Annotated in this window: 54 protein-coding genes and 1 pseudogene (2 of these 55 running past the window's edge); 27 read left to right on the top strand and 28 right to left on the bottom strand. The window is 63.4% G+C overall.

Annotated features, from left to right (window positions below; all coding sequences use genetic code 11):
* From NKH04_RS08310 to NKH04_RS08300, 3 genes are all read right to left on the bottom strand, one after another.
* Positions 1-126, bottom strand: the 5' portion of a protein-coding gene (locus NKH04_RS08310; protein ID WP_353044220.1) for a putative sulfate exporter family transporter. It extends 1,305 nt beyond the left edge of the window; 126 of the gene's 1,431 nt are visible here — the first part of the coding sequence; its start codon is at positions 124-126; its stop codon lies beyond the left edge, outside the window.
* Positions 123-1,508, bottom strand: coding sequence for a di-heme oxidoredictase family protein (locus NKH04_RS08305; RefSeq protein WP_353044219.1), 1,386 nt, complete (start codon positions 1,506-1,508; stop codon positions 123-125). The genes NKH04_RS08310 and NKH04_RS08305 overlap by 4 nt, the downstream gene beginning before the upstream one ends.
* A 1,033-nt stretch (positions 1,509-2,541) precedes the next feature.
* Positions 2,542-3,255 (bottom strand): GntR family transcriptional regulator, encoded by a 714-nt coding sequence (locus NKH04_RS08300; protein WP_023676076.1) that lies wholly within the window; start codon positions 3,253-3,255, stop codon positions 2,542-2,544.
* Positions 3,256-3,513: 258 nt separating this feature from the next.
* On the opposite strand from NKH04_RS08300, the gene NKH04_RS08295 reads away from it, so the two are divergent.
* From NKH04_RS08295 to NKH04_RS08270, 6 genes are all read left to right on the top strand, one after another.
* Positions 3,514-4,602, top strand: a complete 1,089-nt coding sequence (locus NKH04_RS08295; protein ID WP_353044218.1) for an ABC transporter ATP-binding protein — start codon at positions 3,514-3,516, stop codon at positions 4,600-4,602.
* Positions 4,603-4,638: 36 nt separating this feature from the next.
* Entirely contained in the window at positions 4,639-5,928 is a 1,290-nt protein-coding gene (locus tag NKH04_RS08290) for an ABC transporter substrate-binding protein (protein ID WP_352472208.1), read from the top strand.
* 197 nt (positions 5,929-6,125) lie between these two features.
* On the top strand, positions 6,126-7,037 hold the full coding sequence (locus NKH04_RS08285; RefSeq protein WP_352612193.1) for an ABC transporter permease: 912 nt from the start codon (positions 6,126-6,128) through the stop codon (positions 7,035-7,037).
* A 4-nt stretch (positions 7,038-7,041) separates the two neighbouring features.
* Positions 7,042-7,860: an ABC transporter permease gene (locus NKH04_RS08280; protein ID WP_352451583.1), complete on the top strand. Its 819-nt coding sequence runs from the start codon at positions 7,042-7,044 to the stop codon at positions 7,858-7,860.
* 2 nt (positions 7,861-7,862) lie between these two features.
* A complete protein-coding gene (locus NKH04_RS08275; protein ID WP_353044217.1) occupies positions 7,863-8,603 on the top strand; it encodes an aspartate/glutamate racemase family protein in 741 nt (246 codons plus the stop codon).
* A 5-nt stretch (positions 8,604-8,608) separates the two neighbouring features.
* Positions 8,609-9,445: a GNAT family N-acetyltransferase gene (locus NKH04_RS08270; protein ID WP_352451585.1), complete on the top strand. Its 837-nt coding sequence runs from the start codon at positions 8,609-8,611 to the stop codon at positions 9,443-9,445.
* A gap of 51 nt (positions 9,446-9,496) precedes the next feature.
* On the opposite strand, the gene NKH04_RS08265 is transcribed toward NKH04_RS08270, so the two are convergent.
* The 6 genes from NKH04_RS08265 to NKH04_RS08240 all read right to left on the bottom strand — a co-directional run bounded on the left by NKH04_RS08265 (position 9,497) and on the right by NKH04_RS08240 (position 14,431).
* The gene (locus NKH04_RS08265) at positions 9,497-9,643 is read right to left on the bottom strand and encodes a hypothetical protein (protein WP_352452379.1); all 147 of its coding nucleotides are present in this window, start codon (positions 9,641-9,643) and stop codon (positions 9,497-9,499) included.
* A gap of 76 nt (positions 9,644-9,719) precedes the next feature.
* Positions 9,720-11,012, bottom strand: coding sequence for an NAD(P)/FAD-dependent oxidoreductase (locus NKH04_RS08260; RefSeq protein WP_353044216.1), 1,293 nt, complete (start codon positions 11,010-11,012; stop codon positions 9,720-9,722).
* Complete coding sequence (locus NKH04_RS08255; protein WP_353044250.1) at positions 11,009-11,986, bottom strand: branched-chain amino acid ABC transporter permease; 978 nt, start codon at positions 11,984-11,986, stop codon at positions 11,009-11,011. Before NKH04_RS08255 ends, NKH04_RS08260 begins: the two co-directional genes overlap by 4 nt.
* Positions 11,983-12,891, bottom strand: coding sequence for a branched-chain amino acid ABC transporter permease (locus NKH04_RS08250; protein WP_352612202.1), 909 nt, complete (start codon positions 12,889-12,891; stop codon positions 11,983-11,985). The genes NKH04_RS08255 and NKH04_RS08250 overlap by 4 nt, the downstream gene beginning before the upstream one ends.
* Positions 12,888-13,637: an ABC transporter ATP-binding protein gene (locus NKH04_RS08245; RefSeq protein WP_352612204.1), complete on the bottom strand. Its 750-nt coding sequence runs from the start codon at positions 13,635-13,637 to the stop codon at positions 12,888-12,890. The genes NKH04_RS08250 and NKH04_RS08245 overlap by 4 nt, the downstream gene beginning before the upstream one ends.
* Positions 13,634-14,431 (bottom strand): ABC transporter ATP-binding protein, encoded by a 798-nt coding sequence (locus NKH04_RS08240; protein WP_352612206.1) that lies wholly within the window; start codon positions 14,429-14,431, stop codon positions 13,634-13,636. The genes NKH04_RS08245 and NKH04_RS08240 overlap by 4 nt, the downstream gene beginning before the upstream one ends.
* Positions 14,432-14,556: 125 nt before the next feature.
* On the opposite strand from NKH04_RS08240, the gene NKH04_RS08235 reads away from it, so the two are divergent.
* From NKH04_RS08235 to NKH04_RS08210, 6 genes are read left to right on the top strand one after another with little or no spacing between them, the layout of a single operon-like run.
* The gene (locus tag NKH04_RS08235) at positions 14,557-15,294 is read left to right on the top strand and encodes a GntR family transcriptional regulator (RefSeq protein WP_353044215.1); all 738 of its coding nucleotides are present in this window, start codon (positions 14,557-14,559) and stop codon (positions 15,292-15,294) included.
* On the top strand, positions 15,291-15,779 hold the full coding sequence (locus NKH04_RS08230) for a DUF3830 family protein (protein WP_353014281.1): 489 nt from the start codon (positions 15,291-15,293) through the stop codon (positions 15,777-15,779). Before NKH04_RS08235 ends, NKH04_RS08230 begins: the two co-directional genes overlap by 4 nt.
* Complete coding sequence (locus NKH04_RS08225) at positions 15,780-16,139, top strand: TIGR04076 family protein (RefSeq protein WP_352472221.1); 360 nt, start codon at positions 15,780-15,782, stop codon at positions 16,137-16,139. It abuts the gene before it with no gap.
* On the top strand, positions 16,136-17,191 hold the full coding sequence (locus NKH04_RS08220) for an aldo/keto reductase (RefSeq protein ID WP_353044214.1): 1,056 nt from the start codon (positions 16,136-16,138) through the stop codon (positions 17,189-17,191). The genes NKH04_RS08225 and NKH04_RS08220 overlap by 4 nt, the downstream gene beginning before the upstream one ends.
* On the top strand, positions 17,188-17,628 hold the full coding sequence (locus NKH04_RS08215; RefSeq protein WP_353044213.1) for a DUF4440 domain-containing protein: 441 nt from the start codon (positions 17,188-17,190) through the stop codon (positions 17,626-17,628). The genes NKH04_RS08220 and NKH04_RS08215 overlap by 4 nt, the downstream gene beginning before the upstream one ends.
* A gap of 48 nt (positions 17,629-17,676) precedes the next feature.
* Complete coding sequence (locus NKH04_RS08210; RefSeq protein WP_353044212.1) at positions 17,677-18,936, top strand: ABC transporter substrate-binding protein; 1,260 nt, start codon at positions 17,677-17,679, stop codon at positions 18,934-18,936.
* Here the strand turns inward: NKH04_RS08210 and NKH04_RS08205 are convergent.
* Both NKH04_RS08205 and NKH04_RS08200 read right to left on the bottom strand, forming a co-directional pair.
* On the bottom strand, positions 18,930-19,193 hold the full coding sequence (locus NKH04_RS08205) for a sigma-70 region 4 domain-containing protein (protein WP_353044249.1): 264 nt from the start codon (positions 19,191-19,193) through the stop codon (positions 18,930-18,932). The two genes, NKH04_RS08210 and NKH04_RS08205, sit on opposite strands and share 7 nt — an antisense overlap.
* A 202-nt stretch (positions 19,194-19,395) precedes the next feature.
* The gene (locus NKH04_RS08200) at positions 19,396-19,935 is read right to left on the bottom strand and encodes an Lrp/AsnC family transcriptional regulator (RefSeq protein ID WP_353044211.1); all 540 of its coding nucleotides are present in this window, start codon (positions 19,933-19,935) and stop codon (positions 19,396-19,398) included.
* 48 nt (positions 19,936-19,983) lie between these two features.
* Between NKH04_RS08200 and NKH04_RS08195 the strand changes: the two genes are divergently transcribed.
* Together NKH04_RS08195 and NKH04_RS08190 are read left to right on the top strand one after the other, a co-directional pair.
* Positions 19,984-21,159, top strand: a complete 1,176-nt coding sequence (locus NKH04_RS08195; RefSeq protein WP_353044210.1) for an MFS transporter — start codon at positions 19,984-19,986, stop codon at positions 21,157-21,159.
* 49 nt (positions 21,160-21,208) lie between these two features.
* Positions 21,209-21,640 (top strand): GNAT family N-acetyltransferase, encoded by a 432-nt coding sequence (locus NKH04_RS08190; protein ID WP_353044209.1) that lies wholly within the window; start codon positions 21,209-21,211, stop codon positions 21,638-21,640.
* On the opposite strand, the gene NKH04_RS08185 is transcribed toward NKH04_RS08190, so the two are convergent.
* The 9 genes from NKH04_RS08185 to murA all read right to left on the bottom strand — a co-directional run bounded on the left by NKH04_RS08185 (position 21,637) and on the right by murA (position 32,293).
* Positions 21,637-22,767, bottom strand: coding sequence for an anhydro-N-acetylmuramic acid kinase (locus NKH04_RS08185; protein ID WP_353044208.1), 1,131 nt, complete (start codon positions 22,765-22,767; stop codon positions 21,637-21,639). The genes NKH04_RS08190 and NKH04_RS08185 overlap by 4 nt on opposite strands.
* Before the next feature lie 5 nt (positions 22,768-22,772).
* Entirely contained in the window at positions 22,773-23,774 is a 1,002-nt protein-coding gene (locus tag NKH04_RS08180) for a serine hydrolase domain-containing protein (protein WP_353044207.1), read from the bottom strand.
* 69 nt (positions 23,775-23,843) lie between these two features.
* Entirely contained in the window at positions 23,844-25,592 is a 1,749-nt protein-coding gene (locus NKH04_RS08175; protein ID WP_353044206.1) for an ABC transporter ATP-binding protein, read from the bottom strand.
* Complete coding sequence (locus tag NKH04_RS08170; RefSeq protein WP_352452396.1) at positions 25,589-26,428, bottom strand: ABC transporter permease; 840 nt, start codon at positions 26,426-26,428, stop codon at positions 25,589-25,591. Before NKH04_RS08170 ends, NKH04_RS08175 begins: the two co-directional genes overlap by 4 nt.
* The gene (locus tag NKH04_RS08165) at positions 26,428-27,387 is read right to left on the bottom strand and encodes an ABC transporter permease (RefSeq protein ID WP_352819084.1); all 960 of its coding nucleotides are present in this window, start codon (positions 27,385-27,387) and stop codon (positions 26,428-26,430) included. The genes NKH04_RS08170 and NKH04_RS08165 overlap by 1 nt, the downstream gene beginning before the upstream one ends.
* 34 nt (positions 27,388-27,421) lie before the next feature.
* A complete protein-coding gene (locus NKH04_RS08160; RefSeq protein WP_353044205.1) occupies positions 27,422-28,942 on the bottom strand; it encodes an ABC transporter substrate-binding protein in 1,521 nt (506 codons plus the stop codon).
* Between the two features lie 99 nt (positions 28,943-29,041).
* Entirely contained in the window at positions 29,042-29,965 is a 924-nt protein-coding gene (murQ, locus tag NKH04_RS08155) for an N-acetylmuramic acid 6-phosphate etherase (protein ID WP_353044248.1), read from the bottom strand.
* 184 nt (positions 29,966-30,149) lie between these two features.
* A complete protein-coding gene (locus tag NKH04_RS08150) occupies positions 30,150-31,040 on the bottom strand; it encodes a glucosamine kinase nucleotide-binding domain-containing protein (RefSeq protein ID WP_353044204.1) in 891 nt (296 codons plus the stop codon).
* Positions 31,037-32,293: a UDP-N-acetylglucosamine 1-carboxyvinyltransferase gene (gene murA, locus NKH04_RS08145; RefSeq protein WP_352876022.1), complete on the bottom strand. Its 1,257-nt coding sequence runs from the start codon at positions 32,291-32,293 to the stop codon at positions 31,037-31,039. Before murA ends, NKH04_RS08150 begins: the two co-directional genes overlap by 4 nt.
* Before the next feature lie 186 nt (positions 32,294-32,479).
* Here murA and NKH04_RS08140 point away from each other — a divergent pair, with 186 nt between their 5' ends.
* The 3 genes from NKH04_RS08140 to NKH04_RS08130 all read left to right on the top strand — a co-directional run bounded on the left by NKH04_RS08140 (position 32,480) and on the right by NKH04_RS08130 (position 35,622).
* Entirely contained in the window at positions 32,480-33,328 is an 849-nt protein-coding gene (locus tag NKH04_RS08140) for a MurR/RpiR family transcriptional regulator (RefSeq protein ID WP_353044203.1), read from the top strand.
* 242 nt (positions 33,329-33,570) lie between these two features.
* Positions 33,571-34,680, top strand: a complete 1,110-nt coding sequence (locus tag NKH04_RS08135; RefSeq protein WP_352876018.1) for a carbohydrate kinase — start codon at positions 33,571-33,573, stop codon at positions 34,678-34,680.
* Between the two features lie 12 nt (positions 34,681-34,692).
* Complete coding sequence (locus tag NKH04_RS08130) at positions 34,693-35,622, top strand: pseudouridine-5'-phosphate glycosidase (RefSeq protein ID WP_352502990.1); 930 nt, start codon at positions 34,693-34,695, stop codon at positions 35,620-35,622.
* A gap of 35 nt (positions 35,623-35,657) precedes the next feature.
* Here the strand turns inward: NKH04_RS08130 and NKH04_RS08125 are convergent.
* From NKH04_RS08125 to NKH04_RS08095, 7 genes and pseudogenes are all read right to left on the bottom strand, one after another.
* Positions 35,658-37,048: pseudogene (locus NKH04_RS08125) on the bottom strand (FAD-binding oxidoreductase).
* A gap of 605 nt (positions 37,049-37,653) precedes the next feature.
* On the bottom strand, positions 37,654-38,934 hold the full coding sequence (locus tag NKH04_RS08120; protein ID WP_353044202.1) for an amylo-alpha-1,6-glucosidase: 1,281 nt from the start codon (positions 38,932-38,934) through the stop codon (positions 37,654-37,656).
* 31 nt (positions 38,935-38,965) lie between these two features.
* Complete coding sequence (locus NKH04_RS08115; RefSeq protein ID WP_352542239.1) at positions 38,966-40,006, bottom strand: ABC transporter ATP-binding protein; 1,041 nt, start codon at positions 40,004-40,006, stop codon at positions 38,966-38,968.
* A 21-nt stretch (positions 40,007-40,027) separates the two neighbouring features.
* Positions 40,028-40,870, bottom strand: coding sequence for a carbohydrate ABC transporter permease (locus tag NKH04_RS08110; protein ID WP_353044201.1), 843 nt, complete (start codon positions 40,868-40,870; stop codon positions 40,028-40,030).
* Positions 40,867-41,712 carry a carbohydrate ABC transporter permease gene (locus NKH04_RS08105; RefSeq protein ID WP_352472253.1) on the bottom strand — a complete coding sequence of 282 codons (846 nt, stop codon included), beginning with the start codon at positions 41,710-41,712 and terminating at the stop codon, positions 40,867-40,869. Before NKH04_RS08105 ends, NKH04_RS08110 begins: the two co-directional genes overlap by 4 nt.
* A 75-nt stretch (positions 41,713-41,787) precedes the next feature.
* Positions 41,788-43,056 carry an ABC transporter substrate-binding protein gene (locus tag NKH04_RS08100; protein WP_352472255.1) on the bottom strand — a complete coding sequence of 423 codons (1,269 nt, stop codon included), beginning with the start codon at positions 43,054-43,056 and terminating at the stop codon, positions 41,788-41,790.
* Between the two features lie 36 nt (positions 43,057-43,092).
* On the bottom strand, positions 43,093-44,136 hold the full coding sequence (locus NKH04_RS08095; RefSeq protein WP_353044200.1) for a LacI family DNA-binding transcriptional regulator: 1,044 nt from the start codon (positions 44,134-44,136) through the stop codon (positions 43,093-43,095).
* A gap of 227 nt (positions 44,137-44,363) precedes the next feature.
* Between NKH04_RS08095 and NKH04_RS08090 the strand changes: the two genes are divergently transcribed.
* The 10 genes from NKH04_RS08090 to NKH04_RS08045 all read left to right on the top strand — a co-directional run bounded on the left by NKH04_RS08090 (position 44,364) and on the right by NKH04_RS08045 (position 56,100).
* Complete coding sequence (locus NKH04_RS08090) at positions 44,364-45,338, top strand: sugar-binding transcriptional regulator (protein WP_023676028.1); 975 nt, start codon at positions 44,364-44,366, stop codon at positions 45,336-45,338.
* Positions 45,339-45,382: 44 nt separating this feature from the next.
* Positions 45,383-46,828 carry an ABC transporter substrate-binding protein gene (locus tag NKH04_RS08085; protein WP_352455241.1) on the top strand — a complete coding sequence of 482 codons (1,446 nt, stop codon included), beginning with the start codon at positions 45,383-45,385 and terminating at the stop codon, positions 46,826-46,828.
* A gap of 152 nt (positions 46,829-46,980) precedes the next feature.
* Positions 46,981-47,904 (top strand): carbohydrate ABC transporter permease, encoded by a 924-nt coding sequence (locus NKH04_RS08080; RefSeq protein ID WP_352452414.1) that lies wholly within the window; start codon positions 46,981-46,983, stop codon positions 47,902-47,904.
* Between the two features lie 9 nt (positions 47,905-47,913).
* Positions 47,914-48,771 (top strand): carbohydrate ABC transporter permease, encoded by an 858-nt coding sequence (locus NKH04_RS08075; protein ID WP_023676025.1) that lies wholly within the window; start codon positions 47,914-47,916, stop codon positions 48,769-48,771.
* 4 nt (positions 48,772-48,775) lie between these two features.
* Positions 48,776-49,894, top strand: coding sequence for an ABC transporter ATP-binding protein (locus NKH04_RS08070; protein WP_352680993.1), 1,119 nt, complete (start codon positions 48,776-48,778; stop codon positions 49,892-49,894).
* Positions 49,891-51,015: an ABC transporter ATP-binding protein gene (locus NKH04_RS08065; RefSeq protein WP_352680995.1), complete on the top strand. Its 1,125-nt coding sequence runs from the start codon at positions 49,891-49,893 to the stop codon at positions 51,013-51,015. The genes NKH04_RS08070 and NKH04_RS08065 overlap by 4 nt, the downstream gene beginning before the upstream one ends.
* A complete protein-coding gene (locus tag NKH04_RS08060; protein ID WP_352472265.1) occupies positions 51,015-52,577 on the top strand; it encodes an FGGY-family carbohydrate kinase in 1,563 nt (520 codons plus the stop codon). The genes NKH04_RS08065 and NKH04_RS08060 overlap by 1 nt, the downstream gene beginning before the upstream one ends.
* 7 nt (positions 52,578-52,584) lie before the next feature.
* The gene (locus tag NKH04_RS08055) at positions 52,585-53,625 is read left to right on the top strand and encodes a 2-hydroxyacid dehydrogenase (RefSeq protein WP_352612246.1); all 1,041 of its coding nucleotides are present in this window, start codon (positions 52,585-52,587) and stop codon (positions 53,623-53,625) included.
* A gap of 19 nt (positions 53,626-53,644) precedes the next feature.
* Positions 53,645-55,162, top strand: a complete 1,518-nt coding sequence (locus tag NKH04_RS08050) for a glycerol-3-phosphate dehydrogenase (protein WP_353044199.1) — start codon at positions 53,645-53,647, stop codon at positions 55,160-55,162.
* Positions 55,162-56,100: a sugar phosphate isomerase/epimerase family protein gene (locus tag NKH04_RS08045; protein ID WP_352472317.1), complete on the top strand. Its 939-nt coding sequence runs from the start codon at positions 55,162-55,164 to the stop codon at positions 56,098-56,100. Before NKH04_RS08050 ends, NKH04_RS08045 begins: the two co-directional genes overlap by 1 nt.
* Positions 56,101-56,147: 47 nt before the next feature.
* On the opposite strand, the gene fba is transcribed toward NKH04_RS08045, so the two are convergent.
* Positions 56,148-56,472 carry the 3' portion of a class II fructose-bisphosphate aldolase gene (gene fba / locus NKH04_RS08040; RefSeq protein WP_353044198.1) on the bottom strand. The gene runs 740 nt beyond the window's last position, so 325 of the gene's 1,065 nt are visible here — the last part of the coding sequence; the start codon falls outside the window, past its right edge; its stop codon occupies positions 56,148-56,150.

The following is a 56,472-nucleotide window of genomic DNA, read 5'->3' as shown; positions in this document are numbered from 1 at the left end:
CAGCGGCTCGCCCAATCCGCCGGCAATCCAGCCGCCCGCAAGGGCGAGCGCGGCCGCCACGGCTATACCGGGCAAGATCGAGTGCGCTTGTTCCGGCGCATGCGAAAACGTCAGGGCGATGCTCATCGCCTGGCCTCCTCGGCCGGGGTGAGCGTTCGCAGATAGGCAGCCACCGCCTCGATCTCTCCGGACCCTTGTTCGACGGGTTGCGTGTCCGTCCCGCTGTGGCCGGAGACGACGCTGGTGATGCCGAGCTCCCTGGTGAAAGCGTCGGCGACCATCTCTTCGAGGACCGCAATGTCGGCCCTCCAGCCATAGCGGCCGACGCGCGTCGCGCCGTTGGCATCGAGGACATAGTGCGGGCGGCCCTTGATCCCGTCGCCTTTGCTGACTGCCTGCGCCTCGATGACGCTGTCGGGTATGTCGTCTATGCCAGCGACGCCGTAGAGGCTGGGCGGCATGCGCAGCGAGATGACATTGGCCTGCTGCGGCAGTGCAGCCGGTTCAGCCGCGATGCCGGCACCATCGCGCAGCATGTAGCGCCGGGCGACCGGGCTGTTGGGATGATCGATCGGGACCGTGCGCCCGGATCCCGGATCCATATGGGCTATCCTGCGCGCGAAACGGTTCTCATCCGCGCTCGCACCGCCGGGGCCGGGATGACAGGACAGGCAGGACGTCGCATTGAACAATGGTCCAAGACCGGTCCGCGGCGTGAAATCGGTCTGAAACAGCTCCCTTCCGCGAGCGGCGAGATCGGGGTTGGCGGCAGCATTTTGCGTCTGCTGGGCCGTCGCCGACACGCCGTGCTCGTCAAAAGCAGGAACCTCGAGCAGCGCTCCGTCGCGGCCGGGAAATCCGGGAAGCTCGCCGCCTATCGTTATCCAGATCCGCTGCGCGTCCGCCGACGTTGCGATGGCTCGCAGGCGATCGCCGCCGAGAGGCCCAAGGCCAGGGATGTCGATCGTCGCTCGGGCGAGAAGCTGGCCGTCCTGGCTTATGCGCAGTAGCGAGCCGTCGCCGCGATTGGCGACGAACAGGTCCGACCCGCCGGCAAGCGTCGTATGGCTCGAAAAGTGCGGATTGGCGATCTCGGGGACAGCGGCGGCGATGTCGACTGGACGATCGAATTCCGGCAGCGAGACCATGCCAGCCCCGGCGACCGTGAAATGCCGCCGGTCGTCTTGCAGTTTCAGCAGCACCAGCCGGTCGCGGCCGGGGTCGGCGATGTAGAGAACACGGTCCGGATTCCACTTGAAGGCAATGCCGATGACGCCGGGATCGTCGCCGCTGTTGCGGCCCATGCTCACCGTGCCAGGGCCGGCCAGGCCGTCGACACCGTCCTGGACATGGATCTGGACCACGCTGCCGTCCGCAGTGACCGCGGCGAACACGGCAAATCCGCTGCCGTCCGGTGACGGGCCGAGAAACGCCGTTCCGAGCGCACCGGTCTGCAGCCCGCCGGGCGTCAGTTGGCCGCTTGCCCGGCCGCTTCGCCAGCCATCCATTGGCCAGCCAGCCGCGCGCCAGCCATCCAGTGGGTTGAGCGATCTGCGCTTGTTTGCGATCGGTAGACCGGCCGGCGAACACGCCGCCGGCCTCGCGGCTTGGCGCATTGTCGAGCGGGGCTCCGTCGGGGTCGACGACGGTGACGCTGCCTTCGCCGGCCAATCCGTTCGGCGCGTTGGCGATCCAGGGCCTTCCAAAGGCGTTGTTGATCGAGATGTAGCGCGGTCCGGATGCCGCCGCCAGCCGCGCCGTTCGAGCCTGGCCATTGTAGCGCCGGTTGAGGAATGGCTCGCTCTGCGCCGTGTAGAGCTGGACTGGGCTCGGTCCGCCATAGTCGGCTAGATCTTGGTCGGTGAGATCCTGCGGAACCAGGATCGTGCCCGATTTGTCGCCGCGCGGATCGATTGACAGGATCGCGCCAGGTTTGAATACTAGATCGCCTGGTGGCGCGCCTAAATTGCTGCCTACCGCGACCAGAACCCTAAGCGGATCGAGCACACGTCCTTCGCGCGTGGTCAGCAGGAATTCCGGATTTCCCGGTATCGGTCCGCCATTATGGAAACGCCCCACCTCGCGCACGCCGGCCACGCCCGGCAGCCCGACGGCGACGATACGGGCGCCCAGGCGCCAGGCGGAGATGTGATCGCTGGTGAAGCCCACCGTCGACAGCAAGATGAAAGACACCGCTGTCATTCCGGAGATAATCCGGCCAAACGAAAGGTCCAGCGAGGCGCAGCTTCCTCGCGACCGACGAGTTTTGACGAAATCCATAAGCACCGCGGCAAGGCCCTTGCGCATTGCGACATCCCCGGCTCGATACCTCGATGCGTCTACATGCGGCCCCGAGCATGTGGCGCTTATCTCGACGCAATCATTGAGCGGGTGCACTTACGTATCGTGTACGGCACCTCAACCGCCGGCCGTATCTTGCGCTTTGGGGGAAGGCGTGCGGCCGCGCGCGCTTCGCAAGGCAAGCGCTTGTCGGGCAAAGGTGATTATGGGCATGGCGAGGTTGCCGCGAACGGCAAATTTTCAGAACTCGAGCGCCTGCCTGAGTGCCGGGCCGCTCCTGACGCGCAAATCGAGGTCGGCCTCGATATGGTCGATGTGGTGCAGCATCAGCGCGCTGGCGCGTTCGGCATTGCCATTTTCCAGCGCCTCGAGGATCTGCGTGTGTTCGTTGTGGCCGCAGCTCGAGATGCCCGAGCGGCCATAGAGTGCGATCACCAGCGATGAACGAGCGACCAATTCCTCCATGAAGCGCTGCAGGATGACGTTTCCCGCGACCGACGCCAGAAGCAGGTGAAAATCCCCCGACGCCTTGATCTCCGATCGCCTTGCGTTCGGTCCGCGTTCGGCGATGAAACGGCCTTCTTCGTCGAGCTGGGCCTTGAACGCGGCGACATGCGCCGGCGTCATCCGTCCGGCGGCGGCGATCGCGATGCCTGGTTCGATGAGCCGGCGCGAAGCAAAAACCTGCCGCGCTTCCTCCGGCGACGGATTGGCGACGAAGGCGCCGCGATTGCGCTCGGTGCGCACCAATCCCTCGAAGGAAAGCATCTGCAGTGCGGCACGCGCCACGGTGCGGCTGACATCGAACAGCGTGCCGACTTCGCCTTCGGAAAGCTTTGTTCCCGGCGCCAGCCGGCGATCGACGATCGCGTCGCGCAACTGGTCGCGGATCGCCTGCGCGCGATCCTCGTTGGCGGCCTCGATAGCAGGGAAGGTCTGGTCGGCAATGTTCATGGCAGTGGTCCTGCGTTCTTCTACCCTGAATCGCATCGCTTGGACGAGAGACAAAGTGAATACAGAGATGAAAAAGATTGCATACGATCTTTGCGGAGATCGGCGGCAATCGCCTATAATTTGTGCATTGCACAAGGCCGACGTATCGGCAGCTACATAGAGGCGGCCCTGATTTCTTCGAGGATTCAGTCAGTTGGTGCGGCGGTGCGCAACTGGCACGCATGATGCTTTGGCTAATCCGACCAAAGGGGAAGCTGGATGTCCAAAGCCGCCGAAATCGACATTGTGTCCGTTTCGAAAGTCTATGGCGCGACGACTGCCGTCGAAGGCATCAGCCTGAAAATCCCTGCCGGAACCTATTGCTGCCTGCTCGGTCCGTCCGGCTGTGGCAAGACCTCGACGCTGCGCATGATCGCCGGGCACGAGAGCATATCGAGTGGCGACGTGCGTCTCGGCAACACAGTGGTCACCGACCTGCCGCCGGCCAGGCGCGGCACTGCCATGATGTTCCAGTCCTACGCACTGTTTCCGCATCTCGACCTGATCGACAACGTCGCCTTCAGCCTGAAGATGAAAGGCGTCGGCAAGGAGGAGCGCCGCGCCAAGGCGCTCGACATGCTGAAGCTGATGCAGATGGAGGCCTATGCCAGCCGCCGCCCGGCGCAGCTTTCCGGCGGGCAGCAGCAGCGCGTTGCCCTTGCGCGCGCCTTGATCACCGATCCCGAGGCGCTGTTGCTCGACGAACCGCTTTCGGCGCTCGATCCTTTCCTGAAGATCCGCATGCGAGCCGAACTGAAGAAGCTGCAGACGTCGCTCGGCATCACTTTCGTCCACGTCACCCACAGCCAGGAAGAGGCGATGGCGCTGGCCGACCTGATCGTGGTGATGAACGACGGCCGTATCGAGCAGGCGGCGCACCCTCGCACGGTGTTCGAGCGGCCGGCCACGGCCTTCGTCGCTCGTTTCATGGGCGACCACAATGTCATCTCCGGGCGCGTCGCCGGCAGTCGCGACGGCATGGTCGTTTTCAATGTGCCCGGCGGCGTCACGTTCGCCGCCAGCGGGCAGGGCAGGGAGACCGGGGAACCCATCGACATCGCCATTCGCACCGACCACGTGCGCATCGGCGAGCCGCCGGCAGCCGGGCTCGGCTTCACCGGCATTATTGCAAACGTCGAGTACCGCGGTTCGACCGTGAAGCTCTCGGTCAATGGCGCCGGCATCGAGGATTTCACGGTGATCGTCGACGACACCAGCTTCTTCGCCAGGCCGGTTGCCGTCGGCGACGCAGTGCCGATCGCCTGGGACGCCGAGGACGCGATCGTCCTTGGCCGTCTCGATTCCTGAAATCCAGCATAACCAACCAAAACAGGGGAACTGAACATGACCAACACCACCGACAAGAAGACTGGAATATCGCGACGTTCGCTGCTCAAGACAGGTGCCGCCGCCGTCGGTTTCGCCGCCGGTTCCGGCGCCATATCTGGCTTTCCGACCATCTGGGCGCAATCGAACATCACGCTGCGCCAGTTCGGCACCGGCGTATCCAACCTCAATGCCATCGCCGACAAGTGCAAGGCCGACCTCGGCATCACGCTGGAGATGACAGCAACCGATTCCGACGCCGCCGCGCAGCGCGCCGTGACGCAGCCCGACAGCTACGACATCGCCGACATCGAATACTGGATCTGCAAGAAGGTGTTCCCGACAGGCGTCCTGCAGCCGATGGATGTCAGCAAGCTGAAATATTACGACGAGCTGGTGCCGCTGTTCAAAACCGGCAAGCTGACGCCGGACAGCGTCATTGCCCAGGGCACCGCGCCGCATACCGTCGGTTACGTCGAGGCGCAGGACAGCAAGGTCTTCGCCAAGGCGCCGACCAACTGGTTCACCATGGTGCCGACGATCTACAATGCCGATACGCTCGGCATCCGCCCCGACCTCGTCGGCCGCGATATCACCACCTGGGCCGACATCATGGATCCGGCCTTCAAGGGCAAGACCGCCATCCTCAACATCCCGTCAATCGGCATCATGGATGCGGCGATGATCATGGAGGCAACGGGCAACATCAAATACGCCGACAAGGGCAACATGACCAAGGAGGAGATCGACAAGACGATCGACTTCCTGATCAAGGCCAAGCAAGCCGGCCAGTTCCGCGCCTTCTGGAAATCATTCGACGAGAGCGTCAACCTGATGGCTTCAGGCGAAGTCGTAATCCAGTCGATGTGGTCGCCGGCCGTGGCCGCGGTCCGCTCCAAGGGCATCGCGTGCCGGTTCCAGCCGCTCAAGGAAGGCTACCGGTCCTGGGGTGGCGGGCTTGGCCTGGCAGCCCATCTCTCCGGCGCCGAACTCGATGCCGCCTATGAATACATCAACTGGTACACGTCCGGCTGGGTTGGCGGCTATCTCAACCGTCAGGGCTATTACTCGGCCAACATGGTGTCGGCCAAGAAGTTCATGTCCGAGGACGAGTGGGGCTACTGGATCGAAGGCAAGCCGGCAAAGGGCGATATCCTGTCGCCGGACGGCAAGGTCATGGAAAAGGCTGGCGCCGTGCGTGACGGCGGCTCGTTCGAAGAGCGCATGGGCAAGGTCGCCTGCTGGAACTCGGTCATGGACGAGGACCGCTACATGGTGAAGCGCTGGAACGAGTTCATCGCTGCTTGATGCCCTCTGCCTTCTCCCCTTGTGGGAGAAGGTGGATTGGCGCGCAGCGCCAAGACGGTTGAGGGGTGCTGGACGGAGCACTGTTGGTGCCAAGCTGGAACACCCCTCATCCGACCGAGCTTCGCTCGGCCACCTTCTCCCACAGGGGGAGAAGGGAACACCCCTCAGTCGCATCGCCGACCTCGACCGAGATATAGATGGCAGTAGCGCTCGAACAATCCACGCACGTTACGTCTGCAAAGCCTGCCAGACGCAGGCGCTCCTTTGCCGGAGTCGCACCCTATCTCCAGGCGGCACCGCTGGCGCTGATTCTCGGCGCGTTCCTCCTGCTGCCAATTCTGATGATCGCCGTGGTCTCATTCTGGGATTACGATTTCGCGGCGATGTATCCGGATTTCCTGACCACCAATTATTCCGACACGCTCGGCTCCTGGGTCACCTGGAAAACCTACTTGAATACGCTGAAATACGCCGCCATCGTCTGGGCGCTGACGCTGTTCATCGGTTTCTGGGTCGCCTATTTCCTTGCCTTCCATATCAGGACCACGGCCATGCAGATGGTGCTGTTCCTTGTCTGCACGGTGCCGTTTCTGACCTCCAACATCATCCGCATGATCTCGTGGATTCCGGTGCTTGGCCGCAATGGCCTGGTCAACTCGACGCTGGTGCAAATGGGGCTGATCCCGAAGCCGATCGAATGGCTGCTCTATTCCGAATTCGCCGTGGTGCTGGCTATGGTGCATCTCTATACGCTGTTCATGGTGACGCCGATCTTCAACACGCTGATGCGCATCGACAAGTCGTTGATAGAAGCCGCGCGCGACGCCGGTGCTTCCGGCTGGCAGGTTCTGTGGAACGTCGTCATTCCGCTCGCCAAGCCCGGCATGGCGATCGGCACCATTTTCGTCGTCACCCTGGTGATGGCCGACTTCTCGACGGTGCAGGTGATGTCCGGCGGGCAGAGCGCCTCCGTCGCGCTGATGATGAAGAACCAGATGTCGCTGCTGCAATATCCGGCAGCCGCCGCCAACGCCGTCGTGCTCTTGGTGCTGGTGCTGCTGATGGTCGCGGGCATCCTGCGCATCGTCGACATCCGCAAGGAGCTGTGAGGCGATGAGCCAGGACAAGCGCACCCTCGAATTCTATGTGTTGGCGGCGTTCTTCGGTCTTTTCGTGTTGTTCCTCTACGGCCCGCTTTCGGCGATCCTGATCCTCTCTTTCCAGGGCGAGAACGGCGGTCTGACATTTCCGCTGAATGGCGTGTCGCTGCACTGGTTCGCCAATTTGTTCGAGCGCCAGGCGGTCGGCGACTTCGGCGGCAGCTTCAAACGCTCGCTCGTCCTTGGCCTGATGGTGATGGTCGTCACTGTCGCCGTGTCGCTGCTCGCCGGCCTGGCCTTCCGGCAGAAATTTCGCGGCGCAACCGCACTGTTCTATCTGGCCGTCGCCAGCCTGGTCGTGCCGTCGATCATCATCAGTCTCGGCATCGGCGTCGTCTTCCAGCAGATCGGCTTCCGCCCAGCCTGGTACACCTCCGCTTTCGGCGCCCATCTGACCTGGACCTTGCCTTTCGGCGTGCTGATCATGTTTGCCGTCTTCAACCGGTTCTCGCCGGCCTACGAGGAAGCCGCGCGTGATCTCGGAGCATCGTCGTGGCAGACCTTCGCGCATGTCGTCCTGCCGATGATCGCACCCAGCCTGATCGGCGTCGGCCTGTTTGGTTTTACCCTCTCCTATGACGAGTTTGCCCGCACGCTGATGACCTCGGGCACGTTCAATACGTTGCCGCTCGAAATCTACGGCATGACGACGAATGTCACGACGCCGGTGCTCTATGCGCTGGGCACGGTGACGACCGTATTTTCCTTCCTGGTGATCCTGCTGACGCTCGGCGCAATCGTCTATGTCGGCCGCCGCCGCGAGCGTGCCTGACAGTGCACATCCTCGTCGTCAATCCAAACACCACCGCCAGCATGACCGGCACTATCGCGGCGGCGGCCCGATCGGTCGCTGCTCAATCGACGAAGATCGTTGCCGTCACCTCGTCGATGGGACCTGTATCGATCGAAGGCTATTACGATGAAGCACTTGCCGTGCCCGGCCTGCTGGTCGAGATCGCCGCCGGCGAACGCTCGGGCGCGCAAGCCGCGATCATTGCCTGTTTCGACGACACCGGCCTCGATGCCGCGCGCGCCATGGCCAACATTCCGGTCATCGGCATTTGCGAGGCATCGCTCAGCACGGCCTCGTTCATCGCCCAGCGCTTCACCGTCGTCACCACCACCGGACGTTCGCGCGTGCCGGTCGAAGGGTTGGTGCAGCGCTATGGCATGGCAGGGCGCGCGCGTGTGCGCGCCGCCGACATCCCGGTTCTTGCCCTCGAAGATCCGGCGTCCGACGCACTGCTCAGGCTGCGCAACGAGATTGCGCGCGCCATCGACGAGGATCGCGCCGAGGCGATCGTGCTCGGCTGCGCCGGCATGGCCGATCTGGCGGCGGCGCTGCAGCGGGAATTCGGGCTTCCGGTCATCGACGGCGTGGGCGCTGCCGTGAAACAGGCCGAGGCATTGATCGCCCTTGGCCTGACGACATCCAAGCGCGGCGCCTATGCAAGCCCGTTGGCAAAGTCTTATCATGGCGCGTTGAAATCCTTCGCGCCTGGCGCCGCCGAGTGATCGCAATGCCCCGAACGATCCGAACGCTCGCACGTGAGGAAGTGCAAACCCTAGTCGATTGGGCGGCGGCGGAAGGCTGGAATCCCGGCCTTAACGATGCCGCGCTGTTTCAGGCAGCCGACCCGCAGGGCTTCATCGGCGCCTTTATCGATGGCGAGATGGCGGCCGGCATTTCGGCCGTTGCCTATGGCGACGGTTTCGGCTTCATCGGCCTCTACATCTGCCGGCCGGACAAGCGTGGCCAAGGCCATGGCAAGGTCGTTTGGGATGCCGGCACGGCGCGGCTCGGCAAGCGCACGATCGGCCTCGACGGTGTCGTCGAACAGCAGGCCAACTACCGCAGCATGGGTTTTGCACCGGCCTACCGGACGATCCGGTTCATGGGGTCACCGAATGTCCCGGCAGCAGTCGGCAACGACATTCGCGCCATAGGGCCGGAACTCGTGCCGGACATACTGGACTATGACCGCCGCTTCTTTCCCGGCCCGAGGCGATCCTTCCTGGAACACTGGCTGCGCCCGCCGCATATGGCGCTTGCGATCCTCAAGCACGGCGCCATTGCGGGATACGGCGTCGCGCGCCAATGCCGGGACGGCTGCAAGATCGGCCCGCTCTTTGCCGACAGCCTGGACGCGGCAAGCCATCTCTTCGCCGCGCTCGCGCACATGTCCGGTCCCGGAAACGTCCATCTCGACGTTCCCGAAACCAGCCGGCAATTTGCAGACTTGCTGTCGTCCGCAGGCCTTCAACCGGGCTTCGAGACGGCTCGGATGTACAAGGGAAAGGCGCCGCAGCTCAAGCAGTCCGGAGTTTTTGCGATAACGACGTTGGAGTTGGGGTGAGGCGGTACAAGCCGACTTCCAGTGCAAAGCCGGGCAACAGGACTACGCGGTCTATTTTTCCTGAACTGAAATGCCGGAATCGTCGATGCGAAGTTCCACGCCTTTCGGCCTAGTCTCCTCGCGATAAACGTAAATCCCCAACGCAATAACGGCGACGGCCAAAGCGCCGATGATGAGATAAAGATAGTTCTGCTTCATCCGCTGTCGTTAACAATATGATGTGGGCGAGTCTAGCAGTTCGGGTATCAGGACGGCGGCCGGAGACGCACGTCGATCAGCCATCCAGCCGGTCGCGCAGCATGCTCCAGGGGAGCACCATGTTTGGTGCATGCCGCATCAGGCTATGGAACGGGATCGGCGACGGCGGCGCAAACGGCAGCGGCAAATCCTGAGGCTTTGTTCCATCAGCCCAATCCGCAAGCACCTTGCCCATCGCAGTGGTCATGGCGATGCCGCGTCCGTTGCACGCCAAGCCGGCGATCAGCCCGGGGCCGAGATCGACGAGGTGCGGCAGGAAGTCGGGCTCGACGGCAGCCATCCCCGACCAGCTGTATTCAAGCGGCGGGATGTCCGGGAGATCGAGATGCCCGGCAAGCCGCCGCCAGATCGCCCGCGGCACCCGCGTGTCGGCACCGGGGCCAAAAACATGCATGCCGCCGGTGATCAGCCTGTTTTCGCCATCGAAGCGGAAGGTGAAGAGATTGCGTCTTGTGTCGCCGACGCCTTGCCCGCCAGGAAGCAGGCGAGTGCGTATTTCACGCGGCAGCGGCGCCGTCGCGATCTGGAAGATTTTCAGCGGGATGTAGGTTCGCTCAAGCGTGCGGTTCAGCGGCCCGCCATAGGCATTGGTGGCGACCAGCACTTTTTCGGCACGCACCGAACCGGAGGCCGTCTTCAAAGCCCAACCATCGCCTATGTGATCGATCGACGCGACACGCGAATGCTCGAAGATGCGCGCTCCGGCCTTTTCCGCCGCGTCGGCCAATCCGCGCGCATATTCGACCGGATTGAGGACGCCACCCGATCTGTCGATCCAGCCGCCGAGATAACCGCGAACGCCGGTCAGCCCTTCGACCGCCTGTCTATCCAGCGCAACAGCCGGCCTTCCGCGTGGTGCCCATTGTTCGGCGCGCGATCTGGTCTTTTGCAAAGCGGCCGGTGAATGGGCTGGTTGTATCCAGCCGCTCTGGACGGCATCGCATTCGATGGCATGCCGCCTGATCAGGTCGAAGACGAGGTCGGCGCTGCCGGCGGCGAAATCGACAAGGCGTTCGCCGCGTTCGGGCCCGAGCTGGGCAATGATGTCGTCGGGGTCTCTTTTCGCGAAATTCGGCACGACGAAGCCGGCATTCCTGCCGGTTGCCCCCCAGGCGATGATTTCCGCCTCGAGGACGGCAACCGAGATGCCTTTCTCGACACTGTGCAGCGCGGTGGAAAGGCCTGAAAACCCGCCGCCGACAATTGCCAGATCGACATCGAGTGCGCCTTCGAGGGTGGGCCGGTCGCGGCGACCGCGGCTGACGGCATGCCAAAGGGAAATGCCGTGCGGCCGGGTCACAGCGTTCATGAGCCGCTCTCGCTGGGGGCCACGCGTGCACGCTTGCCGAACCTTGGACGCCGCGGCCTGTCGCCAAACAGGCCGTTCGGCCTGACCAGAAGGATGACGCACAGCATCACGCCGATGGCGACGATCTGCAGCGAAGCGGCGCGGGCCTGCTGTTCCGGCGAGAACAACATACTGGTCAAGGCTCCCGATCCGGCCCATATCGCCCAGACCAGGATGCTGCCGATGACGGCGCCGATGTTGCTGCCCGAGCCACCGACGATCAGCATCACCCAGACCTGGAAAGTCAGCGCCGGCAAATAATTGTCCGGGGCGATGAAGCCGGTGAAATGCGCCTGCAGCGCACCGGCAAGCGCCATGATGGCGCCACCGACGGCAAAGGCCTGGACGCGGTAGAACCGTGCGCTTTTGCCTAGGGATATCGCGGCCCGCTCATCCTCGCGAAGCGCCTTCAACACGCGCCCCCACGGGCTGCGCGACAGATGCTCCAGCGCGAGATAGACGATCAGCGTCACTACCGAGACGATCGCAAGGTTCGAAAGGTTGAACAGCAACGGCGTTTCGGCAAGACCGCCGAACGGACGCGGAATGAAGCCGATGCCGAACGGCCCGCCGGTCAGCTTCTGGGCATTGAGCGCTATCAGTTGCACGACGACGGCGACGCCGAAAGTAGTGATCGCAAGATAGTCCGATCTCAGGCGTAGCGTGGCAATGCCGGTGATGGCGGCGGTGACGCCGCCCAACAGCATGGCGCCAAGCCAGCCGATAAGGATCGGCAGGTCGAAGCCGCCCAGGCGCGCGGCATCGTCGGGCGTGGTCAGCAGCGCCGAGGTGTAGGCGCCGATGGCAACGAAACCAGCGACCCCGACATTGAAAAGCCCGGTCAGCCCCCATTGCAGATTGAGCCCGAGCGTGATGAGCGAAAAGATCAGCGCGGTGGTCAGGAAGAAGGCGCCGTAGCCGAGCAGATCCATCAGCGTTCCCTCGCTCCGAAAAGGCCGATGGGCCGCACGAACAGCACCGCCATCAGGATGATGAACGAGACGGCTGCCCGCCATTCGGCGCCGATCAAATGCACGGCAGCCGCTTCGGCCATGCCGATGATCAGGCCGCCGAGAACGGCGCCAGGCACGCTGCCGATGCCGCCGAGGATGGCGGCCGCGAACATCGGCAGCAGCATCTCGAAACCCATGAACGGGCGGACCTGGATGAGAATGCCGATCATGACGCCGGCGACGCAGGCCAGCGCGCCGCCGATGATCCAGGTGACGCGCACCACCCTGGCGACGTCGATGCCGACGATGCGGGCAAGTGCCGCGTTCTGGCTCAATGCCTGCATCGAGCGGCCGGTCTGGGTCCGCGTCATCAGGAGATGCACGCCGAGCACCAGCACGGCGGTCAGCAGCAGCAGCGCGATCTGGTCCGGGGTGATGCGGATGCCGAAACCTATCGGCATGGCGATCTGGATCGCCCGGCTGAAATAGGTCGGACGCGAGGTGAAGATGAATTCGAGCAGGCTTCTCAGCGCCATCGAGGCGCCGAAGCTCGCCATCACCACGATGATCGCCTGGCCCTTGGCCCGCAGCCGCGCGAACAGCACCATGTCGAGCACCAGCGCCAGCAGGCCGGTGGCCGCCATGCCGATGATGAGCGCGACGATCAGCGGCCAACCGAAGGAGAGGGGCGCGATCGGCGCGATCTTGCCGAAAATCGCGCCAATGGCGCCAACCACGGCGAGCGTCGCATAGGCGCCCCAGGCCATGAAGTCGCCATGGGCGAAGTTCGAGAAGCGCAGGATCGAATAGGTGAGTGTCACGCCGATGGCGCCGAGGCCGATCATCGAGCCTGCCAGCAGTCCGTCGACGACGAATTGCAGGTTCATGCCGCGCTTCCTTGTCCAAGATCGAGGCGGCGCTGGCCAAGATAGAGTTCAGCCACGACCGGGTCGCTCCAGAGCTCGGAGGCGACGCCTTGGTGCCGCTCCTTGCCCTCAACCAGCACATAGGCGCGGTCTCCAATGGCAAGCGCTGCCTTGGCGTTCTGTTCGACCAGCAGGATGGTGACGCCGGACTTTCGGATGCCGGCCAGCATCTCGAACACCGTCGCCACGAACTTCGGCGACAGGCCGGCCGACGGCTCGTCGAGCACCAGCACCTTGGGATGGACGATCAACGCCCGGGCGACAGCCAGCATCTGCCGCTGTCCACCCGACAGATTGCCCGCGGCCGTTCTGCGCTGACGGGCGAGATCGGGAAAGGCCGCATACATTTCCTCGATGCGGGCTGGGACCTCGCGCGGCCTCAGGATGCCGCATGCTACCCTGAGATTGTCCTCGACCGACATCAGCGGGAAGATGTTCTCTGTCTGTGGCACGAAGGCAAGGCCAAGGCGGACCATGATGTGAGCGGGCGACGCCGTGATATCCTTGCCGTCCAGCAGCACCGCGCCGCCGGTGATCGGGACAAGGCCGGCGATGGCCTTGATAAGGCTCGACTTGCCGGCGCCGTTGGGACCGAGAACGACGACGATCTCGCCCTGGTCGACGGTGATCGAAGCGCCGCGCACGATCGGAACGCCAGGCTCGTAGCCGGCTTCGAGATCGCGGACATCGAGTACCTTTTGGCTCATGCCGTGCCTCCGAGGTAGGCCTCGATGACGCGCGGGTCGCGCGCCACCTCCTCCGGAGTCCCTTCGCACAGAAGCTGGCCGCTTGCCATGACCAGGACGCGGTGGCAAAGCCGCGTCACCATGTCGATATTGTGCTCGATCAGCAGGAAGGTGATGCCGCGCGCATTGATGTCGCGGATGCGATCGATAATGATCTCGAGCAGGGTTGCGTTGACCCCGGCCGCCGGCTCGTCGAGCAGGATGATCGCCGGGTCGGCCATCATCACGCGGGCCAACTCGAGCAGCTTGCGCTGGCCGCCTGAAAGCACGCGCGCAGGTTCGTGCGCGAGGTGAGCGATCGTGACGAGCTCGAGCAGTTCGACGGCTCTTGTCTCGGCAGCCCTTTCTTCGGCAGCGACCCGCCGGGGCGTCAGGAAATTGGCGAGCAGTTTTTCTCCAGTCTGTCCTTGCGCGGCCAGCATGACGTTTTCGATCAGCGTCAGGTTAGGCAAGGGCCGGGGGATCTGGAACGTGCGGCCAAGGCCGCGGCCGATGCGGCGATGGGCTGCTTCCCCCGACACCGATACGCCATTGAGGAGGATTTCGCCGCTGGTCGGCAGAATGCTGCCGGCGAGCAGGTCGAACATCGTGGTCTTGCCGGCGCCGTTCGGGCCGATGAGGCCGAGTATTTCACCCGGCCGGACGTCAAACGAGACATTGTTGACCGCGACGAGGCCGCCGAAGCGCTTGACGACGTTCCTGGCCGTCAGAACCGGCGTGCGGATCTCCTCCTGCCGTTCCGTCGTGTCGCCCATCAATCCCTCAGGCCGAAAGCGATCTTCGCCGCCAATGATTTGATTTGTGATCACACTTGCTTTGATCACGCTATTCGGCTTTAATTTCTTCCGCAAGCCGAAAACGGCCAAGACCGGGATTGCCCATGCAGAAGGCCGCCATCGAAAAGAACAATGAGGTGATCGCAGCCCAGCTTACGCCGGTCGGCCGCGAGACCGTGCAGGATCGCGTCTATTCGGAGCTGCGCCGCGCCTTGATCGGCGGCCTTTTCGAGCCGAGCCAGGTGCTAACCATCCGCGGCCTCGCCGACGCGCTGGTCACAAGCACCATGCCGGTGCGCGAGGCGCTCGGACGGCTGATCACCGAGAAGGCGCTGGAGGCGCTTCCCAACCGTTCGGTGCGCGTGCCGCCGATCACGCTGGAGCGCATCGACGACCTCTTGCGCGCCCGCTCCCTGATCGAGGGCGAAGCGATCGCCCTGGCCGCCACGCGCATGAACGCGCGCCAGATCGCTTCGGTCGAAGCCATGCTGGGGCAATGGGACGAGATGCGCGCGCTCAAGCACAAGAAGGATATCGACCGCGAGGCCACGCTCAATCAGAGCTTCCATTTCGAGATCTACCGTTGCTGCGGTTCCGCCGTGCTGATCCCGATGATCGAGAGCCTCTGGTTGCAATCGGGGCCTTGCATCCGCGTTGCCATCTACGCCTTCTCCGACGCCGGCGAGGTCGATACGGCCCACTACCACCGCAGCATTGTCGCAGCGCTTGCGAGGCAGGATGCGCAAGCGGCGCGCGAGGCGCTGGTGGCCGATATCAGCCGGCCCTTCGACTTTCTGCGCGACAAGCTCCAATCCACAAGCAAGGAAGGATTGAGGGCATGACGGCGCCTGGCATCAGCATCACCGAGCCACGCTCGAAGCTTTCCGTGACCGCGCTGCTGTTGCCTGAAAAGGCGCCCGACAACGCTGCCTTCCTGCTGGCGTATCTCGAGCAGCCGCGCGTCGTTGCCGGCATCCATGCTATGTGGACGGGGCCGGAAATCTCCTGCCCGGTTCCATCAGCCGAACTTGAGGGCCAAACCTATGCCAGGCCCTTGCCGGCGGAGAACGCAACGCTGACGCCGCAGCCGGGCGACATCGTGTTGTCCTACGTGCCGCCGCGCATGTGGGGCGGCAACCCGAATGCCATCTTTGACGTCGGCCTGTTCTACGGAGCGGGTGCACGCCTGCTGTTCCCGATCGGCTGGCTTGCCGGAAGCGTCGTCGCGCAGGTGGTGCCTGAGGATCGCGATAAATTCGCAGCCGCTTGTGGCGTGATCCGCCGCAACGGTGCCTGCGACATCACCTTCACCCGGGTGGAGATCTGAATGGCTGAGACCGACGACAGTTTTGAGCTCTTCGACCTTCGCGTCGAGGCGGTTATCCCCGAGGGCAAGCCGATCTATTGCGGCGCCAAGCCCGGCGACTATTTCGAGTTGAAGGGCGAGATGCTGTCGATGCCAGCGGGGCAAGGTTTCTCGATCTATTCCATTGCGGCAGTGTTGCCGCTTCTGGCCGCAAAGCAGCGCCCGACCCACAGGAACGACTGGATGACGTCGGACGCCGAGATCGCTTGTCCGGATCCCAATTGTGCCAGCCGGCTGAGGATCGTCAGGACCGGCAAGCGGCGGTTCAGCCATGCCGAAACGACGGCGGTGCCGCTGCCGAAGGAGAATGACCGGAGATGACCGCCAAGGCTTTCGAGCTCAGCCCCGGCTATACGATCTCGCGCGTTATTCGCGGCGGCTGGCAGCTTGCCGGCGGGCACGGCGCGATCGACCGCCAACAGGCGGTAACCGACCTGATCGCCACCTTCGACGCCGGCATCAGGACCTATGATTGCGCCGATATCTATACCGGTGTCGAGGAGCTGATCGGCGCGGCACGCCTGCGCCTTGCCAATGAGCGTGGCCTTGATGCTGCCGCCAAGATGAAGGTGCACACCAAGCTAGTGCCTGACCTCGAACGGCTTTCCACGATCAGCCGCGACTACATCAGCAGCATCGTCGAGCAGTCGCTGCGGCGGCTGAAGACCGAGCGGCTCGATCTCGTGCAGTTCCACTGGTGGGACTATGCGCTGCCCGGCTATGTCGAAGCGATGGGCTGGCTCAACGAAATCCGCGGGGAAGGCCAGGTGCGCAACATCGGCACCACGAACTTCGACACGCCGCGGTTGGCCGAGATCCTGGCCGCCGGTGTGCCGCTGGTCAGCCAGCAATTGCAATACTCGGTGCTCGACCAGCGGCCAGCCAACAGCCTTGCAGCGCTCGCCAGCCGGCACGGCGTCAGTTTCCTCTGCTACGGTTCGGTGGCGGGCGGCTTCCTCAGCGAAAAATGGCTTGGCGCTGCCGAGCCGCAGACGCCGCTCGAAAACCGATCGCTGGTCAAATACAAGCTGATCATTGACGACTTTGGTGGCTGGGAGCTTTTCCAGGAGTTGCTTCGCACACTGAAGGCCGTCGCCGACCGCCACGGCGTCGATATCGCCACCATCGCCAGCGCCTGGGTGCTGGAGCAGCCGCAAGTGGCGGCCGTCATCGTCGGCGCCCGCAACCAGGCGCACGCCCTTGCCAATGCCAGAATCATGGACGTCGCGCTCGATGCCGACGACCGGGCGAGGATCGCTGCCGTGATCGCGCAAAGCCGTGGGCCGCTGGGCGACGTCTACACTTTGGAACGCGACCGTCACGGCCGCCACGGCTCGATCATGCATTACAATTTGAATGCAGGCAGGAAATGAACGCGGCCATGGACGAAAAGCCCTCCTTGCTTTCCCGCGCCAGCGCCGAGGTGGCCGATCTCCACCGCTTCTTCGTCGACTGGTTCAATGCGGCGAGTGCGGACAATGCAGATTTCAGGCGCTTCGAACGCGTCATGGGCGAAGGCTTCTGCATGGTTGTGCCGGATGGCCAGGTCCTCGATCGTGACGCGGTGCTCGACCATGTAAGGGCAAGCCGCGCCACTTGTGACGGCAATTTCACCATCTCGATCGAGGAAATCCGGGCCGGCTGGCAACAAGGCGACACGATCGTCGTCAGCTACATCGAAGCGCAGCAGCGCGCCGGCAAGCATAGCCGCCGCCGCTCAAGTGCCGTTTTCACCACCAGTTCATCGGCGCCCAACGGCGTCGAATGGCGATATCTGCATGAAACCTGGCTGCAGATGCCGGAAGGCTGAACAGGCTCAAGACATCAATGAGAGTCGTGTAACGAAAGGGGAACAGCAATGAAAAAGACCATACTTCAGATCACCACCGCGCTCGCACTGCTGACAGCGGCCGGCGCAGCGCAAGCCGCCGATTGCAAGATCACCGTCGGCCTCGTCATGGAACTGACAGGCCCGGCCGGCGAGTACGGCCAGGCCGGCGCCAAATCGGTCGAGATGGCCTTCCGCGACATCAACGATGCGGGTGGCGTCCGCGGCTGCGATCTCGCAACCGACACGCGCGACAGCCAGAGCCAGGGCAACATTGCGGTCGACGCCGCGACGCAACTCGTGCAGGTCAAGAAGGTGCCAGTGATCATCGGCGGCATCATCTCCTCGGTGTCGATCCCGATCCTGACCTCGGTCACCGCTCCGGCCAAGATAGTCCAGGTGTCGCCTGCTTCCTCGTCGCCGACGCTGACGGCGCTCGGGCGCGACGGCAAGACCAACGGCATCTTCTTCCGCACCATCACATCTGATGCGCTGCAGGGCGTCGCCGCCGCCAAATATGCCATCGACAAAGGCTTCAAGAAGCTGGCGGTCATCCACGTCAACAACGACTTCGGCGTCAACATGGTGGCGGAATTTTCGCGCGCCTATAAGGCACTCGGCGGCACCATCGTCTCCGACACGCCCTACAATGAAAAGCAGTCGAGCTATGCCTCGGAAGTGACGGCGGCGATGGCCGGCGAGCCCGACGGGCTTTATCTCGTCAGCACGCCTGTCGACGGCGCAACCATCGCCCGCACCTGGATTTCGCAGGGCGGTGTCCAGAAATTCCTGCTCAATGACGGCATGAACAGCCCGGACTTCATCGAATCCGTTGGCGCGGATTATCTGAAGGATGCGTACGGCACTTCCTCCGGCACCAGCCCGACCGCATCGACCGAGTATTTCACTAAGAACTACAAGGAATTTTCGGGCATCGAACCGTCGAACCCGGCGGCCGACCGGTCGTATGATGCCGGCGCCATCGTCGGCCTGGCCATCGCCATTGCGGGCTCCGAGGATCCAGCCAAGATCAAGGAGGCGATATACAAGGCGGTCGACCCGGCCGGCACGCCGATCTATGCCGGCAAGGACGAGTTCGCTAAGGCGCTCGGCCTGATCAAGGATGGCAAGCCGATCCGCTACGAAGGCGTCATCGGCCCGGTCGCCTTCGACAAATACGGCGACATCACCGGCCCGTTCCGCCTCTGGAAGATCGTCGACGGCAAGGTGACGACCGACGGCGAAATGACGACGGATGACGTCAACGCCTTGCAGGCGAAGCTTCAGTAAGCCGCCCATGTCTTGTCCGGCATCGATCCCATTCCATTGAGCTTGATGCCGGACACTTGCATGTCCTGTTGCCGGTCAGGCCGGCCTGGAAACGACCACCGCACCAGCCCAGAGCGGCCTCGGTTCAACGCAGCTTTGACACCACCCACGGTCGAGCCGACGAGATCGGCAATCTCTTCCAGCGAATAGTCGAAGACATCCTTGAGCAGGACGCAGGCGCGCTCCTTGGGCGGCAGATGGATCACCAGCCGCTCGATGGCGCGATCCGCGCCCTGGCCCGCCGTCCAGCGAAATGAAGCTGCCCACGATCAATTTTCTCATCGCGTGTCTCCGGTTGCGCAACAGGCATCCAGTCGGATCCAAGAACCGGCGCAAACGAACCGGCCCGACGGATGACCACAGGATGCTTGCCTGAGACGTTTCCGGTTCGACTTTGGATACGCGTGAGAATCGTTTGAGCTAATAAAGCGGCTTGGCCATATGCCGGGGGGTCGGCCATTCCGTCGTTATCCCCGGCTGCACCGGCCGCTCGAGATAGGTCGACAGGACCACATAGCTTCGGGTCGAGGTGACGCCGGGTGTTTCGTAGAGGCGCGACAGCAGGCCCTCGAGCGCCCGCGTGTCCTCGGTGCGGACCTTGATCAGCATGCATGCGTCGCCGGCCACCGAATGGATCTCCTCGACTTCGGGGTGTTCGGAGATTGCCATCAGCTCCGGCGTCTTTCCCCACCCCTTTGTGTCGATATGGACGAAGGCAAGCAGCGGCTTGTGCACCGCCTTGGGATCGATGATGACCGCGGTGTTGCGGATGGCGCCGCTGCGCCGGAGGCGCTTGACGCGTTCATGGGCTGCCGGCGGTGAAAGGCCGACGCGGTCGCCGAGCTCGGCATAGCTGATCGTGGCGTCGTCGACCAGAACGCCTAATATTTTTCGGTCGGTTGCATCGATATCGCGGGCGGCGGGCCTGTTCTGCGGAATGCCATCTGTTTCTTCATCCATATTAAAATTCCCGATTGATGCAGAATTTAATACGGCCATTATTGCCATATGTCGAACACTGATCAAGTCGCAATATTTACAGCAAGGCCGCCTATCCCGGCCCTCGCTTACCTCCTCACCGGATGCATTGCCGTGATCGGCTCGAACTCGCTGGTGCTCGGTCCGATCGCACCGGCGGTGGCCGCGTCCTTCGGCACAAGCGTGCCGGCGGTTATGATCGCGTCCGCCGCGTTCGGGCTCGGTACGTCGGCGAGCGCCTTGTTCCTGGCGCGCTATATCGATCGGCTTGGCGCCCGTCGCATGCTGCAAGGGGCGTTGCTGCTGCTGGCGATAGCGCTCGTCGCCAGCGCCGCTGCGCCGACCGTGACGACGCTGGTCGCGGCCCAGCTTCTCGCCGGCATCGCTGCAGGTGTCGCCATGCCGGCAATCTATGCCAGCTCCGCCGCGATTGCGCCGCCCGGTCGTGAAAGCGGCACCATAGGCGTCGTGCTGACCGGCTGGACGCTGAGCATGGTCGCCGGCGTTTCGCTGTCGGCCGTACTTGCCGATCTGGTGCATTGGCGCGCCGTTTTCGCGGCGGTCGCGGTGCTCGCAGCACTCGCATTGGCAAGCCTGGCGCTGACGTCGCTGAGCGATGTCAGGAAGAGCGGCCCGGCGCCGACGCCGCTGGGCGCCTTGAGCGTCCCTGGCATAGTGCCGCTTCTGGTTGCCTGCGCCGCCTTCATGACGGCGTTTTACGGCGTCTATGGCTATCTTGGCGATCACCTTCACAATGGCTTGGGACGGCCGGTCAGCGCCAACGGGCTGGCCGCGCTCGCCTATGGCGCCGGATTTGGTGCGGCGGCACTTCTTGACGGCGTCATCGACCGCCTGGGCGCGCGCCGTGTCATGCCGTTTGCCTACCTGCTCGTCGCGGCCGTCTATGTCGCGATTGCCGCGGCGAGCAGTAGTTTCCATCTGACTATAGCGATGATAGCCGTCTGGGGCCTTGCCAATCATTTCGGGCTGAATGTCCTGGTGATGCGCCTGTCCGCGCTCGATCCTGCGCGGCGCGGCACGATCATGGGCTTGAACAGCGCGGTGACCTATCTCGCGGTGTTCGTCGGCACCACGGCGTTCGGACCGCTCTATTCCACGTTCGGTTTTGCAGCATCGGCGGTGATTGCAGCTTTGCTCATGCTAATCGCTGCTGCGGCAGCGGCGTGGCGTTCGCCGAAGCTATAGCGCAGCAAGGCTTGCGTCTCGGTCCCGTCCTTCGATAGATGCTTGGCGGATGAACAATACAACGCTTGAGACAACCGCCGACCCCTCGCCGCACGAGTTGGCTTTTCTTGGAGAGCGGCTTACGGCGTTCAACGACGGTGATGTCGGTGCCTCCGGCAGGAAGACACTGGCCGTGTTCGTGCGCGATGAGCACGGCGCTATTGTCGCCGGCATCTCGGGATACACCGCCTGGGGCTGGCTCTATGTGCAATGGCTCTGGGTCGATGAAAAACTGCGCGGTCACCGCATGGCCGGCAGGATGCTCGAGGCGGCCGAGAGGGAGGCGATCGCGCGCGACTGTCACGGCGCCTGGATCGACACGTTCAATCCCAAGGCCGCCAAGGCCTATGAGCGCCAGGGCTATCAGCCCTTCGGCGTGCTTGCCGATTTTCCCGTCGGCCGCAGCCGCATCTTCCTGCAGAAGAGGCTGAAGCCTGACTAGCCGGCAAGGCGTCCGCCGCACATCGGCTTTGGCACGCCGGTCGTACTGGGGAAGCTGATCGGCAAGCCCCTGAGCACGCGCACTGCCAGGAACGCAAAACACTCCGCCTCCACCGCATCGCCCTTCCAGCCAAGCGCCTCGGCCGGAACCGCTTCGACGCCAGCGCGGCTGGCAAGCATGGCCATGATCGTTGGGTTGTGTCGACCGCCACCGCTGACCACCAGCCGCTTCGGCCGGCGCGGCAGAAGATCGAGCGCCTTGCCGACGGCGGCCGCGGTGAAGGCCGTCAGCAGGGCTGCGCCATCCTCGGCGTTCATTCCGTCCGCCATCGAGGCGCCGAAATCGAAACGGTCCAGCGATTTCGGATAGGGTTTGGTCAAATACGGATGCTGCAGGAGCTTGGCCAGCCGTGCCTCGTCGACCGTGCCGGCGCGGGCAAGGGCGCCGTCGCGGTCCATTTCGCCGAGCCCCTTCGATTTGATGAAATCGTTCAGCGGTGCGTTGGCGGGCCCGGTGTCGAAGGCAACAACATTGTCCGTGCCATCCCACCAGGTGATGTTGGCGACGCCGCCGAGATTGAGCACCGCCGTGTCGCCGGTGGTGTCGGCTTCGCGCAGCAGCGCGGCGTGATAGGCGGCCGACAGCGGCGCGCCCTGGCCGCCGGCGCGCATGTCGGCCGAGCGGAAGTCATAGGCGACCCTGGTGCCAAGGATGGCATGCATCAGCTCGCCGTCGCCAAGCTGGCGGGTCTGGCCCAGTCGGCCCACTTGCGGGGCACGGTGCAGCACGGTCTGGCCGTGGAAGCCGACGACCCCTATATCGGCCATCGTCAGCCCGTGGCTTTCGACCAGATCCTTGACTGCCGCGGACTGGGCGCGCGTCAGCGCTTCCTCTGCCTCATCGAAGATTGCCGGTTCCGGCCCTGTGAAATTCCAGCTCCTTGCCTGCCGCAGCGTCTCTTCCAGCAAGCTCCGGATCGACTGCGGGTAGGGGGCAAGCGTGTAGATGCCGAAGTCGTCAATCCGTTCGCCGTCGGTCTTGATCAGCGCGACATCGATATTGCCGTCCAGCACGGTGCCGGTCATCAGGCCGACGGCCCACATGGGTTCGCCATTTTTCGGATTCATGGTTGTCAGGCTCCGTTGACGAGATCGCCGACCGCTTGGCGAAGCGCTGCGATCCCGCTGTTGAAATGACGTGTCGGATGGATCCGGTTGGTGAGCAAGGTCCAGGCTCTGCCTTTGTCGAAGTCGACCCACAGCCCGACACCGGTAAAGCCGGTATGCCCGATGGTTTCGGGGCTGCATAACCGGCCGCCGGACCAGCCTTCGTAGGGTCGCTCCCAGCCATGGGTGCGGGTTGCCGACAAGGGCGTGCGCATTAGCGCGATCGAACGCTGCGACGGGCCGGTCCCGTCCAGCAGCCCTTGCGCAAAGTCGAGGACCGAAGCCGCCATTCCGAACAGGCCGGCGTGACCGGCACCTTGCAAGGCCGAGCAATTGTCGTCGTGGACTTCGCCGCAGAGCACGCGATGACGCCATGTGCAGTCTTCGGTCGCCGCCGCTTGATCCCGTTCGGCGGAGAACGCGAAGCCCGGACCGGGATCCATCTCGCGAATGGTCTTGCCAGACAGGCGCTCCAGGACGAAGCCGAGCAGGATGAAGTTGATATCAGAATAGACCGGCTCGCCAGCCTGCCATTCGCGCTGCAGGATGAAGGCGCGCAGCAGGTCCGGATCGTGGCCATAGGTGTAGATCGGCGCGACGGCGGGAAACGGTGTCTGATGGCCGAGACACTGGCGAAACGTTACGTTCCGTTCCCAGGCTTTTTCGTCATATTGGCGAAGGTCGGGCAGGACGGAAATCAGCGGCGCGTCGAGGTCGATGACGCCTTCTTCCGCCAGTGCCAGGATACGCGACGTGGTGAAGATGATTTTGGTCAGCGAGGCCAGGTCGAACCATGTCCCGACATGCATCGGCCGTATCTTGGGCACGGTTTGAGCCCAACCGATTGCCCGGACGATGCGTTCGCCGTCCCCGTCAACTATGCCGAGCACGCCGCCCGGAATGCGCGATGCGGCCACGGCCGCTTCGAGCGGGGCGAATGCGCGGGAGAAGAAATCATGGTCGATCAACTACGCCTCCGTTTGAAAGGCAGCGATGGGGCTGTCCCTCCGGCCTTTCGTATCCTTGGGCGACAATCATCACACTTCCACCCGTGCTCTATGATCCGGCCCGAATTGCTGCCAATTAGCCGGCCCCGGCTCAAACCCCAGCGGACGCACGAGCGAGGGGACCTGGCGCGTGTCCAGCTCGAAACGTTCATGCCGCCGGTCTATAGTAGGAACGGCCGCGATAAGCTGTTTGGTATAGGAGTGCTTCGGCTCCGAGAGCACCGATCTGGCATCGCCGATCTCGACAATCTGGCCGGCATAGATGACCGCGATGCGATGGGCGATCCGCTCGACGACAGCCATGTCATGCGAGATGAACAGATAGGCCAGCCCGAATTCACGCTGCAGCTCGATCAAAAGCTCCAACACCCTGGCCTGCACCGACACATCGAGCGCCGAAACCGCTTCGTCGAGGACGACAACCGAAGGATTGAGCATCAGCGCGCGAGCGATGCACAGGCGTTGCCGCTGGCCGCCGGAGAATTCGTGCGGATAGCGCTGCAGGCTGTTTTCCGGAAGGCCGACGCGTTTCAGCAGCGCGGCCATTTTCGCCCGCGTTTCAGCAGTTATCCGTCCGCCGGTAGCGATCACAGGCTCTGCGAGGATGCTTTGGATGGTGAGTCTGGGATTGAGCGAGCCATAGGGATTCTGGAACACCATCTGCATGGGCAGGGTGCTCTGCCCGGCGACGGGCTTGCGCGTGCTGGCCGAGATTGTGCCGTGCGTCGGGCGCACCAGCCCCAGAATCGCGCGGGCGGTAGTGGACTTTCCGGAACCGCTCTCGCCGACGACCGCCAATGTCTCGCCCGGCATTAGCTCGAAATCCACCCCGTCCACCGCGTGCAGGGCACCGCTGGCGCGGCTGAAAAACCCAGCCTTGACCGGAAACCGCACTACGAGGCCATCGACCTTCAGCGCCGGGTCGGCAGCTTTTTGCGTTTCGCGTTGCACGTCCTTGCGTGCGGCACTGCCGCCGGCGAAATGCGGCACCGCATGAAGCAGATGCCGCGTATAGGGATGCCGCGGATCGTCCAATATCTGGTTCAATGCGCCCTGCTCGACAGCTTCTCCGCCCTGCATCACCATCACCTTGTCGGCGATGCCTGCAACCAGACCGATGTCGTGGGTGATGAAGATCATCGACATCCCGGTTTCCTGCTTTAATTCGGCGAGCAGCGCCATGATCTGCGCCTGCACCGTAACATCCAGCGCCGTCGTTGGCTCGTCGGCAATGAGCAGGCGCGGGTTGCACGCAATCGCCATGGCGATCATCACCCGCTGCAGCATGCCGCCCGACAGCTGGTTGGGCGTGTATTTCAGCCGCCTCGCTGCGTCGGGAATACGGACGCGGTCGAGCGCGTCCTTGGCTGCCGCCGTTGCTTGTCGTCCGGTCAGGCCGCGATGCAGGCGAAACGATTCCTCGATCTGCCAGCCAATGGTCAGCACCGGATTGAGCGAGGTCATCGGCTCCTGGAAGATCATGCCGATTTCGCCCCCGCGGATCTTCGTCAATTGCGGCTCGGCTGCGGCTGTCAGGTCGAAGGTGCTGCCGTCGGCCCGCCTCAGCTTGATCGACCCGCCGGTGATGCGGCCGCCGCCATAATCGACAAGGCGATTGATCGACAGCGCCGTAACCGATTTGCCCGAGCCGCTTTCGCCGACGATGGCCAGCGTTTCGCCGTCGGCGAGATCGAAGCTGACGCCGCGCACGACCTCATTGGCTTGCGGGTTGCGGCCGAAGCCGACGCGCAATCCGCTGACGGACAGCAGCGGGATCATGCGATCGATCTCCGCATCTTCGGGTCGAGGACATCGCGCAACGCATCGCCGAGCAGGTTGAAACCGAGGATGCCGATCATGATCGCCACGCCCGGGAAGATCATCAGCCAGGGAGCTGTCTCCATCAGATTGCGGCTGTCGCTCAGCATCAGGCCGAGCGACGCGGCGGGCGGCTGCGTGCCGAGCCCGAGGAAGCTTAAGCCGGCTTCGGTCAGCAGTGCCCAGGCCAGCGCCAGCGTCACCTGAACCGTCAGTGGCGCCACCAGATTGAGCAGCAGATGCCGTGTTACGATATAGCCCGCACTGCTGCCGAACGTGCGGGCCGCGTCGACGAATTCGCGCGCCTTGAGCGACAGAGCCGGACCTCGCACGACGCGCGTGAAGATCGGTGTGTAGACGATGGCGATGGCAATGACGCTGGTCGAGGTTCCCGGTCCCGCAACCGCGACGATCAGCAGCGCCAGCAGGATCGCCGGGAACGCCAGCACAACGTCCATGATGCGCATCACTAGGCCGTCCCAGCGGCGCCCGAACCAGGCTGCCGCCAGCCCGAGCACGGTGCCGGCCAGTGTCGCGACGGCGACCGAAAAGAAGGCCACGATGAAGGACTGGCCGATCCCGGTCATCAGCCGACTTGCGACATCGCGGCCGAACAGGTCCGTGCCCATCCAGTAGGTGCCGTCAGGCGCATGCAGCCGTTCGACCCGGTGCTGCGTCAGCGGATTGTGCGGCGTCAGCCCCAGCATGCCAAGCACGGCAAGCAGCAGATAAAGCGCAACGATCGCACCACCGATGCGGCCACTGGGATGCGCAAATATAGCCCGCAATGTCGCCATCAGTGCTCGCTTAGCCGGATACGCGGGTCGAGCGCGACATAGGCAAGGTCGACGAGGAGATTGACGATCATGAAGTTGAAGGCGATGAACAGCACGCTTCCCTGCACCAGCGCGTAGTCGCGCTGCAGGATGGCATCCAGCACCATGCGGCCGAGACCGGGCAGCGCATAAATCTGCTCGACGATGACAGCTCCGCCCAGGAGGTAGCCGAACTCTATGCCGCTCAGTGTCACGACCGGGATGAGCGCGTTGGGCAAGGCATGCCGCCAGATGACGCCGCGCGCCGAAACGCCCTTGCTGCGCGCCGTCCTGACATAGTCGTCGCTGAGCACATCGAGCATCGCCGAACGCGATATGCGGGTCACCGAAGCCGCGAAGGCAAATCCAAGCGTGACCGCAGGCAGCAACAGCTGGCCGAGATTGCGCAGCGGATCCTGCCACAGCGGCGAAAACTCGCCCATCGCCGGCAAAACGCCAAACCCCGCCGACAGCGTGTAGATGATCAGCAGGGCAAGGACGAAGTTCGGCGTCGACTGCCCGATCATTGCGACAACGCGCACGCCGAGGTCGGACAGCTTTTCGTTATGGGTGGCGGCAAAGATCCCCGCCGGCATGCCGACAAGCAGGGCGATGACCATCGACAGCAGGGCGAGTTCCAACGTTAGCGGGAAACGCTCGAGGATGACGTCGAGCACCGGCCTGCCATAGGTGGACGAAAGGCCGAGATTGCCTTGGAAAAGACCAAGCAGCCAGCGCCAGTACTGGATGAACCAGGGCTGGTCGATGCCGAAATAAGCTGCAAGCGCATCGCGCTGCTGCGGCGTCAGCAGGCCGGCTTCGGTCCCCAGCATTGCCGTGATCGAATCGCCCGGAACCATCCGGATCGCCAGGAACACCACGATGGACACGCCAAGCAGGACGAGAGGGAAGGTCGCCAGTCGCCGCATCAGATAGTTCACGCGAAGAATATCCTCTCGTCCGGCATCAAAGCAGCTACTGGATCGTCACCTTGGCGAGGCTGAACAGCGAGCCTGTCGGCACCGGTTCGAATCCTGCGATATTCTTCTGCTGTGCCGTGTAGCTGTAGGACGTGTAGAGCCAGATCCAGGGCGACATCTCAGTGATGTGCTTCTCGAAGTCGGCGAAGATCGCTTTGCGCGCTGCCGGGTCGGTCTCGGTGCGGCCCTTCTGCATAAGACTGTCCAGCGTGTCGTCGATATAGTTCGCCACCTTCTGCAGATTGCCCGTCTTGGTCCAGTAGCGGTTGTACATAGTGTAGGGATCGGCCCTGCCGCCGTTCAGCGCGACGGCCATGTCGAAATCGCCCTTCAGCCAGGCGTCGACATAGACGTTGAGCTCCATCATCTTGATGTCGAGCTTGACGCCGATTTCTGCGAGTTGCGACTGGATCACCTGGGCTTCCGCCGCTGCCGTCGGCGGCTCGCCGGTGGCGCCGATCACGGTCGCCGAAAAGCCGTCGGCATAGCCGGCTTGGACCATCAACTGCTTGGCCTTCCCAATGTCGCGCTTATAGCAGAACAACTGCTTCGGATCGGTCGCCAGTGCCGGGATGGTCAGCGGGCCGGTGACCTTGCCTTCGCCGAGCGAGGCGGTGTCCAGCACTTCCTGCCGGTCGATGGCGCAGGAAATCGCCTGACGCACCTTGAGTTCGGTCATCGGCTTGCGGGAGGGATTGAGCTGCAGCACGTGATAGGCAAGCACCGGCACGCGGTTCAACTGCAGGCTGGCTTCCTTGGGCACCAGCGTGGCGACAAGCGGATCGTTGAGCAGGGCAAAATCGATCTGCTTGGTGCGCATCGCAGCCAGGATTGCCGTCTCGTCCGGCAGCACGCTGATATCGATGCCGTCGACGCCGGTCGCGCCGCCTGCCCAGTCCTTGTTGGCGACAAGCACTTCCTTGGAATTCGGATCCCATTTTTCGAGCTTGAACGGACCCGAGCCGATCGTTGTCGTGCCGATCGAGCCGGCCGCGATTTCGCTTGCCGGGACGATCGCCGCATTGACGTCGCTCATCGCCGTCAGGATCGGCACGTCCGGCTGCGAGAGGTGGAACACGACGGTGGCTGGATCGGGCGTGTCGATGCTGGCGATCGAGAGAAAGTTGGCGCGCGCCGCAGCACCCGTCTTCTCGTCGAGTATGCGCTCGAACGATGCCTTGACGTCGGCCGAGGTCACGGCGGCGCCGTTCTGGAATTTTGCTTTCGGATTGAGCTTGAAGCTCAGCTCCTTGCCGTCCGGCGAGAACTGCCATGAATCGGCAATCGCGGGCGTGATTTGCAGGTTTGCGTCGAGCCGCACCAGCGGTTCGTAGATCAGCTCCAGCAGCCGCAGTGAGGAGAATGCGGTCTGCTTGTGCGGATCAAGACCGGTGGCGTCCTGCGACCACGCCATATGCAGCGTCGCCGCACTCGCCTGCACCGGTAGCGCGGCGATGCCAACCATTGCCGCGAGCGTCATGCCGGAAAGCAGTTTCTTGCCAACGTGCCGTACCATTGTCGTCTCCCATTATTGTTAAACCAGATGCCTTGCAGTTCCCCGGACCGCTTCAAAGGGACACACGCCCCGGAACATCGGCCCAGTATCCATGCGGTTTTACACCGTCTTTTCGCCTATCGCCTTGCGCAGGAAACCTCCCGCGTTGGCAAGCGCCTTACGTGCTTCTTCGACACCCATGCCGGTGATCGTCACGAGGATTGCCAGTTTTACATCATTGCCGGTCTGGTCGAGTGCCTGTCGTGCCTGCTGTGCCGCGCAGCCGGTCGTCTGCATCACGATCCTGACCGCCCTTGCGACAAGCTTCTTGTTGCTTGGATTGAGGTCAACCATCAGGTTCTGATAGCTCTTGCCGATGCGGATCATACTGGCGGTGGACAGCATATTGAGCACCAGCTTTTGCGCGGTTCCCGATTTCAGCCGGGTCGAGCCGGTGAGGACCTCCGGGCCAACCACCGGAGAGATGGCAATATCGGCAATGCCGGCAATGGTCGATCGAGGATTGCAGGACAACGCCACGGTGGTGGCTCCCACCTCCTTGGCATAGGTCAGGCCGCCGATGACATAAGGTGTGCGTCCGCTGACAGCGATGCCGACCACCACGTCGTCGGCGGTCAGCTTGATGTCCTGCAGCGCCTTTATTCCCTGTTTCGGATCGTCCTCGGCGCCTTCCGCAGAGTGCACCAGCGCGTCGACGCCGCCGGCGATCAGGCCCACCACCATGTCCTCGGGTACGCCGAAGGTCGGCGGGCATTCCGAGGCGTCAAGGACGCCGAGCCGGCCGCTGGTGCCAGCCCCCATATAGACAAGGCGTGCACCGTTCTGGAACGCGCTCACGATCCGGTCCACGGCCGCAGCAATATCGGGGATGACCTTCTCGACGGCTGCCGCAACGCCTTTGTCCTCGTCATTGATCTTGCGCAGCACCTCGAGGGTCGGCAACAGATCGATGTCCATGGTTTTCGGGTTCCGGTCCTCGGAAACCAGCCGCTCCAGCTCCGACATCAACCCTTGTTCGACCACTTCGCTTACTTTCAAGTGCGACTGCGAGCAGGACTGTGATGCCCACAGCAAGCGGCGTCCAGTGCCTGCACCTGGCCGTCGGCTCCGTACCGGCTGCGCCGGTTCTGTTTCGTTAACTTTTTAGAATTCGATATTCCCTGTGTCAACGGAAAGTAGGAATATTATATTCCTTGCGAGCAAGGCATCACTGGCGGCAGAGGGATTTTCTGGCCAGGATTATGGCTCCCGAAACCGCGTCGCCGTCGGCCGGCTTCAGCCGTCGGCGGACGTCGGGAGCGAGCCATGGCTCAAGCGGGCTGGACAACCCTCCGAGCAGCGTAACCCGCGGCGCGCCTTTTTCGAACAGCACCCGCACGAAGGTGTCGATCTGCTCGGCAGCGCCTTGCACGATCCGCCGACCGGCCGGATCGCCCTGATCGGCATGGCGGATCACCATCGGCGCCAGGGCGGCATAGTCCGTCGCACTGGCGCGGTCCATCCAGGCCACCGCCTCGAACGGATCGTCCTTGAAGCGCTGCATCACCTCGGCCAGCAGCGCCGTCCGCTCATGCCGACCGTCATGGGCTCGCAAGGCAAGCTGCACTGCCTTCAGTCCGAGATCGGCGCCGCTGCCCTCATCGGAAATCGGAAAACCGTAGCCGCCGACGCGCAGGTCGCGCCCTTCGACAAAGCCGAGCCCGATCGAACCGGTGCCGGCTATGACGATGGCGCCGTCTTGACCCGAATGCGCGCCAAGGCAAGCCGCGACGCCGTCGCTGACGAAGTCGATGCTCGCAAAGGGTTGTTCGATGCCATGAAACGCCTCGAGCGCACCCTTACGGCCGATGCCGGCAACACCGATACCCGCGCGGATCCTGGCGATTTCCGCCGCCGCGAACCCTGCCTCTTCGATCGCCGCGCCAAAGGCTTTGGCAATCGAGGCCCAGGCCACCTCTATACCGAGTCGCGTTGTCGCCGGGCCCGACAGGCCTTGCCCGAGCACGGTTCCTGTCTCGTCTTCGATACGCGCCCGGCAGCCGGTTCCGCCGCCATCGACGCCCAGGAAATAATGCGGAGACGCCCCACCGGCACTCATTGCCTTATTCGTTCGATCTGGGCGCCGCACAGCCGGAGCTTGCGGTCCAACTGCTCGTACCCGCGGTCGAGATGATAGACGCGATTGATCGTCGTCTCGCCCTCCGACACCAGCGCTGCCAGCACCAGCGAGACGGAGGCGCGCAGGTCGGTCGCCATCACTTGCGCGCCCTTCAGCTTCTCGCCTCCGCGCACCAGCGCCATGGTGCCTTGCAGCTTGATATTGGCGCCGAGCCGCATCAGTTCAGGCACATGCATGAAGCGGTTCTCGAAGATCGTCTCGCGCAACAGCGAAGCGCCCTCGGCACAGCACATCAACGCCATGAACTGCGCCTGGAGATCGGTCGGAAAGCCCGGATAGGGCTCCGTCGTCACGTCGACCGCCTTGAGCGGCCCGTCTCTCGATACGATCAGCCCGCGGTCGCCCGGCCATATTTTCACACCGGCTGCTTCGAGCAGCTGGACGACGGATGCCATGTGCTCGAGCCGCGCGTGGGTCAGCTCGAGCTGACCGCCGGTGATGGCCGCTGCGACGGCATAGGTGCCGGCCTCTATCCGGTCCGGGATGATGTCGTGCGTGGCGGCGCGCCAGTCTGTGCTGCCCCCGATCAGGATGCGGTGCGTGCCGGCGCCCTCGATCCGCGCGCCCATGTCGTTCAGGCAGGCGGCAAGATCGGCCACCTCCGGCTCGCGGGCCGCGTTGAGGATCTCGGTCTCGCCGTTTGCCGTCGTCGCCGCCATCATCGCCGTTTCGGTCGCGCCGACCGACGGCGAGCTCAAAACGATGCGCGCGCCTTTCAGTCCGCCCGGCGCAGACGCGACGATCAGTCCGTTTTCGATCGCGATATCGGCGCCAAGTGCGGCAAGTGCGGCGACATGCATGTCGACCGGCCGTGCGCCGATCGCGCAGCCGCCAGGCAGCGAGACCCGGGCATGGCCGAAGCGGGCAAGCAGTGGACCGAGAACCAGCACCGTCGCGCGCATGCGCCTGACGGTATCGTAGCTTGTCTCCCTGGAAGCGGCAGCACTGGTATCGATTGTGGCGGCATGCTCCGATCTGGTGACTTCGGCCCCATGAAGGCCGACGACGCCAAGCATGTTGTCGACATCCGTCACCTCAGGCAGGTTGGTCAGCTGCAGCGGATAGGGGCTGAGCAACGCCGCCGCTATTTGCGGCAAGGCCGCGTTCTTTGCGCCGGAGATCGTCACCGCGCCCTCAAGCCTGTGCCCGCCGACGATCCGCAATTTGTCCATGGCTCTGACCTAATCCCGAGCTGTCGGCGAGTCTACGATCTTTCATGTCCGAATCGTCGACATGCCCGAAGGCTGGGCCGCAACCGCACCAGTCGAGATTTGATGGTTCATTCTTGGCTGTCAATCAGAGACGGAATAATTTATTCCTTGGCTTGGCATTGTCGATGACAGGCAATGGAGGAACGCATGTCCGTCCTGAAGAAGATCGAGGCCAAGCTCGAAGTCATGGCGCCCGGCGACCGCGAGATCGGTCGGTATATCGTCGATAATCCCGACCAGATGCTCCGCCTGTCGACGGCGGCGCTTGCCGCCGAGATCGGCCGCAGCCAGTCGAGCGTCGTCAAGTTCAGCCAGAAGCTCGGCTATTCCAGCTATCAGGAGCTTAAGCTCGCCGTCAGTGAGGCCAAGTCGCAGGAATGGCACGTGCCGGCCGGCATGATCCACGGTTCGATCGAGGTCGACGACAGCTATCTGGTCATCTTGCGCAAGCTGATCGGCAGCAAGCTCTTGTCGATGCAACAGACCGTCGCGGCCAACACCGAGCAGGAAATCGGCAAGGCCCTCGAAGCGTTGAACGGTGCGCGCCGCATTCATTTGGCCGGCGTCGGCGCATCCTCGCTGGTGGCGCGCGATTTTTCCTACAAGCTGATGAAGCTCGGCCGCAACGTGCTGCACGACAGCGACAGCCATGTGCAAATGGCCAATGTCTCGACGCTTGGACGAGGTGACGTGCTGTTCGCGCTCTCCTATTCCGGGGCGAGCATCGAAACCCTGCGGATAGCTGAACTTGCCCGCAAACGTGGCACCACCGTTATCGCCGTCACCGGACTTCGCGACAATCCGCTGAGCCGGGTTGCCAACATTCGCCTGCACACGATCGCCGATGAAGAGCGCGCGCGCTCGTCATCGATAACTGCGCGTGATGCACAACTGACGCTGACCGACCTGCTGTTCATCCTGCTCGTGCAGAAGCAGCCTGACGCCAACGAATACGTCCACAACAGCGAATTGGCCGTCTCGGTGCTGAAGGCTTAGCGCTCTTCGCCGTCTCGCGTTAAGGCCTCAGTTCCTCCCTGGCGCTGCACGCCGACAAGAGCAACTTTCGTCCTCCTTGGTGAAATAGCTTTCTTCAATGTGCTCGCCCGCTTTCCTCGTCCGGCTGGCAGGGAGTCGCGGGAGCGCCGATTGATCAAATGCCGCCGGTCGAAACAAATGTTGACAATCTCATCTGTTGTTGCGAAAGCGTTCAGCCTCGAATTTGACGGCCGGGTGAGACAATGGACGACCTTGGAGCACAGGAACAAGCGGTTCTCGACCTCATTGCCGCGAACCCATTCGCCGGCCAGCAGGACATAGCAACGGTGCTCGGCATCGCCCGCTCGACGGTTGCGGCCCACATCGTGCAACTCGTCAACAAGGGATACATTCTCGGCCGTGGTTACGTCTTGCCGACGTCCAAGCGCATGGTCTGCGTCGGCGGCGCGGTGCTCGACCGCAAATACCACGCCAAGAAGGATCTGATTTTCGAGACGTCGAACCCGGTCGACGGCTATCGCAGCTTCGGCGGGGTTGCCCGCAACGTCGCCGAAAACCTTGCCCGCCTCGGCGTCGACATAAGCTTCGTCTCGATCGTCGGCGACGATGAAACCGGCCGCTCACTGGTGCGGCATCTGCGCGACCTCGGCGCCGATGTCAGCCAGGTCATCACCACCACGGAACGGCCGACGGCGGAATACGCGGCCATCCTCGACCGCAACAACGACCTCGTGCTCGGCATTGCCGACATGGAGATCTTCGATCTGTTTTCGTCGTCCTATCTCGACCGCTTCTGGCCGCATCTGGCTTCGGCGACATGGGTGTTCATCGACTGCAATCTGCCGGCCGCGACCCTCGCGGCACTGATGTCGCGCAAGCAGGGTGCGCGCTTCAAGCTCGCAGTCGACACGGTATCGGCGCCGAAATCAGCGCGCCTGCCGAAGGACCTGACCGGCATCGATCTTCTGTTCACCAATCATGACGAGGCCAATACGATGCTCGGCATGACGGATGCCGACAGGCGGCTGACGCCGGAGGAAGCAGCGGCAGCGCTGCGCGCGGCCGGCGCCGGCGAGGTGATCGTGACCGTGGGCGCGCATGGATTTGCCGTTGCGACCGAGAGCGGTGTGACGACCATGCACTCCGTCCCGGCGCAGCCCGTCGATATCACCGGCGCCGGTGACGCGATGATCGCCGGCACACTGTACAAGGTGCTTTCGGGTGAGCCGGTCGCTCATGCCGTGCGCACCGGCGCGCTGCTTGCCACACTGACCACCGAGAGCGAATCCAGCGTCCATCCCGATCTGTCGCCGCGCTTCCTTGCCGCCGGCACGTACCGCATTCCTGCCTGAAAGCGAGATGATATGAAACCTTTCCTTGTCCACCTGAACGATGAAGTCGCTGCTGCGCTTGATGAAGGCCGCGCGGTGGTGGCATTGGAATCAACGATTATCACCCACGGCATGCCATATCCGGCCAATCTGGAAACTGCCCGTGGTGTCGAGACCGTAGTGCGTGAAAACGGCGCCGTGCCCGCCACGATCGCAGTGGTCGCCGGCAAGATCAAGGTTGGCCTCGACGACCGTGAACTGGAAGAGCTGGCAGCGGCAAAGGGCGTGGTCAAGGCTTCCGGGCGCGATCTCGCCGCCATCATGGTGCGCGGTGGCTCGGCCGGAACCACCGTCTCGGCGACGATGCGGATCGCCGCTTTAGCCGGGATCGGCATTTTTGCGACCGGCGGCGTGGGCGGCGTGCATCGCGGCGCCGAAGCCACTTTCGATATCTCCGCCGACCTGACCGAACTCGGCCAAACCGGCACGACCGTCGTCTGCGCCGGAGTTAAGTCGATCCTCGATATTGCGAAGACGCTGGAATATCTGGAAACTCAGCGCGTGCCGGTGATCGCCTATGGGAGCGATGATTTTCCGGCTTTCTACACCCGCTCCAGCGGGCTCAAGGCCGATCATCGCCTCGACACGCCCGACGAGATCGCGCGAGCCATGCTGCTGCATGACGAGATGGAATCCGGCACCGGCATTCTCGTCGCCAACCCTATTCCCGAAGCGGACGCGCTCGATCCGGCGTTCATCGACGGCACGATCGCAGCGGCCGTGGCTGAGGCCGAGAAGCGCGGCATCGGGCGCAAGGAACTGACGCCGTTTCTGCTCGCACGCATCAATGAGCTTTCGCAAGGCCGCAGCCTGAAGGCCAACATCGCGCTGGTCCGCAACAACGCCGCGCTTGCTGCCCGCATCGCGGTTGCGCATGCGGAATTGAAGGGCGCGACCAGATAGAGACAGCGCCCGGCCAGCGCTACGCACCTTCGATTTCAGCCCGGCGCGAGGTCGAAGATGCGCCCGGCATTGAGGATGTTGTTCGGGTCGAAGGCTGCTTTCAGGCGCCGCATGGCCGCGATCTCGGCGTCGCTGCGCACAAGGTGCAGCCATTCCTTCTTGTCCAGGCCGATGCCATGCTCGGCCGAGACGCCGCCGCCAGCCGCGGCCACGCGCCGGTAGACGATGTCGTATGCGGCCGCCGGATCCCGGTGCGAACCTGATAATGCAGATTGCCATCGCCAAGATGGCCGAAGACGTAGATGTCGGCGCTGCGGTCGACGGCCTTGATGACGGCTTCTGTTTCGCCCAGGAAAGTCGCCATTCTCGCCAGTGGGATGCTGATATCGACGCCGATCAGGCCTGCCATCGAAAACAGGAAACGGTTGGCCTCCTCGCGCACCGCCCAGAGCGCCCGGAATTCGCGCGGCGATTGCGAGACGACCACGTCGTCGATCACGCCATCTTCAACCGCCTGCATCAGCACCGCGGCAAAACGTTCGCGGTCGCGGTCGGGCTCGCTGCCCTGTATCTCGGCAAGCACATAGACGGGCGAGCCGACCGGCAGCGGCGCCGGCGCCTCCATGCCGGCGATCATGGCGCCATAGAGCGGTGCGAAATTCACCTCATAGGCCGATAGCAAGGGCCCGAGCTTCCGCCTGAGCAGCGCAAGCAACGTGATCGCCGCGTCCAGCGAAGCAAGCGCGCAGAAGGCATTGATCTCGGTGGCCGGCTTCGGATGCAGCCGCAGGCATGCGCGCGTGACCACGCCGAGCGTGCCTTCGCTGCCGATGAACAATTGGCTGAGGTCGTAGCCGGAGTTGTCCTTCGCCAAACCCTTGAGCGAGGTCAGGATACTGCCGTCGGCAAGCACCGCTTCCAGCCCAAGCACCTGCGCCCGGTACATGCCGTAGCGCAGCACACGGATGCCGCCGGCATTGGTGGCGACATTGCCGCCGACGGTGGCCGTGCCGCGCGCTCCGATGTCGACGCCGAACAGCAAGCCGGCCGCATCGGCGGCTTCCTGCACCGCTTGCAGCGGCGCGCCGGCCTCGGCGATGATGGTCGCCGCCTCGCGGTCGATAGCCTCAACGGAAGTCATGCGCTCCAGCGACAGCACCGCTTCGCCGCGCTGGATGCGCGCCGCGCCCGCAAGACCGGTGCGGCCACCCTGGACGACGAGCCTTTGCCCGACCTCGTTGCACAGGCGCAGAATGTCCGACACCTCGCCGGTCGTGCGTGGACGCAAGACGATCGCCGGCGGCGCGCCGTCCTTGCCGTCGGGGTCTTCCCGGTAGCGTGGTCCGGCCTCCTCAGCCGAGACAATCGCTGACCTGTCCAGCCGCTTTTCCAGCCGCGACAGAAGCTCGGTAATTTTCTGCGACATGTGGCTCAAGGACATGAACGGCCCGGGCGCATCGACGCGGCCGGGAGAGGGAAGGGCGAGGGCTGTGAAAGCGGCCGTGGCTGATTTCTACTGTTCAGCAAATGTGCGGAAAACCCGCCAAGAATACAGCCGGTTGTCTTCGCCATGCGTCGCTCCTGTAACAGGTCGACCATAGGCGCGGCCGGCTATTTGTCAAACCTTTGACCGCAAGCGCTTACCTGCGGGCGGCCCAGTATTCTGGACCGAGGCAAACGCTCACTCACGCGTCCCAGGCGCCTCAGCCTCGGCGCAAATGAGCTTGATGTCGGCTCCCGCCGCCCAGGCGCCGATATCCTCCCGCCGCAGTGCCGCCGCCATCATGTCCGGAAACAGATCCGGGGTGCAGGCGAAGACCGGAATGCCAAGTGCCGCGAGCCGCGCTTCTCCCCGCCTCGACGCAGTATAGATAGCGGTTTGTGAAGAATTATTATAGCTCTGGCATGGTGAAGATTGGCATGCCTTGGCCCTGTTTTGATGGACCAGGACGTGCCTCAGACGCAAATAGTATCGACTGTTATTCGGCGGACAGAACGGGCTTTGGTAGCCGGCGGCCTTGGCGGAAGCGTTCAGGCTCTGCCCTTCAGGAACTCGATCACCATTGCCGCGGTCCAGGTGAAGCGATTGCCGCCGAGCGGCTCGCCGTTGAGGGGATCGTAATATTCGGCAAAACCGCTCTCGGCGATCAGCTCGAGACTGGATTGCGTGATGCGTTGTGCGATTTGGCTGTGGCCGGCGACGGCAAGGCCGTCGGCGATCATGTAGTTGACCACCAGCCAGACCGGGCCGCGCCAGTAGCGCTTTGGGTCGAAGCGCCCATCCTCAGGATCGTGCGACGGGACGATGCAACGCGTTTTGCCGGCGATGCGCTCGATCGTTGCAGCGATGGTCGCTGCCCGGCTTTCCGGGATGGCCGAAAATACCGACAGAATGCCGCCGACCGACGCGCTGTCAACATGCTTTCCGGCCACTCGGTCGAAACAAATGTACTGGCCATGCGCGTCGCTCCACAGCCGTTCCATTGCCGAAAGCCCCTTTTCGGCACGGGCGCGATTGGCTTCTGCGATTTCGGTTTCGCCAAGTGCCTCGGCGAGATCGGCAAGGTCGGCGGCGGAACGGATCAGGATGGCGTTGAAGCCGGGATCGACGACCTGGAATGGCGAGGCATCGTGCAGCCGGGCATTGTCCCAGCCAAGCCCGCGGAAATGCTGCAACAGCCAGACATAGCGGTCATACTGTGCCTTGGTTGGACGATGCGCCGGATCGGCGTGCAGGATGTCGCGGCGGGTGTAGGGCTCGACGCCTTCGGTCGGCACGCGCTCGAACGCCTCGTCCCAGTCGATCGAGTTGTCGCGACCGGACTCCCATGGGTGGATTATGGCGACCAGCCCTTCGCCGTCCGGGTCGCGATTTTCGTACAACCAGCGGTGCCAGGCATCGATTTTCGGCAACAGCGCGCGGGCGCGCTCGGCCGCCGGGGTCTTGTCCTTGGCCTGGTCGAACAAGCGGCGCACGGCAAAGCCGGCGACCGCCGGCTGGGTGATGCCGGAGGTGGCAGTCGGGCGATTGGTTCGCCAGACCTCCGGCCCGGGGAAATAGCCGTCGCTCCAGACATGGAAGACGATGTGCGGCACCATGCCGTCTGGCCATTGGTGGGCGAACAGCGTGTCGATCTCGGTCCAGGCGCGCGCCTCGTCATAGTGGGCAAGGCCGAGCGCGGTCAGGCAGGAATCCCAGTTCCACTGAAACGGGTAGAGGCCCTTGGTCGGTATGGTGTAGGTGCCTTGGTCATTTTCCCTGAGCACCTCGACGGCGCGGGCGATGGTTTCGTCGACAGCAAGAGATATCATCGGGCGTTCGTACTTTCAGAATCGAAGGGGATCAAAGGGCGTTGGTGGTTTCGGGATCGAACCAGCGGATGCGATCGGGTTTGGGCGAAAGCCGCAAGTGATCGCCGACGGCGACCGTGGCATTCGATTCGAGGATGGCGCGGAACAGGCCGCCCTCGACGCCGCAGGTGACCAGCGTGTGCGGTCCGAGCGGCTCGACAACGCGCACCGTGGCGTTAATACCTTCGTTGCCGGCGTCTACATCCTCGGGGCGAATGGCGAATTCTATCGTCTGCTTGTCCGATTTGGGGCCGGGCAGCGTCAGCCCGGCGACGGTCCAACTGCCGTCGGCCGTCTTCGTCGCCGGGATGAAATTCATCGGCGGGTTGCCGATGAAGGAGCCGACGAAGCGGGCCGCCGGATTGCGGTAGACCTCTACCGGCGAGGCGGCCTGGACGATACGGCCCTGATGCATGACGGCGATGCGGTCGGCAAGGCTCATCGCCTCGACCTGGTCGTGGGTAACGTAGATGGTGGTGGTCTTGGACGCCGCGAGCACACCTTTGAGCTCGGCGCGCATTTCGAGCCGCAGCAGCGCGTCCAGGTTGGACAGCGGCTCGTCCATCAAGATCACGTCAGGCTCCATCGCCAGGGCGCGGGCCACAGCCACGCGTTGGCGCTGACCGCCGGAAAGCTGGCCCGAATAGCGCTTCAAAAGCTGTTCGATATGCATTAGCTCGGCGGTGCGGTTGACGCGCCCGTCGACCTCCTGCTGCGGCAGCTTCTTCATGCGCAGGCCGAAGGCGATATTCTCGAATACCGTCAGGTGCGGAAACACGGCGTAATTCTGGAACACCATAGCGATGCCGCGTTCGCGCGGCGGCAGATGGTCGACGCGACGGCCGCCGATCCAGACCTCGCCCTGGCTTGGCGTTTCCAGCCCGGCGACGATCCTCAGCAGCGTGGTCTTGCCGCAACCCGAGGCGCCGAGCAGCACCATGAATTCCTGGTCGGCGATGGTCAGGTCGATCGAATGCAGGGCGGTGAAGCCGCCGAAACGTTTTGCCACCTGCTTGATGACGATCTCAGCCATCGGCGTTCTCTTTGGTGCGCGTCATCGATTGGCGATCCCCCACATGGCGAACAGATATTTGCGGACGGCAAAAATGAAGATCAGTGCCGGGACAACCAAGGCAGCACCGCCGGTGAATTTGAGGTAGAGCGGCGATTCGCCAAGGCTCTGCAGCAGGAAGGCGGTCAGCGTCCGGTTCTCGATGGTGAGCACCGCGGCGGCAAACACCTCGTTCCAGGAGATGGTGAAGGCAAACACCGCCGACGCCGCGATGCCCGGCAGCGCCAGCGGCAGAATGACTTTTCGGAATGCCTGCAATCTCGTGCAGCCGAGCGTCCAGGCCGCCTCCTCCAGCTCGACGGGAATGCCGGAGAACAGCGAGAAAGTGATCAGCACCGCAAACGGCAGCGCCAGCGTGGTGTGGACCAGCGCCAGCCCGATCGCGGTGTCGTCGAGGCCGGTGCGGATGAACATCACCGCCAGCGGCAGCGCCAGCAGCGGCAGCGGGAAGGCGCGGGTCATCAGCACGAGGAAACGGAACGTTTCCTTGCCCGGGAAATCGAAGCGCGACAGTGCGTAGCCGGCCGGTGCGCCGAAGCCGATCGAGAGGATCATCGTCAGCGTGGCGACGAGCACGGAGTTCCACAGCGCCTTGGCGACGCCGGCGAAATTGATGAAGAAAGCAAGGCTGCCGAAATCGAATGACGGGAAGAAGCGCTTGGGAAAGGCGGTCACCTCTTCCGGCGACGACAGCGCGTTGACGATCAGCAGATAGATCGGCAGCAGCACCCAGACGCAAAGCAGGATGACGGTGGCGACCAGCAGCCAGTTGCCGGCTTTGCGGGCCTCAGGCGCGGCGATCGAGATCTCCGCGACAGTGCTCATATCCGCGCCTCCTTCGGCACACGCAGCACACGCAGGAAGAACAGTGTGAAACCGATCGAGATGGCGAGGATGAACAGCGCCATGGCGGCGGCGACATTGTGGTCCTGCAGCGTGAACTGCCAATTGTAGGTCTCGCCCATCAGCACCGGCAGATTGGTGCCGCCGAGTGCTGCAACCACGGCAAAGACCTCAAAGGCAAGGATGACGCGCAGGATGATCGCCGTCTGCAGGCTTGGGCGCAGCAGAGGCAGCGTGATCTTGATGAAGCGCTTCCACGGGCTAGCGCCAAAAACCTCCGCCGCCTCGTAGTATTCCCGGGGGATCAGCCCCATGCCGGCGACCAGAATGACCATCATGATGGCGGTCGCGCGCCAGATCTCGGCCAGCGCCACGGCGATGAAGATCGTCAGCTTGCTCTGGTAGCCGAGGAACATGACCGGGCTGTCGATGACGCCGAGATTGGAGAGCAAGGTGTTCAGGAAGCCGGACTGGTCGAAGATGGCGAGCCAGATCAGCCCGGCGGCCAGATCGGAGATGCCGAGCGGAATGGCGAAGATATAAAGCGCGGCGCTGCGTCCCGTTTCGAGCCGCGACACCGCGGTTGCCATCAGCAGTGCCATGACCAACTGAATCGGCACGACGACGACGCTCAGCAGTAGCGTATTGCGGACAGTGACCGGAAACTTCCAGCTGCCCGCCATGGTGCGGAAATTGTCGAGCGTAAAGCCGCCGTCGCGGGTGAACGCCTCGAAGGCGACCAACACGAACGGGTAGAGGAAGAAGACGCAGAGGAACAGCGTCGCCGGTGTCAGCAGCAGATAGGGCAGGGCCTTGCTGTGCATGGAGCGCTCTCTATTCGAAGCTTCAAAAGGGGTGGGCGCCCGGCGCGCTGGAAATCCCGACGCCCGGGAGGATTCTTAATCGACCGGGCAGGCGCCTTGCGAGGGCTTGTCGGGCGCCCAGCACGGCGCCTTCGCCTGTTCGATGATCGCTTTCAGCGCCGTCGCCTGTTCGTCGAGCACGCCGTGCACATCCTCGCCGCCGAGCACGATGCGCTCGAAGCTGTCGGTGTAGATCTGATTGAACTTGCCGCCGAGGCCGCCAAGTCCCATCGGCAGCAGCGCCGGCAACGCATCGGGAGCTCCGGTCATGGTGGCGATCACTGGGCTGAAGGCCTTCACCGAGGCCGGCATGTCGTCGGGCAGCTTGACGTCGACGATGGGGAAGAAGTTTGTCGCCTTCAGCGTCGCGATCTGGGTTTCCGGTTTCAGCATATAGGCGACCAGCGCCTTGGCCTTGTCCATGTCGGGCGAGGTCTTCGGGATAGCGACGCCGGCCACCACCGGCATGTAGCCGCGGCCTGCCGGGCCAGCCGGCGCCGGGAAGGCGACGAAGTCATCGGGTTTCTGGTTGAAGGCGTCGGCGAGGCGCGCCACGTGATCGAATGCCACCCAGACTTCGCCGGTCAGCAGCGGCTCCTGCATGAAGGCATAGTTGGTCGAATTCGGGTTGGTGTATTGCCACAATTCCTTGAACTTGTTCCACGCTGTTTCGGCCTCCGCCGAGCGGAACTTCGTCACCATCGAGCCGGTATACGATGGAAGGAGAAAACCCTCGAAGAAACGATGCTTCAGCCCTTTCGGGCCGGCCGGAAAACCGAATTTGGGCGAACCGGTCTTTTCAGCGATGTTTTTCGCCCACTCGATCAGTTGGTCATAAGTGATGGTGTTGAGATCGGTGCCGGCCGGCAGATATTGCAGCGCCTGTTTGTTGGCCGCCATCAGAAAGGTGGCCTGCATCCATGGCAGGTACTTCTGCTCGCCGGTGCCGAGCATGCCGAGCTTCTTGTAGGTCTCGTTGACCGTGACGCCACCGAGATCGATGCCAGAGAGATCGACAAGGTTCGCGCCGACGGTGGAGAAGTCTCCGTGCAGGCCGCCGAGCACGCCTATGGTGCCGGCGCCGGCCTGCAGTTCGGCCTGAAGGCGGGTGAGCCAGGGCCCGTCCTCGGCGACCTGATAGTCGACCTGGCCGTCAAACCCCTTCAGCACTTCGCTGCGCATCTTCTGTGTCTCTTCCACTGGTCGCGCCTGTGTCGACCAGAACAACACCTGCTGGGCTTGTGCTGCGCCGGCAGCAAGCGACAACGCCAGCACCGCACTTGCCAATGTCCTCAACGCATTCATCGTCGTCTTCCTCCCTGGTTGTGCGCCGCTAAGGCGTCAGTTCCGTCCTGTGGGTGCCGGGCCATGGCTTGCCCGCGAGACAAGTGTCGGCCGGACCAGCCGCGTCAGTGGCGCGTCCGGCCTGTCGCCGATGACGGTCAGCAGCATCTCGCCGATCTCGCGCGCGCACTGGCGGATCGAGGCGTCGAAAGTGGTCAGCCCCGGCGGCGCATAGGCGGAGGCGGCTATGTTGTCGAAGCCGATCACCGAAAGGTCGCGAGGAATGGCAAGTCCGGCGCGCCCCGCCTCTTCCATCACAGTCAGCGCCAGCTCGTCGAACAGTGCGACAATCGCCGTCGGCCGCTCGGTGGCGTGCAGAAGCCGGTTGATTGCCTGGATGCGGGCACCGCGATCGAAACGCGGCGCCGTCGCCACATCGAGACTGACGGACGGATCGCCCCGGCGGGCGATCGCGGCGGCGAGCCCGTCCTGCCTGAGATGGCGAAATGTCATCGGCTCCGAAATCGTCACCAGGCCGAAATGGCGGTGTCCGAGATCGTAGAGCATGTCGAAGGCCTCGCCGAAAGCATGCGCGCCATCGGTATCGAGCCAATGGTAGGCAAAGTCGCCGTCGAGCAGCCGGCCATGCGCGACGAACGGGAAATTGCGCTGGCGCAGATAGGCAAGCCGCTCGTCGACCTCGGCGATGCGGGTGACGACGACCCCGTCGGCGCGGCCCGATTCGACGACATGGCGAAGCACGGAAAGTTCCGACTGGCCCTGCGCCGCTGCGGCCAGGATCAGGTCGGAGCCGTGCGAAACCAGCCCTTCGCCGAGCCCTGTGACGAATTCGCCGAGGAAGGAATCGACCAGATTGGGGCCGCGGATCGGCAGCACCATGCCGACGAAGCCGCTGCGGCCGGAGACCAGCGTGCGGGCTGCGGTGTTCGGCACATAGCCGGCCTGATGCGCAGCCTCGGCGACACGTTGGCGCGTTTTCAAGGCAATTTGCTCGTGACCGGCAAGGGCGCGCGAAACGGTGGTAATCGACAGGCCGAGCTGCGCAGCAAGTTCCTTGAGGGTGGTAACGCGGGCCGGCATCGTTCCTCCCGAACGAAGTTTGAAACGTTTGTAATCACTTCAAGCGAAATTGCAAACGTTTCAAATGGCGCGCGGTCAGTGTTGTTTCTTGCCCATTGGTTAGCGCGGCCCTATTCGGCCCCGGCCGGCAAGCTCCTGGCCGGAGATTTAAACGCAGCGGTTGCTTGACTCCGGCGACGCCTTGTGAAAAATTTTGCAGCAACTGATAAAAATATCAAAGGGCGGAAATGGTTGGTTTTGGCAACGGCCTGCTGCGCGACGATGAGACCGGCATGGCAGCCCGTGCCGCCTGGCTTCACTATGCCGGCGGCCTGACCCAGTCGGAGGTCGCCAAACGGCTTGGCCTGACCAGTCTCAAGGCGCATCGCCTGATCACCAAGGCCAATCAGGAAGGCCTGGTCAAAGTCTACATCGACGGCGAAGTCTCAGAATGCGTGGAGCTTGAGGATGAGTTGTCCGGCCGGTACGGCCTCGACTACTGCGAGGTGGTTCCGGACTTCGATGCCGAAGACCTGCCGCTCAAGGCGCTCGGCATTGCCGGCGCGCAGTTTCTCAAGCGCGAGATCGAACGCGGCGAAGAGGCGCTGATCGGCGTCGGCCACGGCCGCACGCTTGCCGCCTGCGTGGAATATCTGCCGCGCATATCGGCCGGCAGGATCCGTTTCGTCTCGCTGCTTGGCGGCTTGACGCGGAAGTTCTCGGCCAACCCGCATGACGTCATCCACCGCGTCGCCGAGCGGACTGGTGCGGAGGCCTATGTGATGCCCGTACCGATGTTCGCCAACACGGTCGAGGATCGAACAGTGTTGCTCGGGCAGAAAGGCGTCAGCGATGTCTTCGACCTCGCCAAGTCCGCCGACCTGCTCATCGCCGGCATCGGCACCGCCGAACGTGAGGCCTCGCTTGTCGCCACCGGTATGATCGAGAAGGGCGAGATGGAGGAGATCCGCCGCAACGGCGGTGTCGGCGAACTGCTCGGCCATTTCTTCGACGATGCCGGAAAGGCCGTTGCGACGACGCTTTCCGACCGGGCGCTGGCACTGGCGCGCGAAGACATCAGCAACCGCAGGATTGTCGCCGTCGCCGGCGGCAAGGTGAAGGTTCGCGCCATCAAGTCAGTGCTGGAGGGCCGTTATCTCAAAGGCTTGATAACCGACGAGCGGACGGCGCGATCGCTCGTGGAACAGACGCCGGTCGGGTAGCCGGCAACCATTTCGTTGAAACTACCCTGTGGAGGAGAAGAGAAATGCATGAGAAAGAGAAAGACCTCATCGACGCATTCCTGCGTGGACAAGTCGACCGCCGTGGGCTGATCAAGGGCCTCGGTGCAATGGGCCTTGCCGCCAGCACCGCCGGCACACTGCTCAATTTCGGGCAGACCCGCGCCCTGGCGGCTGATTTCGACTGGCAGGCGCATAAGGGCAAGACCATCAAGCTGCTGCTCAACAAGCATCCTTACGCCGATGCGATGATTGCCAACCTCGACAATTTCAAGAAGCTGACCGGCATGGAAGTCGTCTATGACGTGTTCCCCGAAGACGTCTATTTCGACAAGGTTACCGCCGCGCTGTCGGCCAGCTCGCCCGAATACGATGCCTTCATGACCGGCGCCTACATGACCTGGACCTACGGTCCGGCCGGCTGGATCACCGACCTCAACGAATGGATCAAGGATCCGGCCAAGACCAACCCGAAATATGCCTGGGACGACTTTCTGCCGGGCGTCAAGAACTCCTGCGCCTGGAACGGCCAGCCGGGCGGCGCGCTCGGTTCGGCGGACGCCAAGCAATGGTGCATTCCGTGGGGCTTCGAGCAGAACAACATCACCTACAACAAGGGCATGTTCGACAAGGTCGGCGTCAGCGTTCCCGGCAATATGGATGAGATGGTCGCTACGGCGGCGAAGCTCACCAAGGACGTCGGTGGCGGCGTCTACGGCATCGGCGTGCGCGGCTCGCGCTCTTGGGCGACGATCCACCCGGGATTCCTGTCGGCTTACGCCAATTTCGACCAGAAGGACCTGAACGTCTCGGCTGACGGCAAGCTGTCGGCCGCGATGAGCACCGCCGAATCCAAGGCTTTCCACAAGCAGTGGGTCCAGATGATCCAGGAGAGCGGCCCGAAGGACTGGTCGACCTACACCTGGTACCAGGTCGGCACCGATCTCGGTGCAGGTGCTTCGGCGATGATTTACGACGCCGACATCCTTGGCTACTTCATGAATGGCGGCGACAACAAGATGGCCGGCAAGCTCGCCTTTTCGGCATTCAAGGCCAATCCTGCCGCCAAGGCGCCGACGCCCAATATCTGGATCTGGTCGCTGTCGATGTCCAACTTCTCCAAGGACAAGGACGCCACCTGGTACTTCATGCAATGGGCATCCGGACCCGAGCATGCATTGTTCGGTGCGACCAAGATGGACTTCGTCAATCCGGTTCGTCAGTCGGTCTGGAACGACGAGATGTTCCGCGAGAAGCTGAACAAGAGCTATCCGGGTTATGTCGAGATGTTCGACGTCTCGGCGCCGGGCGCCAGCATCAAGTTCACCCCGCAGCCGCTGTTCTTCGATCTCACCACCGAATGGGCGGCGACGCTGCAGAAGATGGTGGCCAAGGAAGTGCCGGTCGACGAGGGCCTCGACAAGCTGGCCGAGAGCATCAACAGCCAGCTCAAGGAAGCCGGGCTCGGCTAAGCCGCGGCCAAGGCTGGCCCGTCCGCGGGCCAGCCTTTGAGATGTGATACGTTTGCGACGCGGTCCCGAAAGGTGCCGCCTGCTCGCCCGACCGGCCGCCTTGCTCCCTTGGGCGGCCGGGACGGCGAAGCAACAGGATGACGGAGCAGCCGATGACTGCGGCGACAATACAAAGAAACAGGCCGTCGGGCTTCAGGATCAGCAAGCGGGTGCTGCCCTATCTCCTCAGCCTGCCGGCTCTGCTGGTCTGCATCGGCATCCTGATCCCGTTCCTGACGTCGGTGGTCTATTCGTTCCAGCGCTACCGGTTGAGCCAACCCTGGGCGCGGCAGTTCAACTGGGGCGACAACTATATCTCCTTCTTCACCGACCCGAAGTTCTGGAACACCCTGGAGATCTCGCTGCTCTACGCCGGCATCACCGTTGTGCTTGAACTGCTTCTCGGTCTCGGCATCGCCATGCTGCTGCAAAAGCGCTCGACGCTGAACAACTTCATCTCGATCATGCTGCTGATGCCGCTGATGACGGCGCCGGCGCTCGCCGCGCTGATGTGGAAGCTGATGACCAATCCCGGTTTCGGCGTGCTCAGCTATCTCGCCAGCCTGATCGGGTTGCAGGATTTCCGCTGGGCCTCGTCTCCGTCGACGGCGCTGCTCACCGTCGTGCTCGTCGACATTTGGGTCTACACCCCCTTCATCATGATCCTGCTGCTTGCAGGCCTGCGCAGCCTGCCGACGCAGCCCTTCGAGGCGGCAGCACTCGACGGCGTGCCACGCAGCTTCGTCTTCTTCCGCATCACACTGCCGATGCTGACCCCCTACATCCTGACGGCGACCCTGTTCCGCCTGCTTGATTCCATCCAGCAGTTCGACATCATCTACGCCATGACGCAGGGCGGTCCGGGCGACACGCTGACCGTGTTCCAGGTCGAGGCCTATCTCAATTTCTTCCAGTCGACCAATGTCGGCCGCTCGGCGGCACTGATGATCATCCTGTGGGCGATCACCTATTTCCTCTCGAACATTTTCATCAAGAACTGGCTGCGGCTGCGCGAACGCGCCCGCGGCCAGGCATAGGAGGCTGGCGTGGAACACACCTCGCTTCTCGAACGCATCCTGCGCGGCATTGCCCTGGCGCTGGTCGTGATCTTCTTCATGTTCCCGATCGTCTGGATCCTGATGATGTCGTTCCAGACCAACGAGACAATCCTGCGGATTCCGCCGCAGCTTGTCTTCGAGCCGACGCTCGCCAACTACACTGCCTTGATCACCGGCAAGCTGATGACGGCGGCCGGCACGCTCGACATCGCCTTCATGCGCAACCTCTGGAATTCCGTCTTCCTGTCGGTCACCTCGGTTGCCGTCGCGTTGCTGCTCGGCGTTCCGGCGGCCTACGCCTTTGCGCGGCACAAATTCCGCGGCTCGGAGGACATTGCCTTTACGCTGCTGTCGTTCCGGTTCGCGCCGGCGCTGCTGGTGCTCCTGCCGCTCACCCTCTATTTCCAGAAGCTCGGGCTGGCCAACACCTATATCGGGCTGATCTGGGTCTATCAGCTGATCTGCCTGCCGTTGATCCTGTGGATCGTGCGCGGCTATTTCGAGGACATTCCCGCCGACATCGAATACGCCTACCGCATTGCCGGACATTCCTGGTTTGCCACCTTCCGCAAGATCGCGCTGCCGCTCGCCGGCCCAGGCATCGCCGCTGCCGGTCTGCTCGCCTTCATCTTTGCCTGGAACAATTTCGTTTTTGCGCTGGTGCTCGCCTCGGCCGACAAGCAGCCGGTGACGGTCGGCGCGCTCGCCTTCATCACCTCCTCGGGCATCCAGTATGGCCAGATCTCGGCGGCGATCGTGCTGTCGATCACGCCAACGCTGGCGCTCGCGCTCTATGCGCAACGCTATCTCGTCGAAGGCCTGTCGCTTGGCGCGGTGAAAGGATAGTCCGATGGCAAGCCTCGAACTGCGAAACATCGTCAAGCGCTATAAAAGCCAGACTGTTCTCGACAATCTGTCGCTGACCGTCGCCGACGGCGAAACGCTGGTCCTGTTCGGGCCGTCCGGCGCCGGCAAGACCGTTCTGCTGCGGCTGGTGGCCGGCGTCATCGACCCCGACGAGGGAAAGATACTCATCGGCGGCGAGGACATGACCGATCTCGACGCCGAGTTCCGCGGCGTCGGCATGGCATTTCAGAACTTCGCGCTGTTCCCGCATATGACGGCGTTCGATAACATTGCGACGCCGCTGCAGGCGAAGCACTCATCGCAAGGCACGATAAAGACCGGCGTCGAGAGCGTCGCCAAGCTGTTGAAAATCGGCCATGTGCTCAGCCACAAGCCGCGGGCGCTGTCCAATGGCCAGAAGCAACGCACGGCGCTTGCCCGCGCCCTGGTCGGCTCGCCGCCGGTGCTGCTGCTCGATGATCCCTTGCGCAACGTCGATGCCAAATTGCGCTTCGAAATGCGGCTGGAACTGCCAAGACTGCTGGCGGATCGTGGCGCGACCGTCATCTACGTCACCCAGGACTACAAGGAAGCGATGGCGCTCGGCGACCGCATCGCGGTGATGTCGCAGGGCGTCGTCAAACAGCTCGGCACGCCCGAGCAGATCTATCGCGAGCCGGCCAATGTCGAGATTGCCCGGCTGTTCGGCGACCCGACCATCAACCTTCTGGACGTCAAGCCGGCGCGGGACGCCAAGGGCATCTATGTCGGCCTGTCCAACGTCCAGGTCCATCTTGCCGGCGCTCATGAGACGGCGGTCGGCCGCGACTGCGTGATCGGTTTGCGGCCGGAGGCGCTGGCGTTTGTCGATGAACGCACGCTCGGCGCCATCCCGGTGACGGTCGAGGCTGAGACGCCGCTCAACGAGAAGATCGTCACGCTGGTGCGCACCGTGCGCGGCCGTGAAATCCTGGTTTCGCGTCCTTCCGGGACACCGGGCCAATCCGAGGGCAAGGTCTACATTGCCGTCGACAGTAAAAGCGCCCTTTTGTTCGATCGCACAAGCGGCGAGCGCATCGGCTCGAAAAACGTCGTCAATTTGCGCAGCGGAGAAGCGGCATGAGCCCGACCGCAATCACCATTTCGGGCGTCGACAAGTTCTACGGTCCGATTGACCGTGGCGTACACGCCGTCAAGAACCTGACGATGGAAATCGTCAAGGGCGAGATCGTGGCGCTGCTCGGCTCCTCCGGCTGCGGCAAGACCTCGACATTGCGCATGATCGCAGGCTTCGAAGAGGTCTCGCGCGGCGCTATCGCGGTTGCCGGCCGCAAAGTGCACATGCTGCCGCCGGTCAGGCGCAACGTCGCAATGGCCTTCGAGGGCTATTCGCTCTACCCGCCGCTGACCGTGCGCGAGAACATGGCCTTCGCCCTCAAGGCCGCCAGGCTGGCGAAGAGTGCAGTCGATGCAAAGGTTGCCAACATCGCCAAGCTGCTCGAGATCGAGGACATTCTCGAGCGCTATCCGAGCTCGATCTCCGGCGGCCAGCAGCAGCGCGCCAGCCTTGGCCGGGCGCTGATCCGCGAGGCCGACCTGCATCTGCTGGACGAGCCGATGGGCCAGCTCGAGCCGCAGCTTCGCGCCGTGCTGCGCGGCCGCATCAAGCATTTCATCAAGGAGCGCGGCCTGACCGCGATCCTGGTCACCCACGACCAGACCGAGGCCAACGCGCTTGCCGACCGCATTGCCGTCATGGAGGGCGGCGTGCTGCAGCAGTTCGATACGCCTGACAGGCTCAAGGAGCGGCCGGCAAACCTGTTCACCGGCACCTTCGTTGGCGAGCCGCCGATGAATGTCTTCGAGGCCTATGTCGGCACGGCCGCCGGCAAGATCAGTCTCAAGCTGCCCGACGGGCTTTCGCTCGACTACGACAAGGATGCGTTCAGCGGCCCGGTTCGCGACGAATTGCTCAACCGGCAGCGCGTCGTCATCGGCGTCAGGCCCTATGCGGTCCGCCGCTCGAAGGATGGTGTGCCGGCGACGGTTTCGGCCAATCAATGGCTCGGCGACCAGACCCATATCGCCGCCGATTTCGCCGGCGGTTCGCTGGTCCTGGTCGAACATGACCGAACCCGCTTGGAGCTTGGCGCGCCGATCAAGATCAGCATCGATCCGAAAAACCTTCACGTCTTCGATCAGGCGAGCGGCAATGCCATTTCGCACGGCACGGAGCTGGCTTGATGCAGGATGTGCTGATCGGCATCGACGCCGGCACGTCTGTCATAAAATCCGTCGCCTTTGACACGGCGGGCAGGCAGATCGCGTCCGCCGCGCTGCCCAATAAATACGAGACACTGCCGGGCGGCGGCGCCGAGCAGGACCTGACACGCACCTGGGCCGATACCGCGACGACCTTGTGCGAGCTTGCCGACAAGGTGCCGGATCTCGCCAGCCGGACCATTGCCATCGCCGTGACCGGGCAGGGCGACGGTACCTGGCTGATCGACAAGGATGGCGAGCCGGTTGCCAAGGGCTGGCTGTGGCTCGACGCGCGCGCTGCCGCGGTCGTCGAGGAGATCCGCGCGCGGCCGGAGGACCGGCTGCGCTTCGAAAAGACCGGCAGCGGGCTCGCTGCCTGCCAGCAGGGATCGCAGTTCGTGTTCATGAAGCGCCACATGCCCGCGATGCTTGCCAATGCAGCGACGGCGTTCCACTGCAAGGACTGGCTCTATTTCAAGCTGACCGGCCACCGCGCCACCGACCCGTCCGAGGGCACCTTCACCTTCGGCGACTTCCGCACGCGCGGCTATTGCGATGATGTGCTCGAGGTACTCGGCGTCACCGATCTCCGGCATCTGTTGCCGCCCATCGTCGATGGCACCAGGCAAAGCACCTCGCTGTCGGCGGCAGCAGCCGATGCGACCGGCCTGCTCGCCGGCACACCGGTCGTTCTGGCCTATGTCGATGTCGCCTGCACGGCGCTCGGCGCCGGCCTGTTCGATCGCGAACGCAAGCCGGGATGCTCGATCATCGGCTCCACCGGAATGCATATGCGGCTTGCCGAAACGCCGGACCAGGTTCTGCTCAACGAGGCTGCAACCGGCTACACGATGACGATGCCGGCACCCGGCGTCTTTGCGCAGATGCAGTCGAACATGGCGGCAACGCTCAATATCGACTGGGTCCTTGGCCTCGCCTCCGGCATTCTCGCCTCGCAAGGTATTACGCGGACCAATGGCGAGATGATCGCGCTGGTCGACCAGTGGATATCGTCGTCCGAGCCAGGCGCGCTGCTCTACCAGCCCTATGTCTCGGAGGCCGGCGAGCGCGGGCCGTTCGTCGATGCCAATGCCAGGGCCGGCTTCATCGGCATTTCGTCCAGGCACGGCTATGCCGACATAGTCCGCGCGGTGTTCGAGGGGCTGGCTTTCGCGGCGCGCGATTGCTACGCCGCCATGGGGCCCCTGCCCAAGGAAATCCGCCTGACCGGCGGAGCGGCCAGGAGCCCGGCTCTGCGCAAGATCCTGGGTGCTGCGGTCGGCGCCGACATTCGCACCAGCGAGCGCGAGGAGGCCGGTGCTGCGGGCGCCGCAATGATTGCTGCGGTCTGCGTCGGCCAATACGCATCGATGGACGATTGCGTCAGCGAATGGGTCACGCCTTTGCTCCGTACGGCCGAACCCAGCGATCGGAAACTTGCCGCTGCCTATGAGGCGATGGCTCCGTCCTACACATTGGCGCATGAGGCGCTGCGGCCGGTCTGGCGCTCGATGGCCGCGTCCAGGCAAACCGACGTGAATTGAGAAGAGCATGCCCAAGAAAATTGCGATCATCGGCGACCGCTTCATGCTTCCGGAAGTGTTTCGCGAGAAAATCGAGGCGGCCTGCGGCGACAATCTCGACATCCGCAGCATTGAGACCGCTTGGCCCGACGAGCCGATGCAATTCGGCAATGCCGCGCTTGGTCTGGACAAGGTCAAGGAGTATTTCGGCGATCCCGACGAGGTGGTGGATTTCATCGGCGACGCCGAAATCTTCGTCACCCAGCTTGCGCCGCTCTCCGAAAGCATGATGCAGCGCCTGCCCACGCTCAAGCTGGTTGCGGTCTCGCGCGGCGGACCGATCAACATCGACATGGCCGCCGCCAAGGCCCACGGCATCACCGTGGTCAATGTGCCCGGCCGCAACGCCAGCGCCGTGGCCGAGTTCACCATCGGCGCCATTCTCGCTGAAACGCGGCTGATCCGCGTCGGTCACGAAGCCTTGCGCAAGGGCGAATGGCGCGGCGATCTCTACCGCGCCGATCGCACCGGCCGCGAGCTCAACGAAATGACCGTCGGCGTCATCGGCTACGGCAATATCGGCACCAGGCTGGTTCGCCTGCTGCGCGCCTTCGGCTGCCGCATCTTGGTTTGCGATCCCTATGTGCAATTGAGCGCCGAGGACCGCAATGCCGGCGTCGAACTGGTTGCGCTGGACGATCTGCTGTCGCGCTCCGATGTGGTCACGCTGCATTCCCGGGTCACCGAGGAGACGCGCGGCCTGATCGGCAAGAACGCCATCGCCCGGATGAAACCCGGCGTAATCTTCGTCAATACCGCGCGCGGACCGCTGGTCGACTACGATGCGCTCTACGATGCGCTCGTCTCGGGGCAGATCGGCAGCGCTATGCTGGAGACGTTCGCCATCGAGCCGGTGCCTGCCGACTGGCCGCTGTTGCAACTGCCGAACGTGACGCTGACGCCGCATATCGCCGGCGCGTCGGTACGCACCGTGACCTACGCGGCCGAGCAGGCGGCCGAGGAAGTGCGCCGCTACATCGCCGGGCTGCCTCCGGTCAATCCATGCTGACGACAGGGCATAGAGCGAGATGAACGGTGAAACCGAAATCGTCGACCTCTTCGTCATCGGCGGCGGTGTCAATGGCGCCGGAATCGCGCGCGATGCGGCGGGCCGGGGTCTGTCGGTCATTCTTTGCGAAAAGGACGATCTTGCCGAGGGCACCAGTTCGCGATCGGGAAAGCTCGTTCATGGCGGTTTGCGCTATCTCGAATATTACGAGTTCCGCCTGGTGCGGGAGGCGCTGATCGAGCGCGAGGTGCTGCTCGAATCCGCGCAGCACATCATCTGGCCGATGCGCTTCGTGCTGCCACACAGCCCCGATGATCGGCCGGCCTGGCTGGTGCGGCTCGGCCTGTTCCTCTACGACCATCTTGGCGGCCGCAAGCGACTGCCGGCCACCCGCACGCTCGACCTGCGCACCGCGCCAGAAGGCGCGCCGATCAAGGACAGCTTCAAGCGCGGCTTCGAATATTCCGACTGCTGGGTCGACGACGCCCGCCTGGTCGTCATCAATGCGCTCGACGCCGCGGAGCGTGGGGCCAGGATATTCACCCGCACTGCCTGCACCGCTGCCCGCCGCGAAAACGGCCTGTGGTCGGTGGAGATGCGCGACGGTCGAACCGGCGTCAGGACCACAGTCCGGGCACGGGCGCTGATCAACGCCGCCGGACCCTGGGTCAACGACGTCATCAACCGCGTCGGCGGCCAGAATTCCAGGCGCAACGTGCGCCTGGTCAAGGGCAGCCACATCGTTGTGCCGAAATTCTGGGAAGGGCGGCAGGCCTATCTCGTTCAGAACAGCGACAAGCGGGTGATCTTCATCAATCCCTATCAGGACGATCTGGCGCTGATCGGCACCACTGACATTCCCTATGAAGGGCGGCCGGAGGACGTGACCGCCGATGCGAGCGAGATCGATTACCTGATCAAGGCAGTCAATCGCTACTTCAAGCGCCAGCTCGCACGAAGCGACGTCGTCTACTCGTTTTCCGGCGTCAGGCCGCTCTATGACGACAATGCCGACAATCCGAGCGCGGTGACCCGCGATTACATATTCGAACTCGACGCACCGGCTGGGCAGGCGCCGCTGCTTTCGGTCTTCGGCGGCAAGATCACCACCTTCCGCAAATTGGCCGAGCACGCGCTCGACCGTATCGCCCCGTTCTTTCCGAAAATGGGCAAGCCGTGGACCTCGAAAGGGCACCTGCCGGGCGGCGATATCGCCAATGCCGATTTCGAGCAGTTCCTCGGCGACCTCGGCCATGAATTTCCCTGGATGCCGGCATCGCTGGTCAAGCATTACGGCAGGCTCTTCGGCACAAGGACGCGCGATCTGGTCGGCGCGGCCACCTCGCTCGCCGAACTGGGCCGGCGCTTCGGCAAGGATTTTTTCGAGCGCGAAGCCAATTACCTGTTCGAGCATGAATGGGCCGAGACCGCCGCCGATATTCTCGAAAGGCGCACCAAGCACGGCCTGCATCTGTCCGCCGCGGAAAGAACCGCCTTCGAGGACTGGTGCTCGAGCCGGCTGGCAAAGGCCGGCTGATGGCCTTTACGCTTTCGCTCAACACCAATCCGCTGGTCAACCGCTTTGCGGAGCCGGACGACCTGATCGACGCGATCGCCTATCAGATCGGTATCAGGGACGTCCAACTCACCCATGAATTCGTCAATCCCGGCTGGCCGGCGGCGACGATCGCCAAATTCGTCCGCCTGTTCCGCTCCGCGCTCGACCGCACCGGGGTGCGCGTGACCTCCGCGATGACCGGCCCTTACGGCCGGCTCAATCATTTCGGCCATCCCGATGCCGACGTGCGGCGCTACTACGTCGACTGGTTCAAGACCTTTTCAGAAGTTTCGGCCGAGCTCGGCGCCGCAGGCATGGGCACGCAATTCGCGATCTTCACTCACCGGGATTACGACAATCCTGAACGTCGCGCGCGGCTTTTCGACATCGCGCTGGAATGCTGGCGCGAGGTCGCCGAGCATGCCAAAGCAGCCGGCTTGACCTACCTGTTCTGGGAGCCGATGTCGGTCGGCCGCGAATTCGGCCATACGATCGAAAGCTGCCGGGCACTGCAGCGCGAGATCGAAGCGGCCGGCATGGCCGTCCCGTTCAAGATGATGGTCGACATCGACCATGGCGACGTGACCTCGAGCAATCCGGCGGACACCGACCCTTATGCCTGGGCCGAAGCCTTTCCCAGGCAATCGCCGATCATCCACGTCAAGCAGTCGTCGATGAATAAGGGTGGTCACTGGCCGTTCATTGCCGCTCACAACAAGGACGGCCGCATCACGCCGGAAAAGCTGCTGGAGACGGTTCGCCGTGGCGGCGGCGTCGACAACGAGATCTGCCTCGAATTGTCGTTCCGCGAGCGCGAGCCCGTCGACCACCAGGTCATCGCCATGATCCGCGAGTCGGTCGACTACTGGGCACCCTTTATCGAGACCGGCAGGGCCGATCTCTTGCCGCGAGCATGATCGGATGAGCAGGAGCTGAGGCAGCTCCTGCTCAGAGCCGGAATACGTCAGCCAAATTTCGGATCGAGGCTTCCGGACTTGTAGCGCTTGGCCATTTCCGACAGCGGCAGCGGCTTGATCTTCGGTGCGTTGCCGGCGGTGCCGAATTGCTCGAAGCGCTCCTTGCACAGCTTCCGCATCGCGGCCATTGCCGGCGTCAGATATTTGCGCGGATCGAATTCGCTCGGGTTCTCGGTCAGCACCTTGCGGATTGCGCCGGTCAGCGCCATGCGGTTGTCGGTATCGATATTGATCTTGCGCACCCCGTGCTTGATGCCGCGCTGGATCTCTTCGACCGGCACGCCCCATGTCGGCTTCATCTGGCCGCCATAT

Source organism: Mesorhizobium sp. M1365 (assembly GCF_040317865.1).
Classification (GTDB): Bacteria; Pseudomonadota; Alphaproteobacteria; order Rhizobiales; family Rhizobiaceae; genus Mesorhizobium.
Note: the sequence above shows the minus strand (reverse complement) of the source record. Positions and strands in the feature narration are given on the sequence as shown.

Excerpts from the sequence above, each read along its gene's own strand:
- NKH04_RS08305 (WP_353044219.1), bottom strand. The coding sequence starts at position 1,508 with ATGGATGGCTGGCGAAGCGGCCGGGCAAGCGGCCAACTGACGCCCGGC.
- NKH04_RS08300 (WP_023676076.1), bottom strand. The coding sequence starts at position 3,255 with ATGAACATTGCCGACCAGACCTTCCCTGCTATCGAGGCCGCCAACGAG.
- NKH04_RS08295 (WP_353044218.1), top strand. The coding sequence starts at position 3,514 with ATGTCCAAAGCCGCCGAAATCGACATTGTGTCCGTTTCGAAAGTCTAT.
- NKH04_RS08290 (WP_352472208.1), top strand. The coding sequence starts at position 4,639 with ATGACCAACACCACCGACAAGAAGACTGGAATATCGCGACGTTCGCTG.
- NKH04_RS08285 (WP_352612193.1), top strand. The coding sequence starts at position 6,126 with ATGGCAGTAGCGCTCGAACAATCCACGCACGTTACGTCTGCAAAGCCT.
- NKH04_RS08280 (WP_352451583.1), top strand. The coding sequence starts at position 7,042 with ATGAGCCAGGACAAGCGCACCCTCGAATTCTATGTGTTGGCGGCGTTC.
- NKH04_RS08270 (WP_352451585.1), top strand. The coding sequence starts at position 8,609 with ATGCCCCGAACGATCCGAACGCTCGCACGTGAGGAAGTGCAAACCCTA.
- NKH04_RS08265 (WP_352452379.1), bottom strand. The coding sequence starts at position 9,643 with ATGAAGCAGAACTATCTTTATCTCATCATCGGCGCTTTGGCCGTCGCC.
- NKH04_RS08260 (WP_353044216.1), bottom strand. The coding sequence starts at position 11,012 with ATGAACGCTGTGACCCGGCCGCACGGCATTTCCCTTTGGCATGCCGTC.
- NKH04_RS08250 (WP_352612202.1), bottom strand. The coding sequence starts at position 12,891 with ATGAACCTGCAATTCGTCGTCGACGGACTGCTGGCAGGCTCGATGATC.
- NKH04_RS08245 (WP_352612204.1), bottom strand. The coding sequence starts at position 13,637 with ATGAGCCAAAAGGTACTCGATGTCCGCGATCTCGAAGCCGGCTACGAG.
- NKH04_RS08240 (WP_352612206.1), bottom strand. The coding sequence starts at position 14,431 with ATGGGCGACACGACGGAACGGCAGGAGGAGATCCGCACGCCGGTTCTG.
- NKH04_RS08235 (WP_353044215.1), top strand. The coding sequence starts at position 14,557 with ATGCAGAAGGCCGCCATCGAAAAGAACAATGAGGTGATCGCAGCCCAG.
- NKH04_RS08230 (WP_353014281.1), top strand. The coding sequence starts at position 15,291 with ATGACGGCGCCTGGCATCAGCATCACCGAGCCACGCTCGAAGCTTTCC.
- NKH04_RS08225 (WP_352472221.1), top strand. The coding sequence starts at position 15,780 with ATGGCTGAGACCGACGACAGTTTTGAGCTCTTCGACCTTCGCGTCGAG.
- NKH04_RS08220 (WP_353044214.1), top strand. The coding sequence starts at position 16,136 with ATGACCGCCAAGGCTTTCGAGCTCAGCCCCGGCTATACGATCTCGCGC.
- NKH04_RS08215 (WP_353044213.1), top strand. The coding sequence starts at position 17,188 with ATGAACGCGGCCATGGACGAAAAGCCCTCCTTGCTTTCCCGCGCCAGC.
- NKH04_RS08210 (WP_353044212.1), top strand. The coding sequence starts at position 17,677 with ATGAAAAAGACCATACTTCAGATCACCACCGCGCTCGCACTGCTGACA.
- NKH04_RS08200 (WP_353044211.1), bottom strand. The coding sequence starts at position 19,935 with ATGGATGAAGAAACAGATGGCATTCCGCAGAACAGGCCCGCCGCCCGC.
- NKH04_RS08195 (WP_353044210.1), top strand. The coding sequence starts at position 19,984 with ATGTCGAACACTGATCAAGTCGCAATATTTACAGCAAGGCCGCCTATC.
- NKH04_RS08190 (WP_353044209.1), top strand. The coding sequence starts at position 21,209 with ATGAACAATACAACGCTTGAGACAACCGCCGACCCCTCGCCGCACGAG.
- NKH04_RS08185 (WP_353044208.1), bottom strand. The coding sequence starts at position 22,767 with ATGAATCCGAAAAATGGCGAACCCATGTGGGCCGTCGGCCTGATGACC.
- NKH04_RS08175 (WP_353044206.1), bottom strand. The coding sequence starts at position 25,592 with ATGATCCCGCTGCTGTCCGTCAGCGGATTGCGCGTCGGCTTCGGCCGC.
- NKH04_RS08170 (WP_352452396.1), bottom strand. The coding sequence starts at position 26,428 with ATGGCGACATTGCGGGCTATATTTGCGCATCCCAGTGGCCGCATCGGT.
- NKH04_RS08160 (WP_353044205.1), bottom strand. The coding sequence starts at position 28,942 with ATGGTACGGCACGTTGGCAAGAAACTGCTTTCCGGCATGACGCTCGCG.
- NKH04_RS08150 (WP_353044204.1), bottom strand. The coding sequence starts at position 31,040 with ATGAGTGCCGGTGGGGCGTCTCCGCATTATTTCCTGGGCGTCGATGGC.
- murA (WP_352876022.1), bottom strand. The coding sequence starts at position 32,293 with ATGGACAAATTGCGGATCGTCGGCGGGCACAGGCTTGAGGGCGCGGTG.
- NKH04_RS08140 (WP_353044203.1), top strand. The coding sequence starts at position 32,480 with ATGTCCGTCCTGAAGAAGATCGAGGCCAAGCTCGAAGTCATGGCGCCC.
- NKH04_RS08135 (WP_352876018.1), top strand. The coding sequence starts at position 33,571 with ATGGACGACCTTGGAGCACAGGAACAAGCGGTTCTCGACCTCATTGCC.
- NKH04_RS08130 (WP_352502990.1), top strand. The coding sequence starts at position 34,693 with ATGAAACCTTTCCTTGTCCACCTGAACGATGAAGTCGCTGCTGCGCTT.
- NKH04_RS08120 (WP_353044202.1), bottom strand. The coding sequence starts at position 38,934 with ATGATATCTCTTGCTGTCGACGAAACCATCGCCCGCGCCGTCGAGGTG.
- NKH04_RS08115 (WP_352542239.1), bottom strand. The coding sequence starts at position 40,006 with ATGGCTGAGATCGTCATCAAGCAGGTGGCAAAACGTTTCGGCGGCTTC.
- NKH04_RS08110 (WP_353044201.1), bottom strand. The coding sequence starts at position 40,870 with ATGAGCACTGTCGCGGAGATCTCGATCGCCGCGCCTGAGGCCCGCAAA.
- NKH04_RS08105 (WP_352472253.1), bottom strand. The coding sequence starts at position 41,712 with ATGCACAGCAAGGCCCTGCCCTATCTGCTGCTGACACCGGCGACGCTG.
- NKH04_RS08100 (WP_352472255.1), bottom strand. The coding sequence starts at position 43,056 with ATGAATGCGTTGAGGACATTGGCAAGTGCGGTGCTGGCGTTGTCGCTT.
- NKH04_RS08095 (WP_353044200.1), bottom strand. The coding sequence starts at position 44,136 with ATGCCGGCCCGCGTTACCACCCTCAAGGAACTTGCTGCGCAGCTCGGC.
- NKH04_RS08090 (WP_023676028.1), top strand. The coding sequence starts at position 44,364 with ATGGTTGGTTTTGGCAACGGCCTGCTGCGCGACGATGAGACCGGCATG.
- NKH04_RS08085 (WP_352455241.1), top strand. The coding sequence starts at position 45,383 with ATGCATGAGAAAGAGAAAGACCTCATCGACGCATTCCTGCGTGGACAA.
- NKH04_RS08080 (WP_352452414.1), top strand. The coding sequence starts at position 46,981 with ATGACTGCGGCGACAATACAAAGAAACAGGCCGTCGGGCTTCAGGATC.
- NKH04_RS08070 (WP_352680993.1), top strand. The coding sequence starts at position 48,776 with ATGGCAAGCCTCGAACTGCGAAACATCGTCAAGCGCTATAAAAGCCAG.
- NKH04_RS08065 (WP_352680995.1), top strand. The coding sequence starts at position 49,891 with ATGAGCCCGACCGCAATCACCATTTCGGGCGTCGACAAGTTCTACGGT.
- NKH04_RS08060 (WP_352472265.1), top strand. The coding sequence starts at position 51,015 with ATGCAGGATGTGCTGATCGGCATCGACGCCGGCACGTCTGTCATAAAA.
- NKH04_RS08055 (WP_352612246.1), top strand. The coding sequence starts at position 52,585 with ATGCCCAAGAAAATTGCGATCATCGGCGACCGCTTCATGCTTCCGGAA.
- NKH04_RS08050 (WP_353044199.1), top strand. The coding sequence starts at position 53,645 with ATGAACGGTGAAACCGAAATCGTCGACCTCTTCGTCATCGGCGGCGGT.
- NKH04_RS08045 (WP_352472317.1), top strand. The coding sequence starts at position 55,162 with ATGGCCTTTACGCTTTCGCTCAACACCAATCCGCTGGTCAACCGCTTT.